The following is a 57,093-nucleotide window of genomic DNA, read 5'->3' as shown; positions in this document are numbered from 1 at the left end:
TCGCCGAGCACGAGGCGCTGGCCCACCCCGCCGAGCAGGCGGAGGCCGAGCAGGCGGATCGCGACGCGGCTCTCGATGTGGATCTCGACCTGGAGCGCGAGGCCCCCGGCCCCCGTTCCTCGGGAGAGCTGCTGGTCGCCGCGTTGAAGGACGCGCGGGAACTGGTGCGGGTGGAGCCGCACGTGGCGCTGCCCGCCGAGCGGGTCGCCGGCCTCATCTCCGCCGCCACCGAGGCCGTACGGCAGGGCGGTACCGCGGAGGACGTGCTGTGGACCGTCTGGCAGGCCACCGGGCTGGCCGGGAAATGGACGGACGTCAGCCTCAGGGGCGGGGTCAGGGGCACCATGGCCGACCGTGACCTCGACGCCGTCGTGGCGCTCTTCGACCACACGGCCAGGTTCGTCGACCGGCTCCCGCACGCCGGGGTGGACGTGTTCGTCGAGGACCTGGTCGCCCAGGAGATTCCCGGCGACTCCCTGGCCGCTCGGGCTCCCGACGGAGACAAGGTCCGCATCCTCACCGCGCACCGCTCCAAGGGCCTGGAGTGGGACGTGGTGGTCGTCGCCGGGGTCCAGGAGGGTGCCTGGCCGGATCTGCGGCTGCGCGGGTCCATCCTGAGCACCGACGACATGGTCGCCAGGGCCGAGGGTTCCGAGCACGAGAACCCGGCGGCCGTCTCCGCCGCGCTCGCCTCCCAGTTGCTGGCCGAGGAGCGTCGCCTGTTCTACGTGGCGGCCACCAGGGCCAGAAGCAGGCTCATCGTCACCGCCGTGGGCGGCGACGACACCGAGGAGCGGCCTTCCCGCTTCCTCACCGAGCTGGTGCCCGGCTCGACCGAGGAGGCGGGCGTCGACGAGCGGTCCCGCTGGCTGAGCATGTCCGCGCTGGTGGCCGATCTGCGGTCGGCGGTGACCGACTCCACCAGACCGGAACCGCTGCGCAGGGCGGCGGCCGGGCACCTGGCCAGGCTCGCCGCCGCAGGAGTGCCCGGCGCCCACCCCAACGACTGGTACGCCCTCACCCCCATCTCCGACGACCGCCCGCTGAGCTGGCCCGACGACGTCGTACGCGTCTCGCCCTCGGCGGTGGAGAGCTTCAGCAAGTGCGGCCTGCGCTGGCTGCTGGAGACCTCGGTGGGCGCGGGCGGCACCGACGCGGCCCGAGGTCTGGGCACCGTCGTGCACGCGCTGGCGGTCCTCGCCGCGACCGGCATGCCCACCGAGGAGACCCTCGGCAAGCGCCTGGACGAGGTCTGGAACGAGCTCGACTTCGGCGGTGTCTGGTACAACCGCAAGCAGCGCGCGGTCGCCGAGGAGATGATCTCCAAATTCGTTGCCTGGCACGAGAACAACCCCCGGACGCTGGTCGGCCTGGAGGAGGCGTTCACGGCCATGGTCTCCGAGGGGGTGCAGATCAAGGGCCGGGTCGACCGGGTCGAGCGCGACGGTGAGGGCCGAGCCGTGATCATCGACATCAAGACCGGCAAGACCGGCGCCAAGGACACCGAGCTCGAACGCCACCCCCAGCTGGGCGTCTACCAGCTCGCCGCGCTGCTGGGCGCCTTCCAGCGGCACGGCCTGACCGAGCCGGGCGGCGCGGCCCTGGTCCAGGTGGGCGACGCGGCGGGTAAGAAGAAGGCCAAGGAGCAGACGCAGCCCCCCCTGTCCGACGACCCCGAGCCCGGCTGGGCCCGGGACATGGTCGACACCGTCGCCGTCGGCATGTCGGGGCCGTTCTTCCAGGCCAAGGTCAACGACGGCTGCCGCACCTGCGCCGTACGGTCGAGCTGCCCGGTCAGCAAGAACGGAGACCAGGTGTGCTGAACCGCCTGGGCGCAGGGTGCCTTGGGGGCGTCCGTGCCGTTCCCCGGCGCCGGGGCCGTGCCACCTCCACCGGGGCCGCCGCGTGCTGAGCCCGGTTCAGCTTGCCGCCAAGCTGGGCATCCTGCCGCCGACCCCGGAGCAGGCGGCCGTGATCGAGGCCGGGCTCGAACCGATGGTCGTGATGGCCGGGGCCGGGTCGGGCAAGAGCGAGACCATGGCCGGGCGCGTCGTCTGGCTGGTCGCCAACGGGCTGCTCCGCCCCGAGCAGGTGCTCGGCCTGACCTTCACCAGGAAGGCCGCCGCGGAGCTGGCCGCGCGGGTGCGGGAGAGGCTCAACGGGCTCGTCGAGGTCGGGCAGGTGCCGGCGGAGCTGATGGAGGGCGAGCCGACCATCTCGACGTACCACGCCTACGCGGCCCGCCTGGTCACCGAGCACGCCCTGCGCGAGGCGCTGGAGCCGACCATGCGCCTGATCTCCCCGGCCGTCTCCTGGCAACTCGCCAGCCGGGTGGTCAGCGCGTACGACGGGCCGATGGAGCAGGTCGAGTGGAGCCCGGCGACCGTCACCCGGGCGGTGCTCGAACTGGCCGGTGAGCTGGCCGAGCACCTGCGCACCCCGCAGGACGTGCGCGACGTCGGCACCAGACTCGCCCAGCGGTTCGCCGAGCTGCCCGGCACCCCGACCAAGGACCAGCGCAGACCGCTGGTCACCCAGCGGGCCAGGGAGCAGTTGCTGCCGCTGGTCGAGGCGTACGACCGCCTCAAGCGCGGGCGGGAGGTGGTCGACCACGGTGACCAGATGGCGCTGGCCGCCCGGATCGCCGACCGGCACGCCGACGTCGGCGAGATCGAGCGCGGGCGGTTCGCCGTGGTCCTGCTGGACGAGTACCAGGACACCAGCCACGCCCAGCTCGTCCTGCTCCGCGCCCTGTTCGGCGGCGGCCACCCGGTGACGGCGGTGGGCGACCCCTGCCAGTCCATCTACGGCTGGCGGGGCGCCTCGGCGGGCAACCTCACCCGATTCCCCCGTGACTTCAGGACCGCCTCGGGTGAGCCCGCGCCCGTCAACCGCCTGTCGGTCAGCTTCCGCAACGGCGACGCCGTGCTGGACGTCGCCGCCCGGCTCCAGCTGCCGCTCCGGATGGAGGCCAGGGAGGTACCGGTCCTGGTGCCCGGTAAGAACCGGGTCGAGCGTGGCCGGGTGATGTGCGCCTTCCACGAGACCGCGGACGACGAGGCACGCTGGGCCGCCCTGGAGATCGCCAGGGTGCTGGGCGTCGAGAGCGCGCCCGACGGCATGCCGTGGGGCGACGGCGAGCGTAAGAAGGCCAAGCAGAGCATGTGGGGCGGGCCGCAGTCGCTCCAGCCGCACGACGTGGCGATCCTGGCGCGGAAGCGCTCGCAGTTTCCCGCGCTCCGCAAGGCCCTGGAGGAGCGCGGCATCCCGGTCGAGGTCGTCGGCCTGGGTGGCCTGCTCCTCGTACCCGAGATCGCCGACATCGTCTCCACCCTGCGCGTGATCTACGACCCGAGCGCGGGGGACGCCCTGGTGCGGCTGCTCTCCGGCCCCCGCTGGCGGATCGGCCCCGCCGACCTCAAGGAACTGGGCGAGCGGGCCCGTGAGCTGAACCGGGAGACCCGCGAGGGCGCGTCGCCGGTGGCCGACCCGCTGGACCAGGTCGTGGCCGACATGGCAGAGGAGCGCGGCAGCCTGGTCGACGCCCTCGACGAGCTGCCCGACCGTCCCGCCTGGCAGGATCTGTTCTCCCCGCTGGCGAGGGTGCGGCTGGTCGCCATGGCCCAGGAGTTGCGCCTGCTGCGCGCCCACACCGGCCAGCCGCTGCCCGACCTGATCCTGGAGATCGAGCGCAGGCTCGGCCTGGACATCGAGGTGGCGGCCAGGGGGACGGCCGTCGGCCCGTTCGCCGCCCGCGCCGACCTCGACGCCTTCCTGGACGCGGCCGCCAGGTTCGCCGGAGATTCCGAGGATCCCACGCTGGGCGCGTTCCTGGCGTTCCTGAAGGCGGCGGACGAGGAGGAGAACGGCCTGGACGCCGGGCGGGTGGGCGAGAGCAACAGCGTGAAGCTGATGACGGTCCATGCCTCCAAGGGGCTGGAATGGCCGGTCGTGGTGGTGCCCGGCCTCTCCCAGGCGCTGTCGAAGGCCGGGACGCTCACCGTCGGCACCGTGTTCCCGGCCCGCTCCACGACCAGCCCGAGGTGGACGGAGAACCCCCGCAAGCTGCCCTATCAGCTCCGCGGGGACGCCTCCGACCTGCCCGGACTGGCCGGGCTGGCCAAGGAGGAGCTGGCCGACTTCGACGAGCGCTGCCGCGACCGCGACCTGCTTGAGGAGCGCCGCCTGGCGTACGTCGCCGTCACCCGTGCCCACTACCTGCTGATCGCCTCCGGCTACCGCTGGGGCACGGCCTCCAAGCCGCTGGAGCCGTCGGACTTCCTGCTGGAGATCCGTGAGACCTGCGGCAGGGTGGCCTTCTGGGCCCCGGAGATGGAGGAGGGCGCCACCAACCCGCTCCTCGCCGAGCCGGCCGAGGCCCGGTGGCCGATCGAGCCGGACGATGCCCGCTACGCCGCCGTTCTGGACGGCGCCACCATGGTGGAGGCCGCCCTCGCGGCCCTTACCGAGGGGCCCGCTCCCGGTTCTTCCGGGGATGTCCCCCTCCCTGACGCTTCCGAGGATGTCCCCTTTCCGGAAGCCCCTCAGGACGAGGAGGTGCCCTTCCCCGAAGATCCGTGGGACGAGGACGCGTTCTTCCCCGAAGACCTGCCGGATGGGGAGGTTCCCGGTCCGGACGACCGCGGGCCCGTTCCCGAGGGGGCGGAGAACGGAGAGGTGCCCTTCCCCGGCGATCCGCAGGAGTTTCCCGGGGGGTTTCCCGGAGCGGACATCCGGCGGAGCGACCGGGCCGATTACGGTGCCGAGACAGCCGAAACTGTGGAGACTGCCGAGCCAGGGGAGCCGCGGCCGGTGCCGGCGGCCGAGCTGCGGGGGTGGGACAGGGAGCGGGCGAAGGCCTGGGAGCGTGACATCGAGCTCCTGCTCAGGGAGCGGGAGACGAACCGGCGGCGTGGTGGCGGCAGGGTGGAGCTGCCCACCCACCTGACCGTCTCCTCCCTCGTCACGCTGGCCTCCGACCCCAAGGCGCTGGCCAGGCAGATCCGCCGCCCGGTGCCCAAGAAGCCCGCGCCGCTGGCCCGCCGGGGCACCTCCTTCCATCGCTGGCTGGAGGGGCGTTGGGGCCAGCAGCGACTGATGGACGAGTTCGAGCTGCCCGGCGCGTCCGACGACTTCGAGGAGACCGACGCCCATCTCGACGAGCTGCGCGACCGCTTCGAGGAGAGCGAGTGGGCGGACAGGGAACCGCTCGACGTCGAGGTCCCCTTCGAAACGGTGATCGCCGACCGGGTGGTCCGCGGCCGGATGGACGCCGTCTTCCAGATCTCCGAAGGGCGCTACGAGGTCGTCGACTGGAAGACCGGCCGACGCCCCAGGGGCAGGAAGGCCGAGGCCGCCGCCTCCGTCCAGCTCGCCGCCTACCGGCTGGCCTGGTCCCACCTGGCCGCCGTCCCCCTGGACCAGGTGGGCGCGGCCTTCCACTACGTCCTGCGGGGCGAGACGGTCCGTCCGGTCGACCTCCTCGACGAGCGGGGCCTGGTCACCCTTGTCGAGTCGGTGCCCGAACTCCGCTGAGACCCGCGTACCGGGCGTGATCCCTCCCTGAGCGGCGGACGGGTGCGGTGGCGTTCGCGGCCCTGGTCCAGGGGATCACGCGGGGTGTGCGGGCCGGGCGGAGTTCCCATCCGGAAGGGTGGTGACCGGCCGGAACCGTCCTGGCCTTCGGCGCGAGCCGTGGACCCGCGGTCTGTTGCTCATCAGGGCTCGGTGACATGTTCGCCGGCGGCACCCCAATGCGGTTCCCCGGCCAGAACCACGAGGTGGGAGATCTCCCCGGCCGCCAATTGATACACGACTCCCAACGGTAATGGTCGAAGTTAGGCCGTTATTTTAGTCGGACTAGAATTGGGCCCGAATGCCGCCTGGCGGCGGCGGAAAACTTTGGGAGCAAGCATGACTGGCCGATTTTCCTCCAAGGTGATTATCGTCACCGGTGGTACCGCTGGAATGGGTCGTGCGGCGGCCGAACGGATCGCCTCGGAAGGCGGCACGGTCGTCCTGGCCGCCCGCGACAAGGCGCGAGGCGAAGAGGTGGCCGCCGGCATCGTCGCGGACGGCGGTACGGCGCTGTTCGTGCCGACGGACATGACCGTCGAGGAGGAGGTGGCCGCCCTCGTCGCCACGACGGTGGACACGTTCGGGAGGTTGGACGGTGCGTTCAACAACGCCGGGGGCGGCGACACCATCTCATCGGTCCACACGATGGAGACGGAGTTCTGGAAGGCGACGATCGACCTGAACCTGACGAGCCTTTATTACAGCCTGAGGTACGAGGTTCCGGCGATTCTCGCCTCAGGCGGTGGTTCCATCGTCAACAACGCCTCGGCCGGCGGCGTGGTCGGCAATCCGCTCATGCACGCGTATGTCGCCGCGAAGCACGGTGTCATCGGGCTCACGAAATCGGTCGCGCTCGAAATGGCCAAAGAGGGCATCCGGGTGAACGCGTTAGTGACCGGCCTCATCGACACGCCGCTGTATCGGGACGCCGTCGCCGCCGAGCCCTCGTTCGAGGTCTACCTCAAGAGCCTGATCCCGACGGGGCAGGTCGGCGCGGCCCAGGACGTCGCCGCGTTCGCCGCGTTCCTGCTCAGCGACGAGGCGCCGTTCATCACCGGCGCGGCGCTGGCCATCGACGGCGGCATGACCGCCCAGTGACACGGGCCGTGTGGCCGCCCCATGACCCGGGGCATCGTGACGACGACCGCCGGGTTCCTCGGGAGCGATGACGCCGGGCAGGCCACGCGGCCAGAGGCACGCGTCGACGCCGACCCGGGATTGTCCTCGCCCCAATGGAGGTTTACTCTCCGGCTTGTTGACCAGATCTCATAATCGGTCATGAAGTCAGAGTGAGAGTTCCAAGGATGACGGAACGACCAGGGCAGGCCACCGGTCGCGCCGGCCGGATCCTCGACGCCGCGGGCGAACCGCTCGTGCGCCTCGGCTACCGGAAGGTGACGATCGAGGACATCGCCCAGCTCGCCGGCATCGGCGAGGGCGCGGTCCACCCGCACCGGCGCACGAGGCGGCAGCTGTCCGAGGCGGTGCCGCCGCGTGAGGCCATCTCCTACGCCGAGGAGCCTCTCGACCGAGAGCTCGGATCCGCCGGCCGTCCGACCGGACGCGCGCGCCAGGGCCGAGTCGCCCGCGTACGCCGTCCGGAACGTCTTCGAACCGCCCGAGCCGCCGGGTCCGGAGGCGGCGGCCGCGGCGGTCGTCGCCGTCTTCGAGGACCTGATTTCGCCCTACCGCACCTGGATCCACGCGTACGAGAGAACGTACGAGCCCGGCTGATCCCGGACCCGTCCCGACCAGAAAGGCACGCCATGACCACCATCGCCGACACATGGGGCCTGCACGAGGGGCACTTCTGGCTACGCGGAAGGCGGCCGGACCAGCCGGTGAGCTTCGACGCCGGCACCGGGATGTGGAACGTCTACGGCTACCCCGAGGCACTGCGGATTCTCGGCGATCCGAAGACGTTCTCCTCCGATACCAGCCGCATGGTGCCCGAGATCGCCAGGCCGGCCGAGCGCAGTCTGACGCAGTTGGATCCGCCCATGCACAGCAAGCTTCGCAAGCTCGTCAGCCACGCCTTCACCCCGAAGGTCGTCGCCGACCTCGAACCGCGCATCGCCGCGCTGACCAACGAACTGCTCGACACGGCGGCGGACACGGGCCGGCTGGAGCTGGTGGCCGACCTCGCCTACCCGCTGCCGGTCATCGTCATCGCGGAACTGCTCGGGGTGCCCGGCTCCGACCGCTACCTGTTCAAGCAGTGGGTGGACAAAATGTTCGAGGGGTCCCAGCGGTTCTCGCTGGTCAACCGGAGCGAGGAGCAGGAGCGCAACCTGGAGTTCGTCATGGAGCAGGCCAAGCACCTGAGCGACTACCTCGGCGAGCACGCCGCGGAGCGCCGGCTTCGGCCGCGCGCCGACCTGCTCACCCAGCTCGTCGAGGCGGAGGTGGACGGTGAGCGGCTCAGCCAGGCCGAGGTGGTGAACTTCGCCAACATCCTGCTGATAGCCGGGCACATCACCACCACCATGCTGCTCGGCAACACCGTGCTCTGCCTGGACGCCCAGCCCGAGCAACTCGCCCGTGCCCGCGCGGACCGATCGACGCTACCCGCCGTGATCGAGGAGTCCCTGCGCTTCTTCAGCCCGTTCGCGGCCCTGAGCCGGGTCACCAACGTCGACGTCGAGTTCGGCGGGCAGCAGGTGCCCGCCGACCAGTTGCTCATGGTGTGGATCGCGGCGGCCAACCGCGACCCCCGGCAGTTCGCCGACCCCGACGTCTTCGACCCGAGCCGTGACCCCAACCCTCATCTCGGCCTCGGCCGGGGAATCCACTTCTGCCTCGGCGCGCCGCTGGCCCGTTTGGAGGGCAGGGTCGCGCTCGACATCCTGCTCGACCGCTTCCCCCACCTGCGCACCGACCCGGACGAGCCACCGCTCTTCCTGCCGAGCCCCAACATGACCGGCGTACGGAAGCTGCCGCTGCTCACCTCCGCCGGTTGAGCGGACTGTTCCGCCAGGAGAAAAGGGCACGGAGGCTTTTGGCTCCGTGCCCTTTTCCTTGGTGCTCGCTGTCCCTAGCAGTACCGGGCGCGGGCGTGGTCGTATCCCAGATCGAATCCGCGCTCATACTCCCCGAAACCGCCAGAGCCTTGACCGCCGCTTCTGCCCTGGGCCTCGCCGCTCTTGCAGGAGCTCTTGCCGGCCTTGTACCCGTCCTTGTAACCCTTCTTGCAGTCCTTGTCTTTCTGACATGGCTTGTTCGGGGATGGGGTCGCGGTGTACGAGGGGCTGGCCGCTGCCGCCTTCGGGTCGGTCGGGATCGCACCCGCCATGCCCGCCACGCCGCCGATCAGCGCGACACTCGTCGCGCCGATCGCGATCGCCTGAAGGATTCGGTTGGACATGGTGCTCATCTCCTTTGCCGATCAAGCGGTGCCGTCGTGCCGACCGAGGCCGGCACGGGACCGCGACATTCTCAGCGGGAGAGTGATACCCGACATTCACTGACAAAAGCACACAAAACGGGCTCTTTCTTTCAAGCCCGCGATTACGGTAAAAGAATTATTCGGCAGAGATCTGGGATTCATTGTTGAACGGATGAACACCCGGGTGCGCAAGCCTTTCAGGGCCCACGCGGCGAGCGGCACGCACGGTTCGAGAGGGAGCGGCGGGGCGACCCGCCGCTCCCTCTCGGCACGATGGTGCTCCGGCGGCCAGGATCCTTTATGTGATGAAAACAGGGATGTGCGGAGAGGGGGGCCGCTCTACTCTCGGTTCCACCGCCGTTCCTGAACGGTTGGCCGCAGAACGGGAGGGACACATGGAGAACGCGGCAGAGGCCCGCGCCGACGAGCGCGCCAGGATCGTCGCGGACCTGCGCCGCGCGGCCGAGGGCTATCGCTCCTACATCGCCTTCGTCGAGGAGACCATGGACCCCGAGGTGCCGTCGCCGATGAGCGAGAACCTGCCGATCGCGCGGGCGGAGGCCGAGATGCTGGAGAACGCCGTGAAGGTCGCCGAAGGCGACCGCCGGGAGCTGGCGAGACTCATCCCGCCCGTGCTGCAGACGGACGAGGACATCGCCGCGCTCGCCACCTCTCCCGAGGACGCCGAGGCGCACAGGCGAATCCGCGACCATGCCGTCCGACCGCAGGAATGACCTTTCGAGGCCGACGAGGTGTCCGGGCGGGAAGCTCGTGCTCTCGCCCGGTACATCGCGACGGTCACGAGGGCTTTCTGCCCACTCCGACGTAGCCGATCGAGGTGTTCCGCCCGCCGAACAGGGGCGGATCGACAGGGCGCCAGTCCTTGGGGAACACCAGGCCGGGTTCGAGCAACTCGTAGCCGTCGAAGAAGCGAGCGATCTCCGCGTGGGTACGCAGGCTCAGTGCCTCGGTGGACCGGTTGTAGATCTCCAGAGCCTCCGGCGTGGTGTCGGGCTTGGCGTCGATCGCGTGACTGAGAACGAGGTGGCTGCCCGGCGCGCTCGTCTCGTACAGCCGCTGGATGATCTGGTAGGCGCCCGCACCGTCGGGGTTCTCGTCCGGGATGAAGTGCAGGATGGCCAGCAGCAGGAACGCCACGGGCCGGCTGAAGTCGACATGCTCGCGAAGCTCGGCCAGCAGCGTCTCCGGGGTACGCACGTCGGCCTGCACGATGGTGACGTTGTCGCCTTTCGCCAGGAGTGCCCGGCTGTGCACGCACACGACGGGGTCGTAGTCCACGTAGACCACGCGGGTGTCGGGTGCGACCGCGTGCGCGATCTCGTGTGTGTTGCCCCGCGTGGGCAGCCCGGAGCCCAGGTCCACGATCTGCCGGATGCCCGACTCGACCAGATGGCGTACGGCACGTGAGAGGAACGCCCGGTTCTCCTTCGCGGAGTCGCGGGTCTCGGGGAAGAGCTTCAGAATCTGCTCGGCTGCGGCCCGGTCGGCGGCGTAGTTGTCCTTGCCGTCCAGGTAGTAGTCATACATCCGGGCGACGTTGGGCACGTTCGGGTCAATCCCGACCGGCGTAGCCTGATCTTCCACACTTTCTCCCGATTCTTCGGTATTCGTCTGGAATTGATCTTAGAGAGTTTGCCGCACCTTGGCAGCAGGATGAGGTCATCGATGTGGGACCGGTGGCGGACGCCGCCGGCCCGGAAGCCGATGGAGGATCTCATGACCGCCGATTCCGAGAACAAGCAGAACAAGCCCTCCCGCAAGGGGGCGCGAGAGAGCCTGTTCCTGCTGGTCTGCGGCGTCGTGGTGGCGGTGCTGCTGCAGGTCTTCGTCTTCCGGCTGTTCTGGATCCCGTCGGAGTCCATGGAGAACACCCTGCGCGAGGGCGACGGCGTGGTCGTCGACAAGCTGCACGGTGCGACCGAGCGCGGCGACCTGGTGGTCTTCAAGGGCTGGAACGGCGAGGACACCATCAAGCGGGTCGTCGCGATCGGCGGCGACACCGTCAAGTGCTGCGACGCCAAGAAGAGGATCACCGTGAACGGGGTCCCGCTCGACGAGGAGGACTACCTGCATCCCGACGACTTCCCCTCGGGGGAGGAGTTCGAGAAGATCGTCCCCGAGGGCCGCCTGTGGGTCATGGGCGACCACCGCTCTGCCTCCCAGGACTCCCGCGGCCACGAGGAGCAGGAAGGCGAGGGGACGATCGCGGAGGCCGACGTGATCGGCCGCGCCATGGCGATCTTCTGGCCCCTCTCCCGGGCGACCTTCTTCTCGACGCCGGACACGTTCACCGAAGACAGATGACCGCGTCTTTTCCGCGTGGGGCCCTTGGCGGCGGACGTCGCGGGGCCGGTGAGCAGCCCAAACGGCCGACAGGTCAAGCAGAGCGGCCCCGCCCCATCGGGGGCGGGGCCGCTTCAGGTCAGGGTCAGGAGGTCAGCAGGATATCCACCCGTTGTAGCGCGGGGCCGGGCCGACGCCCGAAATGTAGCGGTATCTCGAGACAGTGCTGGAGCCGGTGCTCCCGTACGGGATGGTGATGCACGGGCCGTCATCCGCGTTTGCGATGTTGAGCTTTTTCCTGTCGGCGCCCGTTCCGCCGCCACAGTTGTACCAGGTGCCGTAGACGGTGACGGGGTCTATCGTGCCGAGACTCCCACCGCTGCCGCTGTCGCTGCTACGACCGGCACAGGGGTTCGGCTCGGCGTTCGCGGTGGTGGCGCTCAGCCCGAGCGACAACACGGCACCCGCGCCGGCGACTGCGATGGTACGAGTGATCCTGATCGTTGCACGCAAGAGTTTCTCCCCGTTCTTTGGTCCAACTTTTTCCGGCCATCCAGCGGATCGCCGTTCCGGCCGCCGGATTCGACAATGGCCGGTGAGACGTCTCCGAACCTTGACCGGGCTTTTCCGGGCCCGGAACACCTGCTCCCCGTCGCAGGCTTCCCGGTCAACGTTCGGTGAGGGGCCACTGGTCACACGGCCCGACATCGCTCATTCAAGATCGGAGGCTTATGTCTTGGCTACCTATAAGATTCCAGGGGTCCCCGGATTCCTGGCCGAAAATCCCGCGGATATGTCTGACATGCTGATGGCGGCCAAGGCCGAACGCTCCAACATGAACACGGCCACCAACGCCGACGCCCGCTGGTTTTTCCCCGGACGCCGGGCCGGGCAGCCGCTCTACCATCGCAGCCTCGCCGACCTGGTCCGCGGCCTCGGCGTCCCCGGCCGAGCCGCCCGCACCGTCGCCAGAGTCGGCAGGGCACAGGTGAGTCTGCACGGCTCGGCGCTGGTGTACAGCCCTCACCCCGGCAACGACCTATCCGGCGACCATAACCATCGACGACTACTGGTACGAGTGCACCCTGGGCGACCCAGTCAAACCCTGTCTTCCCGGTGATCCGACGGACACGTACATCAATGATGTGGACCTCACCGACAACTGGGACATGCACTACCGCGACCAGATGTGGGTCGGCAAGTCCTACGCCAGCAACATCGCCAAGCGCTGGCGCGCCTACATTCAGTTGCCGCTCCCCCAGGCAAGCGACCCGTTCCGGGACTCCACGATCCAGGCTGAACGGGGCTTACGACACCGCCTACAAGCACTACTGGAAGGCCTGCCATCAGAAGACCGATACCTACCCCCAGGACTGGCAGCTGATATGGCCGGTCGCCGTAGGTGACGGACTCGCTGCCCGTGGCGACCGGCATTATGTTCACAATTTCAACGGAGGACGACTTGGCATTCCAGCATCTGACGGAGCACTACGAGGGTCTCCTCCGGGCGCGTTCGGGCTGGTTGTCGGAGGGACTGGCCTGGACCGCCGTCCTGCCGGTCGACGGCCCGCTGTCGCTGGACGCGACGGTGTCCCGCCTGGTCGACGGCGAGCGGCCGCCGTTGATCGAACTAGAGGACGACGAGGCGTACGAGGAGGGCGCACTCCTGCTGGAACAAGCGGGGAACGCGACGATGATCGTCCAGACCTTCGGGAAGAACTATGTCTGGGAGTCGGATGTTCTCGGTCGGCTCAGCGTGAACGCGCGGGTCTGGCATGTGTCGTGGGAGGTGACAAGGAATTCCCGGCTGATCCACGCCGCACACGGGCGGGTTCTGGCCGAGGTCCCGCATCTGGACCCTGCCTACGTCAGGGGAGACGACCCCGCCGCCATCGAAGCCGAACTGGCGGCCTTGGGCCCGGTCGTCGAAGCGCCCTGGCCGGCCTCGCAGGCCATGGCCATGGCCGTCGTGGAGGGCCGCACCGGCGTGCGCCTGGACCAGGCCTGGTTTGAGCGTTCCCATCCGGCCGTCGTCGTCGACGAGCCCGAGTAGCCGCGCGACGCCAGAGGACCGGGAGGCGCGAGCGCACCTCCCGGCCCGCGAAAAACCCGCGTCATCACCGCAGGCCAGTATGTGTTCGAGCAGTGATCATTTAGTGCGGCGGACCCGTTTGAGCGGGCGAGGCCCAGGTCGCTGCGCAGGATGACCTTGGGTGATGCGCCGCGCCAGCAGGTTGATCACAGCCCGGCGGATCATTGCCTCACTGGTTGACGGGTGACGCTCATAATCATGAGCCGGCCGCTGATACGCCATCAGCCAGGCCCGGCGTCCGCTCCACCGATCACCGCCGGGGACGCGCCTGGAAGTCCCGCTGCCCGGCAGGCTTGCCGACGATGTACACGATGATGTCCAGCACCTGCCGCGCCCAGGCCACCAGCAGCCCGGCAAAGTCCTGATCGGCGAACACCGCCCGGCAATCGCCGCTCAGATATAGCCCCTCAGCGCTCTTGCGCCACTTCGGGTGATGGAGGTTGGGGTTTCCATCGGGTGGTTCCCTGCTGGGGTGTTCGAGTCAGCCGAGTTCGTTGTTCTTGATGCTGGTGATGAAGGTTCTCCAAGCATGGGGGGCGAAGTTGAGTGTGGGTCCGTTGGGGTTCTTGCTGTCTCGTACGGCTCGGCCGCCGCCAGTCAGGTTGGCCACCTCGACGCAGTTGTCGGTGTTGGCTCCGCTGAGGGTGCTCTTGTACCAGGTGAGGTTCTGGGCGCTTTGGTTCATATTTAATCCATGGGTGTCTCCAGATAATGGGCCAGCCCTGTTGGTTGTTCTGGTCAGTCGAATTTGCCGTTTTTGATGCCGTTGGTGAACGACCGCCACCCGTCGGGACTGAAGCTCAGCACGGGCCCGTTGGGGTCCTTGCTGTCCCGTACGGCCCGGCTGTCGTCAGATAGGTTCGCGACCTCGACGCAGTTGTCGTTGTTGGTTCCGCTGAGGGTGCTCTTGCGCCAGGTGAGATTGGGGGGGCTCTTGTCCACTTTTTCACCTATCCCTTGAGGTGCTCCACGAGCTTTGCCATGTGCCGGACCGATTCGTCTGGCGACAGGGCCAATCCCATCACATAGTCCAAAATAATGGTGTATCGCTGATACTCCAACGGCTGTTCGAGCCAGAGGCTTTCCGTCGCGGTCACGGTGTAGACGAGGCTCGGATCGTTGGGGAAATCCAGAGTGACGAACGACCCCTCCAGGGCGGGATGTGCGCCGGCCGAGTCGGGAACCACCTGGATGGTGATGTTCGGCCTGGCGGCCATCTCGATGAGGTGGCTGATCTGCTCACGCATCACCTCGGCACCACCGATCGACTTGCGCAGTGCGGCCTCGTCGATGAGCGCCAGCAGGGTTGGCGGGTTCTCCCGGAAGAGGATCTCCTGACGCAGGAGCCTCGCCTGGACGTGGCGATCGATGAGTGTCTCATCGAGGATCCGGGCGGCTCGCCACAGTGCTCTCACGTACCCCTCCGTCTGGAGCAGTCCCGGTACCAGCACGATTTCCCAGGTGCGGATGGAACTGGCACCCGCCTCGAAATCGGGCAGGCTGCTCCGGAAGACGTCCTGATACTTCTCCCACCAGCCGCGCTGACGTGACTCCCTGGCGAGGGTGATCATTGCCTCGCGCCGGTCCTCGTCGGTGATGCCGTACAGGTCGAGCAGTAGGCGAATGTCGTGGACGCTTGGGAGTCGCCACTCGTTGCGCTCCATCCTGGACACCTTTGACGCGTCCCACTCCAGCCGCCTGCCCGCCTCGGTCACCGAGAATCCGGCTTCCTTCCGGAGCTGTCGGAGCGTTTGGGAGAGTTTCCGACGTTTGACTGTGGGGCTGTTGCTTGTCATTTTTGGCCTCCTCTGTGAACTGCCGGTGACGGTTCTGTGGAACAAATCAGACAATTCATCTTGATTTTATCTACGCATTGTGATCCTCGCGTCACTGTGCCAGCATGCTAATGGGTTCGGGGCTGGACGGCGACCCCAATATGACAATGAGGGTTATTGTCCAAAATTTCTGCGCAAATATGTCCAGATTGCACTTTATTGAGTAATTGGCACTGCCTGCTGTCGGCTATGGCCACCGCCTGCTCCAGGTAGTCGCCAAAACGCATTCCCCCTTTTCCCCTGGCAGACCCGAAAAACGAGTCGAGGCCGCCACGGTGCGGCAAACACCGTGACGGCCTCTTGAACCGGACTCTGGAGGTCCAATTCCGTGCTCGATTTTACAAGAGCGATCCGGGTCATCCGGATGCGCTTCAGTGGTGACCGGCCGCCCGCCCCGTTGGGGTGTCGGTGGTGTGGGCATTCGCCGTACGCGCACGACGACCGGTGTCTGCCGCACCGGCAGGCGCATGCCTATGAGCGACCGACGCCCGCGCAGTTCCGGGCGCGGTTGCCGGAGTGGTGGCGGCTGGGGTTCGCGGGGCGGCTGTCCGGCTCGGCCCCGGTACGTCCGCCGGGGGAGACGCGGGCGGCACCCGATCAGGCCAGGCCCGCGGAGTCCGGATCGCTCTCGTCGTATGGGCGAGGCAGGCCGCCGGACGGCAGGCGGCGGTCGTACCCGGGCGCGCTGAGCTCCGGGAGGGCGGCGTGAGTGGGCGGCATCGGCGGGGAGGGCCCGTCGAGCAGCGAGGCCCACGGCAGTGGGACCGCGAGCAACGGGAGGTCGCGGCCCGGCTGGATCGGGCCGAGGCGGGCTGGACGGTCATGTACGGGGTGGGCGGGCGCCGGTTCTACGCCATCGCCGCCGGGCGAATCCCCGAGCCCCTGGTCGTCGAGGCGGGTACGGCCGAGGAGTTGTGCGCGCTGATGCGCGAGAGCGAGGCCATCGAATCGGCGACCACGCCGTCACCCACGACGCCGTCTGAAGCACGGACGATGCCGGAATCCCAGCGGCAAACGGAACCCCACCAGCGGACGGCATCTCACTGGCAAACGGAAACCTCCTGGGGGCGGGAACCCCACCGTCAACAGACGGACACTCATCAGCAGACGGAATCCCAGCAACAAACGGAACGCCCCTGGCAAACGGAAACCCACCGGCAGATGGAAACCCAGCGGCACGGGCAAGGAGATCTGATGATCACAGGCACCCCCGACGGGCTCCGGACCGTCTGCTGGGACATTCCCGGTGACCCGGCGACCGTCGGCGAGGCCCGCCGGATGACGCGGGACACCCTCGCCGGCTGGGGCCTGGCGCCCGAGTTCGCCGACGACGCCGTCCTGGTGGTCGGCGAGTTGGTGGCGAACGCCACGCTGTACGGCGAGGAGCCGATCCGGCTCTCGCTCTGGGGCATGCCCCAGGGGGTCTGCGTGCGGGTCACCGACCACGGCTCCGAACGGCCCCGCAAGCTCAGCCTGGGCGAGGACGCCTCGCACGGCCGGGGGCTCGCGATCGTGGAGGCGCTGGCCGACCGGTGGGGCGTCGTTCCGGTGCCGGGCGGGATCGGCAAGACGGTCTGGGCCGCCTGGGGGATCTCCCGCTCGGAGTCCGACGCGTTCCGCACCGTCGACTGCGCGGAGCTGGTTCCCTCCTCCGGAGTCCGTGAGGAGGCATCCATCACATCCCCCTGTGCCCCGGAAAAAGGGTCCAGTGCCCGAGCAGGGGCGTTCGTGCGGTCCTCCTCCGTCATCGAGGCGGTGTTCATGGCATCCGCCCGGTTCCGTGCAGGCGACCTGCTCCTCTGATGTCCGGTATGGACTGCGATCCCGCGGCCGAGAGACCGGGACCGCCAGGGCGGCCTTTCCGATGCTCAGAGCAGGTGGGGAAGGCCGCATCAGCCGGCCGGTGAGGCCGGCAGGGGCGAAGGTGATGTGCCGGCCGCGGGATCACGGCGGACGGTCAGCCCGTGACCAGCTTGCCGAGTTCGGGGAGTACCGCGTCGGTGACGGTGATCCTCTTCTCGATCAGCCCGTTGGCGTGGAAGAGGTCGGCGACGTGCTGCTGTTCGGCGACGAACTCCTCGCTGATCGGGTGCAGGCCCCACGGGCGAGTGCGCAGCGCGTGCTCCCAGGCGTCCAGGTCGCCGCCGTCGTCCTTGGCGAACAGCTCCGCCGCCGCGCGGGGATTCTGCCGGGTCCACTCGTCGGACTCCTGGAGCGCGGAGACGATCCTGGCCAGTTCCTCGGGCTGTTCGAGAGCGAAGTCACGGCGGGTGAACCAGAGCGAGCGGTGGCTGAACAGACCGTCGGTGGCGACCAGTTCCCGGACGGACGCCCGCTGCTCGACCCCGGTGAGGTAGGGGTAGGAGCCCACCCACGCGTCGACCTCGCCGGACAGGAACAGCTCGGCGGCGTTGTCGTAGACGTCGACCGGGACGATGTCGCTCCAGCCGAGGCCGACCCGCTCCAGGGCGAGCAGCAGCAGCGTGGTCTGCCACGAGCCGTGCCCGAGAGCGACCCTCTTGCCCTTCAGGTCCGCCAGGCTCCGGACCGGCGAGTCGTCGAGGACGACCAGGCGACCGTTCTCGATCCGGGGTTCGGAGATCGCGACGTAGACGACGTCGTGCCCCTTGGCCTGGGCGGTCACCGGGGGCGTGGCGCCGGTGCCGATGAAGTCGTAGCCGCCGTCGAACAGATGGTCGCTGTGCACCGATGGCAGCGCCCGGGTGGGGTCGACCCGCTCGCCGGCCGGCAGGGAGCGCAGGTTCACCCACTCCACGTCGGGAAGCCCCCGGTGGCGCAGCACCCAGAGCGAGTTGTTCTGGGGGAAATATCCGACTCGGCTGGTCATCAGGACCGTCCTTTCAGGAGGGGGAGCACGTGCGTGCCCACCCGATGGGCTTCTTCCAGGTGCGGGACTCCGGCGAGGATGAGGGCGTCCACGCCGAGCCCGATCAGTTCGTCGAGCCGTTCGGCGACCTGGTGGTAGTCGCCGACCAGGCCGAAGGCGGGGCCGTCGCGCAGCTCGCCGAACCCACCCCAGATGTTGGGCGAGACCTCCAGGTCGCGGAGGTCCCCGCCGGCCGAGGCGAGGAAGGACCGGCTGCGCCGCACGCCGACCGAGTCGCCGGAGCCGGACTCCCCGCCGGAGTCGCGGGGCACCCTGGCCGCCCAGCCCCGGCGGAGCTCGTCCCACGCCTCCTCCTCGGTCTCGCGGGCGAGCACGTCCACCCGGACCGCGAACTTCGGCGGGGTGTCGCTGTGCGCGCGGACCAGGTCGAACTTCTCCGCCAGCGCGGGGTACGGCTCCAGCCAGGACAGGTAGTGGTCGGCGTGCCGCCCGGCGGCGGCGATCGCGGCGGGGGAGGAGCCGGAGAAGAAGATCTCCGGGAACGGCTGCCCGGCCAGCTCCTCGGGCAGGCCCGCGTTCTCCACCTGGTAGAAGCGGCCGTGGTGGGTGTGGGAGCCGTGCCACACGCCCTTGAGCACGTCGAGGAACTCCGAGGTGCGCGCGTAGCGGTCGTCATGGTCGATCCGGTCGCCCCACCAGAGCTGCGCGGGTCCGCCGCCGCCGGAGATGACGTTGTACACCACCCGTCCGCCGGTGGCCCGCTGCAGGGTGGCGGTCATCCGGGCCGCCTGCACCGGGTGCAGGAACCCCGGCTGGAAGGCGATCATGAACCGGTAGGAGCGGGTCTCCCGGGCCAGGGTGGCCGCCGCGGCCCATGGGTCGTCGGTGTGCGGGAAGGACGGCAGCAACCCGCCGACGAAGCCGGAGTCCTCGGCCGCCCTGGCCACCTCGGCCATGTAGTCGACGTGGCTGTAGCCGTCGGGGGCGCCGTCCCTGACTCCCGGCGCGAGGGCGCCCGGCAGGTCGGCGAAGCCGCCGCGGCTGCCGCCCCTGCGGCGCAGCGAGGGCTGGTCGCCCTCCATGTGGATGCGCCAGTAGATGTCAACCGACATGGGTGCTCTCCTTCAGCAGCGGCAGCAGGTGCTCGCCCAGCCGGTAGGTCTCCTCAGGGCGCGGCCCGGCCTCAAGGAAGAACTCCGAGACGCCCCGGTCGGCGTACTCCCCGATCGCGGCGGCCACGGCGGCGTAGCAGCCGGTCAGCCCGGTGAAGCCGGTACGGCGGGCCGCCGCCAGCGCCTCGTCGTCGTCCTCGCGGGCCAGCACCGGCAGCCGCAGACCGTACGCCGGTCCGGGCAACCGCTCGGTCAGGGTCTCCAGGTCGTCCTGCGGTGAGAAGACGTGCACGTCGGCATGGCGGGCGGAGAGCTCAAGCGCCTCCGGCGAGGTGCCGCCGAGGTAGACGGTCGGGAAGACCCGTCCGGAGAGCGGGGCCGCGAAGCCGCCCCCGGCCACCTGGTAGAAGCGGCCCCGGTACTCGAAGTCCCCCTGCCAGACACCCTTGGCGACGGTGAGGAACTCCTCGGCCCGCGCGTACCGGTCGGCTCCGCTGAGGAAGTCCCCCTGGGCCCTGGCCACCGCGGGATCGAGGTCCACCGCGAGCCGCCAGCCGAGCCGGTCGGCGGAGAAGCGCTGCAGCGAGGCCGAGAACTTGGCCAGGTAGACCGGGGTGGCGATGCCCGGGGGGAACTCCGCGATCACCCGCAGGTGGCGTGAGTCGCGCAGCACCCCGGCGGCCAGCACCAGCGACTCCTGCCCCTCCGGATCGAAGGGCACCAGCGCGCCGGACAGCCCCGCCAGCTCGGCGGCCCGGCCCGCCGGTCCCGCCGGATCTGAACGGGCAGGCCGTACGTCGGTGACGAAGCCGGGCAGCACCGGCCGGGCGGCGCTCCGGGTGGGCAGCGTGACGTTGAACCTGGCCATCACGCCACCGCGCCGGGCGGAACGTCGTGCGTCCGTGTCGCCGTGCGGGGTGGAACGTCGTGTGCCCATGCCACTGTGCCGGGGCGCCGTGCTGCGTGGAAGCGTTCTCGCGGACTGGCCGGAATCGATGGGACAGCCATGTCAGATCTTTCCTAGAGGCTCGGCGGAGACGGGAAAAGGCAGCGCGGGGAGGGTGAACTCCTGCCCGGTCTCCTTCAGGAACTCGGGCGGCGGCGGGTAGCGCGGGGGAGTCGCGTCGGCGGGCAGCAGGCTGTGCCAGGGCTCCCGCGCGTCGAACTCGTCCCGGATCGCCGCCAGCGTCTCCGGCTGCTCGACCAGGGCGACCGCGGTGGCCGCCAGGTAGCGGGCGGCGGCCAGCAACCCCTGGTGGGCGATGTTCGTGCCGGTCGACGCAGTGGCCGCCCAGGAGTGGAGCGGTACGCCGAGCGGCACCACGGGCGCGACCAGGCTGAGGTGCGGGGCCTGCCAGCCGACCTCGGAGGTGTCGCTGGACGGGCCGCCGAGGTCGGTCTCCGGCGGCGGGGTGAGCGGTGCGATCCCGGTCGCGAGCCCGATCCGCGGCCGGCCGATCGCGGCCTGTAGGCGGAGGGCGAACTCGTGGTCTGAGTCGGTGAACCGGGCGGGACCCAGCTCGGACATAGTGTGATGCAGCAGCTCGGCCCCGGCCCGGTTGCCGAGCCCTTGCCGGATCGCGGTCACCAGACGGTGCTCCAGCCGGGTCCGGCCGGCCGTGGCGGCTGCCCCGGCGCACTCGACGACCTTGTCGTACAGGGTCCTGGCGCGTTCGTGGGTCGCCTCGCGGACGTAGACCCAGACCGTCTGCACGTCGGGTGTCACGTTCGGGGCGCCACCCCCGCTGAGGGTGTAGCTCACTCGGCCGGACGGCGAGACGTTCGCGGCGCGCAGGTGTTCGATCATGGTGGTCAGCAGCAGGGCTCCGTCCAGGCCGCTCCTGGTGCCCAGCGGGTCGGACCCGTGCCCGGCCGAGCCGAGGAAGGTGAAGGTCCCGGAGATCAACGCGCTGGTGACGTCCCATCCGGTCGCCGTGACGGGTGCCGGATGCCAGTCCAGGAAGACGTCGAGCCCGTCGTAGGCGCCGTCGCGCACCGCGTACGCCTTGCCGACCAGCTGTTCCTCGCCGGTGGAGGCGAAGACCCGCACGGTCGCGCGGTCGCCGAGCGCGACGGCGGCGGCGGCGATGGCCGCGCCCGCCGACGCCGCCGCCAGCGCGTTGTGCCCGCAGCCGTGCCCCGGGCCGTACGCGGGGCCGTAGAGCGGGTCGCCCGCGTAACCGATCGGGTCGTGGTACGGCACGCCCGCGCGCTGGGACAGGCCGGGCAGCGCGTCGTACTCCACGTTGAACCCGAGCACGGGGCCGCGCCCGCCGCGGGTGGCGACGAAGGCCGCGGGGAATCCGGCGGTGCCCCACTCGATCGCGAAGCCGTACGAGCGGAGCAGGTCCGCGGTGGCCGATGCCGAGCGCCACTCGCGGAGCGACGATTCGGCGTACGACCAGATGGTGTCCGACAGGCCGGTCAGCACGGGCTCGTTCGCACCGATCCAGTTCAGCGCGGTCTTCTCCGTGCTCACCGCGCCACTCCCACGTGTCCGGGCTCCTTGGCGGAGACCCCGAGGTCGGCGAGCAGGCGGCGGCGGAGCGCCACGAAGTCGCCGTCCACCCGGTCGCGGGGGCGGTCCAGCTCGACGGTCAGGTCGGTGACGAACGCGCCCTCGCGGAGCACGACGATCCGGTCGGCGAGCAGGATGGCCTCCTCGACGTCGTGGGTGACCAGCACCACGGCGGGGCGGTGCCTGGCGCACAGTTCGGCGATCAGGTCCTGCATGTGCAGCCTGGTCAGCGCGTCGAGCGCGGCGAACGGCTCGTCGAGCAGCAGCAGCTCGGGCTCGCGGACCAGGGCGCGGGCCAGCGCGACCCGCTGCGCCTCGCCGCCGGACAGCGTCGCGGGCCAGGCGTCGGCGTGGCCGCTCAGGCCCACCTCGGCGAGTGCCGCCAGGCCCTTGGCGCGGGCGCCACGGCCCTGCCCGAGGATCACGTTGGCCAGCGCGCGCTTGGAGGGGATCAGCCGGGGCTCCTGGAAGACGACGGTCCGCACCGGCGGGACCAGCACGGTCCCGCTCGTGGCGGCGTCCAGCCCGGCGAGGATCCGCAGCAGCGTCGTCTTGCCGGTGCCGCTGGCACCGAGCAGCGCGAGGAACTCGCCGCGCCGTACCCGCAGGTCGATCCCGTCCAGTACGGCGCGGTCACCGAAGACCCTGCGCAGGCCCGTGGTCTGTACGGCCAGGCTCATCGGGCCGCCACCGCCTTCCGCCACGGCATGGTGAACCGCTCGGCCAGTCGGAGGATGACGTCGGCGGTCAGCCCGATCAGTGCGTAGAGGATGACGCAGAGGGCCAGGATGTCGGTGCGCAGATAGTCGGTGGCCCTGGCCATCAGGTACCCCAGACCGGCGGTGACGTTGATCTCCTCGGCGGCGATCAGCGCGACCACGCTGAGCGTGGTCGACAGCCGCAGCCCGGCGAAGATCGAGGGCAGCGCGCCCGGCAGCACCACCTCCCTGGCGAGAGCGAGGCGGCCGAGCCCGAACGAGCGGGCGGCCTCCACGACCTTGCGGTCGACGTTGCGCACCCCGCTGGAGACGTTGATGTACATCGGGAAGGTGCAGGCCACGCTGATCAGCAGGATCTTGGAGGTCTCCTCGATCCCGAACCAGACCATGAACAGCGAGGTCAGCGCCAGGAACGGGATGGCACGCAGCGCCTGCATGGAGGAGTCGAGAAGCTCCTCGCCGAGCCTGCTCAGCCCGGACAGCACCCCGATGACCAGCCCGGCGGAGGCGCCGAGCAGCAGGCCGAGGCCCGCGCGGGTGAGCGAGACACCCAGTGCCTCCTGCATCTGCCCGTCGGCCCACAGCTCGCCGAAGGTTTTGACCACGTCCTGCGGACCGGCCAGCACGTCAGGGGTGATCACTCCTGACGCGGTTCCCGCGTACCAGAGCCCGACGAGCAGGGCCGGGCCGAGGACGCGCAGGGCCAGGCTCGCCGCCGGATGGCGGCCGGTGTTCCTGGGCGGGTCTGGCGGGACGAGCCCCGCCGTTTCCTGTCCGGTCAGGACCGTCATGAGGCCGCGTCCGGCAGTGAGGTGACGTCGACGACGTACTGGGAGACGTCCAGCGGGGCGGTGAGGACCTTCTGGTCGAGGAAGAACTCGGCGACCTCCTGGTACTTGGCGATCTCGGCGGGGGTCACCGGCTGGGCGGGCTTGCCCTGCTTCTGGATCTGGACCACCAGGTCCTGCTGGGCGCCGGTCACGGCCTGTGGCCCGGCGGAGGTGAAGACGTTGAGGTAGGCCGCCGGGTCGGCGTTCTCCTTGGCGGTGCCCTCCTCGATGAACGCGTACAGCGCCTTCAGCACCTCGGGGTGCTTGTCGATCAGGGTGTTGGCGGCGACGTAGATGACGTAGTTGTCCGACTTGATCTCCGCTCCGCTGGCCAGGATGCGGGCGTCCAGGCTGGTCACGGCCGGGATGAGGAAGGTGGAGAAGGTCGACCAGGCGTCCACCTTGCCGGAGCCGAAGACCGGCGCCGTCTGCGGCGGGGCCAGGTAGACCCGCTTGACCTTCTCGACCGGCACGTTGAACGTCCGCAGCGCCTTGAGGAGCAGGTACTCGCTGGTGCCGCCGTGGCCGACCGCCACGGTGTGCCCGGCGAGGTCGGCCACGGACTTGATCGGGGAGTCCTTCTTGACCACGATTCCCTCGCCCGCGAGGTCAGGCGGGACGGTGGCGAAGATCTTGAAGCTGGGCTTGACGGCCAGCGCCGTGACGCCCGAGGTGATCGAGCCGACGGCGATGTCGAGCGACCCTGCGTTGATGGCCTGCGCCGCCGGAGCGAAGACGGAGAAGTCTCCGGCCCACTGGACCTTCGCGTTCACCTTGGCCAGGGCGGCGTCGAGGCTGCCGTCCTTCTTCGCCACCGCCAGGAAGCCGCTGTTGCCCGGATCGGAGATCCGCACCACCACCGGCTCGGCCTTGGCATCCGGCGCGGCGGCGGCCGAGGTGTCCGCCGAGGGAGTGGAGCCGCACGCGACCAGCAGGGCGAGGGGGAGCGCGGCGGCCAGGGCGAGTCTACGCATGGGATTCTCCGTGGGATCGGGCATTGGCGAACGGGGTGTGGTCGGCCCAGGTGGCGACGTCCACCGCCGACTCCAGGAAGCCGTGGCCGCGCAGGAACCGCTCCTGCTCGGCGAGCAACTCCAGGCGCTCCGCGGACAGGTCGAGGTGGAGGGAGGCGCCGGAGTGGTAGGCGCCGGCCACCCCCGCCGAGCCCGCACCGGTCTCGGCGCCCAGGATCCTGGTGACGTCGGCCGGGTTGTCCGCGGCCCAGTCGGCCGCCCGCAGGAGCACCGCGAGGAACCGGGTGACCAGGTCGGGGCGCTCGTCGAGCAGCCGCTGGTGGACGGTGATGGGGCGCGGCGTCCCGTTGTTGATCCGCGCCCGCCGGTCGGGAACGGCGTCGAGGTCGACCGCCACCTCGGCGTTGTGGCGCAGGGCCGCCTCGACGGCGAGCGCGCCCTTGACATAGACCGCGTCGACCTCGCCGCGGGCCAGGGCGGCCAGCTCGGCCTCCCACTGCCCGCCGCCCGGGGTGGCCTCGACGTCCACCGGGTCCGCGTCGCCCAGGTCGAGTCCGGCCAGGGAGAGTGCACCCCGGAAGCCCTGTAGCGCCATGGCCCGCCAGAAGTCGATGGCGAGGCGGTGCCGGGGGACGGCCAGACGTAGACCCTTGAGCTGCTCCGGGCTCTCCAGATCACTGCCGCCGCGGACCAGGATGACCTGGCGCTCCTCGATCCAGGTCAGGCCGATGAGCCGGGTGGCCTCGCCGCGCGAGCGGGCCCAGAGCGCGGGGACGTTCCCGCCCTCGCGGAACAGGCCGGTCAGCTCGTGGGTGAAGTGGTGGTCGGCGGAGACGTCGGCCGTCGCGTCCTGCAGGGACCGGACGTCGATCCCGTCGGGTGCGAATTCCTGGGTGAGCCAGCCCCGGTCGGCGGCGACACCGGTCGCGGTGGGCACCGGACACCGGGTGAACCAGATCGTGTCTGGCGCAGCTGTGGTCATGCGAAAGAGTTTGCTAGTAAATTGGTAGGAAATGCAAAGTATGTCCCGCGATGCGGGAAACCTTTGCGCCGCTGACCGCTGCTACCTGCTCATATCCCTCCCCACCCGAGAGAAGGAGATTCCCGCATGACGGCATCGAGCCGCGTGGACGGTGTCCAGTCGGTCCTGCGGGCGGTCGGGATACTCAACTGCTTCCGTGAGGGCGAGCCCGCGCTGACCGTCTCGGAGCTCGCCCGGCGGACGGACCTGTCCACCTCCACCGCGCACCGGCTGGCCCGCAGCCTGCTCGACACCGGATTCCTGGAACAGGACACCGAGACCGCCTGCTACCGGCTGGGTCCTTCGATCACCGAACTCGGCCAGCTCTCCTTCCACCGGCGCGGCCTGCACAAGGTCGCCCCCGAGCTGGGGCAACTCGCCCGGGTCACCTCGGCCACCGTGGATCTGGCGGTCCGCAACGGCCCGCACGCGGTCATCCTGGCCGGGGGTTCCCTCAACCCCGACCGGGGAGTCGGCCTGCACCGCCCGCTCCACTCGACGGCGCTCGGCAAGGTCCTGCTCGCCTGGGCGCCGCCGGGGAACGGCGACCTCGCCGCGCTCGGCCCGCTCCAGGCCCAGACCCAGCGGACGATCATCGACCACGCCGCCCTCCGCGCCGAGCTGGACCAGGTGCGCCAGAGTGGCCACGCTCTCAACGACGGAGAGTCCTCGGAGGGCGTCCGCACCGTCGCGGTCCCCGTTCTGGACCGCGCCGACCGCGCCCGCTACGCCCTCGCCGTACGGGCGACGCCCCGGCTCATCAGCGACGCGCGAATTCCCTGGTTCGTCAAGCAGGCCCGCGCCTGCGCCCGCGTCCTGGAGGTGCTCCTGCTGCCTCCCGCCGAACGCCGCTGGCACTCGTGATCCGGCGGGCACGGCGCCCCGGTTTCAACCTGCCGCACTGACGGCGAGTCATGAACCGGCGCAGACGATTATCACACCGGCCATTGATCCGCCGTTGGTCCGGAACGTATGTTCCTAGCAACATCCGAGTACGCCTCATGTTTTAGGGATCCTCCTATGCGTGCACGTCTCAGGCGGACGATCACGGCGGCCCCCGCGCTGCTGCTGGTCCTCGCGCTGGCATCCCCCCTCGTACCCGCATCCGCATCGGCGTCCACCGTCCCGGCCGTGGTCGCGGCCGCCTATCCGCCCGACGACTACTGCCTCGGCGAGTGCGCGGACATCCTGCCCCCGGGCCAGAACGGCAACGCGACCCTGGCCGGGATCCTCGCCCACCAGTCACTGGGGACGAAGCCCAAGCACAGTGACGACCAGCTCGGCAAGTACGCCAACCTCCTCTCCGGCTACACCGGCCTGACCAACGACCAGATCGCCGGCTTCTTCAACGACGCCTCGTTCGGTGTCCCCGAGGGGCAGGTGGAGAGCACCGTCAGCCCCCGCTCGGACGTGACGATCGTCCGGGACAAGGCGACCGGCACCCCGCACATCACCGGGACCACCCGCGAGGGCACGATGTTCGGCGCCGGGTACGCAGGCGCGCAGAACCGCCTCTGGGTGATGGACCTGATGCGGCACGTCGGCCGGGGCGAGCTGACCTCGTTCGCCGGGGGCGCGCCGGGCAACCGGGAGCTGGAGCAGAGCGCCTGGCGCAACGCCCCGTACACCGAGGCGGACCTGCAGGCGCAGATCACCAGGCTGAGGAACGCGAGTCCCCGGGGCGCGCAGCTCTACACCGACGTCGAGCACTACATAGCCGGCGTCAACGCCTACATCGACACCTGCATGGCGAACCGGGACTGCCCCGGTGAGTACGTGCTGACCGGGCACATGGACGCGATCACCAACGCGGGCGGCCCGGTGAAGTTCACCATGACCGACCTGGTGGCGATCTCCGGTGTCATCGGCGGCCTGTTCGGCGGTGGCGGCGGCGCGGAGATGCAGTCCGCACTGGTCCGGGTCGCGTCCCGCGCCAAGTACGGCACGGCGGTCGGCGACCAGGTCTGGGCGGCGTTCCGCGCGCAGAACGACCCGGAGACGACGCTCACCCTGCACAACGGCCAGAGCTTCCCGTCCGGGGCCGCGCCCGCCGGGGCCACCGGGGTCGTCCTCCCCGACCCGTCCACCGCACCGGTGAACATCGTCGAGAACAAGAAGGGCTCGGCCACCACCCCGGCCTCGGCCCTGACCGCCAAGGGCATGCTGGACGGGCTGCTCGTCGACAACTCCCAGCCCGGCATGTCCAACGCCGTGGTGGTCTCGGCGGCCAAGTCGAAGACCGGGCACCCGGTCGCGGTGTTCGGCCCGCAGACCGGCTACTTCGCCCCCCAGCTGCTGATGCTCCAGGAGCTCTCCGGACCCGGCATCCGGGCGCGCGGCGCGGCCTTCGCCGGTCTCAACCTGTACGTGCTGCTCGGCCGGGGCACCGACTACGCCTGGAGCGCGACCTCCAGCGGCCAGGACATCACCGACACCTACGCCCTCCAGCTCTGCGAGCCCGGCGGCGGCGCGGCCACCGTCGCGTCGAACCACTACCTCTACCGGGGCGTCTGCACCGCGATGGAGACGCTGCGCAAGACCAACTCCTGGAAGCCCACGGTCGCCGACTCCACCCCCGCCGGCTCGTACGACCTGGTGATACAGCGCACCAAGTACGGGCTGGTGAGCTGGCGCGGCACGGTCGGCGGGCAGCCCACCGCCTTCACCGCGCTGCGGTCGACCTACCACCACGAGGTCGACTCGGCGATCGGCTTCCAGATGTTCAACGACCCGGCCACCATGGGCGACGCGACGGCCTTCAAGAACTCGGCCGCCACCATCGGCTTCGCGTTCAACTGGTTCTACGTCAACTCCACCGACTCGGCGTACTTCATGTCGGGCAACACCCCGGTCAGGTCCTCGGTCTCCGACCCGAACCTGCCGATGGTCGCCGACGCGGCCCACGAGTGGGCGGGCTACGACCCGGCGACCAACACCGCGACCTACACCGCCGCCGCCACCCACCCGCAGGCGGTCAACCAGGACTACTTCGTCAGCTGGAACAACAAGCAGGCCAAGGACTACGGCGCCGCGGACGGCAACTTCAGCTTCGGGCCGGTGCACCGGGCCGACCTGCTGGACGCCCCGGTCAAGGCGGCCCTGGCCGGAAGCGGCAAGCTCGACCGGGCCGGCACCGCGAAGATCATGGCCGAGGCCGGCGTGACCGACCTGCGGGGCAGGAAGGTGCTGCCCGACCTGCTCCGGGTGATCAACAGCGCCGCCGTCACCGACCCGGCCCTCGCCTCGGCGGTCACCAAGCTCTCCGCCTGGACCACCTCGGGCTCCAAGCGGCTGGAGACCTCGCAGGGCAGCAAGGCGTACGCCCATGCCGACGCGATCCGCGCGTTCGACGCGTGGTGGCCCAAGCTGGTCCGTGCGCAGTTCAAGCCGGGGCTGGGAGACGGCCTGTACCAGTCGCTGGTCAACACCCTGCAGATCAACGAGTCTCCCTCGGGTCTCCAGCAGGGCGACAGGTCCAGCCTGCCCACCTCCGCGAACGGGGCGCAGACGCACAAGGGCTCGGCCTTCCAGTACGGCTGGTGGGGCTATGTGAGCAAGGACGTCAGGAACGTGCTCGGTGACCAGGTCTCCGGCCCGCTGCCCGCCAAGTACTGCGGCGACGGCACGGTGGCGGGCTGCCGCACCGTCCTGCTGAACAGTCTGTCGGAGGCGCTCGCCGAGCCCGCGGCGACGACCTACCCGGGAGACGACGTGTGCGCGGCGGGCAACCAGTGGTGCGCCGACGCCGTCGAGCAGTCGCCGCTCGGCGGGATCACGCACTCGCTGATCTCCTGGCAGAACCGGCCGACCTACCAGCAGGTGCTGTCCTTCCCGGCCCGCCGGGGCGACGCGATCACCAACCTGGCGGAGGGGAGGGCGGCCAAGTCGTCGAGCAACCAGTCCTCCTCCTACCCGGCGAGCAGGGGCGTCGACGGCAACCCGACGACCCGCTGGTCGAGTTCGTCCAGCGACGACCAGTACCTCCAGGTCGACCTCGGTTCCGCCACGACCGTGGGCAGGGTCATCCTGCGCTGGGAGGCGGCCTACGGGGCCGCGTACTCGATACAGACCTCGACCGACGGCTCCACCTGGGCCACCGTCTACTCCACCACCACCGGAAACGGCGGTGTGGACAACGTGACGTTCACCCCGACCGCCGCCCGCCACGTCCGCATGCAGGGCGTCACGCGCGGGACGACGTACGGCTACTCCCTCTACGAGCTGGAGGTCTACCCCCGATAGGCACGCCCGGAGGATCCGGTTCCCCGCTGTCACGCCGGGAGCCGGATCCTCCGGGGCGGCACTCGCTCAGACCGCGGCCAGCGGGTTGGCGACCGGCACGTACCCTGCGGCGCGGTCCGCCGACCGCGCCCACCTGACCGACAGGTTGGCCTTGGCAGGCAGCGGCGCCCCCGCCAGCAGGTCCGACAGCGGCCGGGGCCACCCTCGCGACTCCGCGTACCCCGCCAGCACCTGCCCGGCCACCGCCCACAGCTCCCGTGCGGGCCCGGCCCCGGAAAGGGAGGCGGCGATCTCGGCGAGATGGTTGACCATCAGGCAGTAGACCACCCGGCTCCAGCCGGCCTCCGCGCCGTAGGTGAGGGCCTCGGCGACCCGGGCCGGCAGGCCGGACAGGTCGTGCCGTCCGGCGACGAGCTTCGTGCCCTCCATGTCGCGGAAGACCGCCTCCACCGGCAGTCCCTCCGCGTCCACCCCGATCAGCACGTTCTGCAGGTGAGGTTCGAGCACCACGCCGTGGCCGAGGTAGGCGTCGAGCACCGGCAGCGCCACCCGCTCCACGTACGCCCGCCACCAGCGCACCGGGTCGGCGGCCGGCACCTGCCGCCCGGCGGCCAGCGCGCCGCTCAGCAGGGGGGTCACCCCGGGCCTGCAGACCGACCACGGGCTGACCCGGACGATGACGCCGAGTCCCTCGAGCAGCCGGGTGCCCAGCCCGGCGGAGCGGTAGCCGGGCTCGGGCAGCCAGCGGGTGCCGGGGAAGGTCGCGGACAGCTCTGCGAACACCGGTCCGAGGCGGCGGCTCAGCTCGACCGCGCCCGCCAGCTCGTACCAGGAGTTCTTCCGCAGGCAGTTGGTGATCCGCACGTCCAGGCTGAACTTCAGGCACCGGTCGATCAACGGCTCGTAGACGGTACGGACCGACGAGGTGGGAACCGCCATTCGGGCGCCGTTCCCCAGATCGAGCAGCCGGCCGTCGGCCAGTGGTGCGGCCAGGTCGGCCGAGAGCAGCTCCAGCTGCCACGGGTGCGCGGGCAGCAGCGAGTAACCGGGCGGCGCCGCTCCCAGCGCGTCGAGCGAGCCGACCTCGCCCGCCTCCGCCAGCACGTCGTCCCTGACCCCGAGCAGTCGCAGCGGGAAGCTCGCGTGCGCCTCGGGCGCGTAGCGCAGCCAGCCCGCGCCGCCGCGTGCCTTCGGGCTGGGGTGGAACGGGTGCCCGAAGACCAGCGCCTGCTCCGAGGCCAGCCACGGGTCGGCGGGGGGAGGCGCGTCCCGCCGGGCCGCGAGCAGCGTCACCATGGCGTCCCTGCTCGCGGCCACCTGGGCGGCGAACTCGTCGTTGCCCTCACCGAGCTCGGCCTCCACCAGCCGGACGAGCCGGTCCGCCGAGAGCGGCTGCCAGGAGTCGTTCTCCAGCCACTCGGCCCGCCCCTCGAAGCGCAGCGCGAGCCCGCCGTGCGCGCGGGCCCGCAGCAGGGTGTCCGCGACACGCAACAGCACGTACGGCTCGTCGTGCCTGACCTGCCCGCGAGGTCCCGAGATCTCCCGCACGCAGCAGCGCAGCAGCGCCGCCAGTGAAGCCTCCTCGGCGACGGCTGCGGGGGAGTCGAGGGCGAGGCTGGTCATGGCGTCCTTCTGGTGGTCGCGGCCGGTGTGGCCTGGGGCTGCTGGCGTAGGTAGTTCGGCCCGCTCGTGCCGTAGAACTTGTTCACATCCCGCGCGCCGGTGCGCGCCTTGTCCACCAGGGTTCCGGCGGTGACCATCGACTTGCCGACGAGCCTGGCGGCGTCCAGGGTCCTGGCCCGCAGCAGCCGGGCCATCGGGTCCTCCCCGTACTCGTCGAGCGCTCCGGCGAGCGCGTCGCGGACCAGTTCGAAGGCCCGCGGCGACGGCAGCGCGCCGAACGCCACGGCGGCGGCCGCCAGGTGCAGGGTGATGGTCACGAACATGTCGGCGAGCGCGTGCGGGTCGTCGGTCAGCATCCGCGCGTCCGTGAAGTCCGGGACCGGGAGACCGGCGCCTCCCAGCAGGTCGGGTGAGGTCAGCAACCCGTCGTTGTCCTTGACGAGCAGCCGCATGACACCTTCGCCCGTGGTGTCGGTGTCGAACACCAGCGAGAGGTTCTGCTGGTGGGCCTCCAGCGCGGTGCCGTACCTGACGAAGAGCCGCACGTGGAAGCGGAACAGCACCCGCAGGTACCGGGCGAGCAGAGCGGCGACGTCCCCGCCGAACCGTCGTCCGGCGAGACCCTCCACGACCAGACCGCCTCCGGGCAGCGGCGCCGCCAGCGCCGCGACGGGGACCACCTCCCCGGCGGGCTGGCGGCGCAGCAGCCAGCCCAGATACTCGTGCCCGGCGTGCCCGTACGTCTGCTCGTCGGCCAGCAGCACCTCGGGATCGGGCATGGCCCGCAGCAGCAGTTCGGCCCGCGCCCCGTCGGCCAGCGTGCCGGGCTTGATCGACCTGCGGTTGCGCAGCCCGAGGGTGCTGGTGGTCAGCGGCAGCTTCAGGTGCGTGCCCGGAGCGATCTCGACGGTGCGCATCGACAGCGTGGGCCTGACCCTCAGATACGGCCGAGGGGCCACGGTCGCCCACGGGATCTCCTCGACGCGGGGGACCGTCAGCGGGTGCACGGGGAACAGCGCGTGCGTCTCGGCCAGACCCCCCGCCAGCCCGACGGCGCGGAACCCGGGTGCCCCCGGCAGCTCGGCCCCGGTGAGCCGCTCCCGGGGAACCGCGGCCCAGCGCAGCTCGAAGGCGGGCGCGAACTCCGGCGCGTACGCGGTCAGCTCCTCGTCGGACAGGCCGATCCGGCACCGGGCCGTCGGATAGACGGGGTGATCGACGAACGCGGCCAGCGTCTCGTACCACACGCTGTCGCGTCCGCCACCGGTTTCCGCCGTGCCCGTGGTGGCGGGGTGCGCGGTGGCGGCCAGTCTGGTGAGCACCTCTTCGCGGTGGAGGTCGTGGAGGTCGAGGGCGCGCAGCGCCTCGTGGCACTCCCTGGTGAACGACTCGACCCCGGCCGCGTCGGCGGGGTCGGAGACCTCCCGCAGCGTGTGCAGGACCTCCCGCAGCCAGAGCGCCTCCTGCGGGGCCGCGACGAAGTCCTGGAACAGCGAGCCGGGGACCAGCCGCACCCGCCTGCCCCCGGGCAGGACCAGCGCGACGCCGTCCTTGCCGTGGGTCACCCGCCTGGCCAGGCCACCGTAGTCCTCGCGCAGCAGCGCGTTCAGCACCCGGACGGCGAGATACGACTCCCGCCCGCGCACCGAACCTCCGCCGATCCCGGAGCCGTCCACGGGTCCTCGGCTCACGCGATCACCCACGGGTTCTCCGCTCTGAAGGCCGCGACGGCGGCGTCCACGCCCGCCCGGTCGGGCCCGGTCGCGCGGACGATGCCCAGATAGTCGCGGTTGGTGTTGCTCCGGTCGATCCGGTCGCCCACGGCGCGCAGCGGCCGGTGCCAGATCCGGACCGGGTCACCGGCGGTGGGGAGGACGGTCCCGGGAGCCTCCACCACGGTCCCCGAGCGATCGGCGACCAGGCTCAGCGCGGTCCCATGCCCCCGCACCGGGGCGAGGTCCGCCGGCCCCATTCCGAGATGTGTGCCGAGGACGAGCTCGAACAGGGGTGCCTGGAGCAGGCTGGCCAGCAGGAAGTCGCAGTGGTCGCCGATCACCCGGTAGTTGACCTCGACGATCCGTGGTCCGGCCGGGGTCATCACGTACTCGGTGTGGCAGGCCCCGAACCCCACCCGGAGTGCCTCCAGGGCCCGCAGCACGTGGTCGCGGCCGGGAGGCGGCTCCCAGTCGAGCCGTTCCTCCACGAAGTACGGCAGCGGTCCGAGAGTGGTGCGGAAACCGCCGAGCACCCTGATCCGCTCGCCGTCGCCGAGCGTCTCCATCGTGTGCAGGGGGCCGTCGAGATACTCCTCCACGACCAGCGTCTCCGCCGGCCGCCTGCCCCTGATGGACAGCACGGCCGCCGCGAGCTCGTCCGCGTCATGGACCAGCACGACGTCCTCGCTGGCCACGCCCTCGCGCGGTTTCACGACCGCGGGAAAGGGCACGTCCGCGGCCGGCGGATCGGCTGGTGCCAGCCGCGCGGCACGGACGGTCTCGACCCCGGCCGCGGCCAGCCGCCGCCGGGTGAGCGCCTTGTTCTTGGTGTCGACACAGGCCCGCCAGTCCTTGCCGGGGAGTCCGAAGTAGGCGGCGGCGAGCGCGGTCTCCGCCTGGATGTGGTCGGAGTTCGAGAAGATCGCGTCCGGGACGCGGTGGTGCGCGACGGTGTCGATCACCGCCCGCGCGTCGCGCACGTCGCAACGGAGCACCTCCGCTCCGTGGTCGCGGTACTGTTCCGGCCGGTCGGTGAGGATCGTGACCTCGCACCCGAGTGCGCGTGCCGCCGGGAGGAAGCCGTCGGTGACCGAGTCTGTCGGTTTCAGCGCGGTGAGGTACAGCCGCAATGCAGGGACCCCCGATATCAGGTAAGGCTAACCTAACTCGGTGCATCCTAGCGGGACGGAGATCATCGCGCCGGGATGATCGGTCTATTGACCGTATATGTCCGTGTCATCAAAAGATGGGGTCTTTTCTGGATGGCCTCCGGCCAGGGGTGACGCCGTCGGCCCGATGCGGCTCCGCGTTCCGGCGGCGTAATATGTGCCTCGTTTGGGGAGGCGGAACGGCGTGGAGATCGCTGCACAAGAAGGACTTCTGGGGCCGCTGCTGCTTGCGCGCAGCGCCATCGACAGGTCGGCGGTGCTCCGCGGTGACGCCGAGTGGCTGGAGCGGGCCTGGGCGGACGCCGCGACCAGGGTCGTGGTCGTCGACGACGGGCAGGCGCTGATCCGGCGCAACGGCGAAGACGCGGAGCTGGTCCTGCTGTCCACCGCCGACGCCCCCGAGGGAGAGCGTTACCTGCTCGGTCTCGACGCGGAGGGCATCGCCTACTTCGCCGTGGCGGCGTCGCCGGCCACCCATCCGGGTTCCTTCGACCGGCTCGTCCCCCCGCTCGACCCCTCGGAACCGGGTGAGGGGCAGACCGTCACCGCCGGGTTGCGCCAGGTGGGATCGTTGCTGGGGGATCTGGACGCCGGACTGCTGGTGTACGCGGTCGCCCTGGAGGCATGGCACTCCACCCACGAGTACTGTCCCCGGTGCGGGAGCCGCACCGAGGTGCGGGCCGGCGGGCATGTGCGCGTCTGTCCCAAGGACGACAGTCAGCACTTTCCCCGGGTCGACCCTGCGGTGATTATGCTGATCCACGATGACGACGACAGGTGCCTGCTGGCCAGAGGACCGCAGTGGCCCGAGGGGCGGCTGTCGGTGCTGGCCGGTTTCGTCGAGCCGGGCGAGTCGCTGGAGCAGGCCGTGGCGCGCGAGGTGTCCGAGGAGGTCGGCGTGCGGGTCGCCGACGCACGCTACATGGGCAGCCAGCCCTGGCCGTTCCCGCGCAGCCTGATGCTCGGCTTCTTCGCGCGGGCCACGTCGACGGAGTTCGTCCTCGACTCCGAGGAGATCGCCGAGGCCCACTGGTTCAGCCGCGCCGAACTGCTGGCCGCGATGGAGAGCGGCGAGGTGCGCCTGCCGTCGGAGGTGTCGATCGCCCGCAGGCTCATCGAGACCTGGTACGGCGCGCCGCTGACCGGCGACTGGTGAAGGCGCCCGCCGCCGTGCCCGCCGCCGTGCCCGCCGCAGTGTCCGCCGTACGCCACGGGCGCTGACGGATCCGGCGGCCGGGACCGCGCGGGCTCGGCCGACGACGGTGCCGACCGCCTCGACGAGCCGGGGTCGGCTGACCGGGCGGGGCAGGACGCGGGCGCACTCCATGTTCCGGTACGTCCGCGATGGAGCCCCTACCGGTATGCGGGGCCCTGGCATGTGGGAGCCCCGGTTTTCGGTGGAACCGGGGCTCGGGTGGTGCGGGGGGACGGTTACACGCCCGCGCCCGCCAGGATGCGCTTGACCTCGATCACCGACGGGTTGGTCCTGACGATCCGGCCGGTGGGGGAGTCGACCACGACGGTGGGCACGACCTGGTTGCCGTTGTTGACGCTCATGACGAACGTGGCCGCGTCCGGATCGCTCTCGATGTCGACCTCGTTGTAGGAGATGCCCTCGCGGCTGAGCTGGCTCTTCAACCGCTTGCAGGGGCCGCACCAGGTGGTGGTGTACACAGTCAGCGCCATGTCGTGAAAAATCCCCTCATGTGATGTCCGGCGCCATTGGCAACAAAGCGAGAGTCCTTCATCTTCCCGATGCGAGAAGCTTCTCCGCGACCCACTGCTGGACCCGCTCCGCCACGCCGGGCAACCGGTAAAGAGGCGCACTGTGCTCGATGCCCTGCTCGGTCAGCACCGTCACCGGCACGCCGACCTGCTGCAGGTGCTCCTTGAGTTGCTTGCTGTGCTCCGCCGACACGAACTCGTCCGACGAGTGCACGATCAGCATGGGCGCGTCGCCGCGGCTCGCGTGCCACGGCACCTCCATGCTGGCCCACACCCTGGCGCACTTGCCGGTGGGCTCGCAGCCCCCGGCGAGCTTGATGGCTGAATCACGCAGTTTGCGCTTGTTCGGGTCGAGGCTGTCGATGCCCTCGGTGTACGCGGTGAGCGGGGAGATCACCGGAGAGATGCCGACCACGCCGCGCAGGCCGGACAGCCGGCTCTTGTAGGTGCCGACGGCGGTGGCCAGATGGCCTCCGGCGGAGAAGCCGACAACCACGTAGTTGTTCGGGTCGAAGGACCAGCGCGCCGCGTGCCGCCGCGCGGTGGCGATGGCACCGAAGGTGTCGGTGCGCTGGGCCGGCCAGGAGGCGTCGCCGGAGAGACGGTAGTTGATGTTGAAGACCACGTAGCCCTGCTCGGCGTAGCTACGGCTCACCTCGGTCATGTACTTCTTGTCACCCGAGGACCACCAGCCGCCGTGGACCAGGAAGACGCCAGGTCGCTTCAGCTCGTCGGGCTGGTACCAGACGTCCATGCGCTGGCGCACGTGCCGGCCGTAGGCCACGGTTTCGACAAGGGTGCCCTGGGCCAGCGGTGCGGCCTCCGTGCTCGGAGACGGAGACGGAGACGGAGCCGGCGTCGGGGTGGCCTTGCCCGTCTTCTCGCCACCGATCCGGGTCGGTGCTGAGATCGCGTATGCGGGCGCGGTCGCGTCCACCACCGCGGGTCCAACCATCGCCGCCGCCAGAGCGAGCGCACCCACGGTTACCCAACTTCGCACGGGCCTCTTCCTTCCCCGGAACCAGTCGCACCCCATTGTGGGGCAAAAGGCCCACTTTCTGCATCTCGGTGATCGATACAGGTTGAAGGCGGCATGTTGCCAGAATGAGCAAGGTTTGGCCAGAGCCTGGGAGGATGTTGCGGCCCGGTCCGTTCGACTGCTTGTAAGGAGGCTCTGTGAGGCCCGACGACATTCTGGCGGCGCTGGATCCGGAGCAGCGTGAGGTGGCCGAAGCCGTCCGGGGACCGGTCTGCGTCCTTGCCGGCGCGGGGACGGGCAAGACCCGTGCCATCACCCATCGCATCGCGCACGCCGTCCGCAACGGGGTGGTCGACGCCCAGGGGGTGCTTGCGGTGACGTTCACCACACGCGCGGCCGGTGAGCTCAGGCAGCGGTTGCGCCAGCTCGGCGCGCCGGGCGTGCAGGCGCGCACCTTCCACGCCGCCGCGCTGCGCCAGCTCACCTACTTCTGGCCGCGGGTCATCGGTGGCGACCCGCCCAGGGTGATCGAGTCGAAGCTGCCGCTGCTGGTCGACGCCTGCCGCTCCCTGCGTAAGAACCACGAGCGCTCGGAACTGCGCGACATCGCCGCTGAGATCGAGTGGGCCAAGGTCACCCAGATCGGCCCCGAAGACTACGCGGAGGCAGCGAAGAAGGCCGGCCGGACCTCGCCCGTACCGGCCGAGGAGGTCTCCCGGCTCTACGAGATGTACGAGACCCTCCGCCGCGACCGGCACCTGGTCGACTTCGAGACCATCCTGGAGCTCACCGCGGCCGTGATGACCGAGCACCGCGAGGTGGCAGGCGAGATCCGCAGGCAGTACCGCTACTTCGTGGTCGACGAGTACCAGGACGTCAACCCGTTGCAGAAGCTGCTGCTCGACACCTGGCTCGGCGGACGCGACGACCTGTGCGTGGTCGGCGACCCCAACCAGACGATCTACTCCTTCACCGGGGCCACCCCCCGCTACCTGACGGGTTTCTCGGTCGAGTACCCCAACGCCACCGTGATCAAGCTGGTCCGTGACTACCGCTCCACCCCCCAGGTCGTCTCCCTGGCCAACCGGGTGCTCGACAGGGCGAGGACCCCGCACAAGCTCGCCCTGATCGCCCAGCGTCCGGACGGCCCCGAACCGGTTTTCGCCGAGTACGACGACGAGACCGCCGAGGCGGAGGGAGTGGCGCGGGCGGTGCGGAAACTCGTCACCGGCGGTGTGCCGACCCGCGAGATCGCCGTGCTGTTCCGGGTCAACGCCCAGTCCGAGGCGTACGAGCAGGCATTCAGCAAGGCCGGCCTGCCGTACGTGCTGCGCGGCGCCGACCGGTTCTTCGAGCGCCCCGAGGTCCGTCATGCGGTCGTGCTGCTGCGCGGCGCCGCACGCTCCGCCGAACCCGGCGACACGCTCGCCTTGACCGTGCACCACATCCTGTCCGGCATCGGGCTGACCCCCGAGCCACCCGGCGGAGGCAAGGCCCGCGAGAAGTGGGAGTCGCTGAAGGCCCTGGCCGACCTCGCCGAGGACCTCGCCGCCGCGGGCGCGGACCTGTCCGCCTTCGTCGCGGAGCTGGAGCGCCGGGCCAGTGAGCAGCACGCGCCGCCGGTCGAGGGGGTCACCCTCGCCTCGCTGCACGCGGCCAAGGGCCTGGAGTGGGACGCGGTCTTCCTCGTCGGCGTCACCGAGGGCATGCTGCCGATCATCTACGCGGAGACCCCTGAGCAGATCGAGGAGGAACGTCGCCTCCTGTACGTGGGCGTCACCCGCGCCCGCGCCCACCTGGGGGTGTCGTGGGCGCTGGCGCGCTCGCCGGGAGGCCGGCGCTCCCGCAAACCCTCCCGATTCCTGGACGGGCTGACCGGTCGCGCCACGCAGCGGAGCCGCACACCCGCGGCGGCTGATCGCCGCGTGGTCGCCGCGCCGATCAGCTGCCGGGTCTGTGGGAAGACCCTGATGGCCGCCGCCGAGCAGAAGCTCGGCAGGTGTGCCGCCTGTCCCGCGGACTACGACGAGGCACTGCTCGAAGCGCTGAAGGCATGGCGTACGGGAGTCGCGAAGAAGGAGAAGCTCCCGCAGTGGGCGGTCTTCACCGACGTCACCCTCCAGGCCATCGCCGAGCGGGCACCGGTCTCCGAACAGGACCTGTTGGCGATCACGGGAATCGGGCGCGTCAAACTTGAGCGTTACGGTGAAGCGGTGCTCGAACTGTGCCGTTCCACCGCACACCACACGGAGGGCGCGTGAACGAGGCGTTAAAGGAGCTCCTGGACCTGCTTGACCTGGAGCAGATCGAGCTCGACATCTTCAGGGGACGCAGTCCCGAGGAGCGTATCCAGCGTGTCTTCGGCGGTCAGGTGGCCGCGCAGGCCCTGGTCGCCGCGGGGCGAACGGTGCCCGAGGGCCGCGACGTCCACTCGTTGCACGCCTATTTCATCCGCCCGGGAGACCCGGCCATCCCGATCGTCTACAACGTGGAGCGGGTCCGTGACGGCCGCTCCTTCACCACCCGGCGGGTGGTGGCCATCCAGCACGGCAAGGCGATATTCACCATGTCGGCCTCCTTCCACGTGCAGGAGACCGGCGTCGAGCACCAGGCGGCCACGATGCCCCAGGTGATCGGTCCTGAGGAACTGCCGTCTTACCGGGACCGGATGCTCCAGATCGTGGGGACGAACTCACTGATGCGTGAGTGGGCGTCCAGGCCCCGGCCGGTGGACGCCCGCTATGTGACTCCGCTCACCTGGGAGGCCCATCGCGACCCGGAGCTTCGAGGTTCAAACACCAACGTGTGGTTCCGTTATGAGGCGGAGCTGCCCGACGACCCGCTGCTGCACGTGGTGCTCGCCGCCTACGCCTCCGACTTCACCCTGGTCGACACCGTGCTGCTGGCCCACGGCCTGGCCTGGGGCGCCTCCAATGTCTCCGGCGCCTCGCTGGACCACGCGATGTGGTTCCACCGCCCCATCCGGGTGGACGAGTGGGTGCTCTATGCTCAGGAGTCGCCGTGGTCGGGGGCGGCTCGCGGGCTCGCCAAGGGCGAGATGTTCACCCGGTCCGGGGAACTGGCCGTGTCGGTAGTGCAGGAAGCGATGATCCGCGTGAGATAGTCGCAAAGCCGCAGGTAGAAAATATGTTGCCCGCTCCGGTGGCCCGGGTTTAGGGTCATGGTCAAGCAAGTCGGACGTTCCTGTCCGACGATCCACGTATGGAGGTGAGTCCGCTGTGAAGAACATCCTGATGTCGTCCCAGATGGGGCTCGCTTCCGTGCGCCGTAACACCGAACTGCCCTGCGGCAGCCAGGTCTCCCTCGCCCGTGGTGCGGCAGCCCCGGCTCTGCAGGACAACCCTGTCCGCTTCTGGGCCGAGGCCAACCGCCGGCTCGCTCTGCTCGCCCTCGCGGCAGAGGCACCGGCTGTCCCGACCCCGGTGGGCGGCAGCTACGCAGCAACGACCAAGCACATCGGAAACGGTGGACTGCGCGGTCCGCAACCCTGGAGGCATCCTCCGGTCATAATCTGACCGAGGAAAGAGCCTTCAGGCCGCGGATCCGCACCAGGATCCGCGGCCTTCTTGTTTGTCCGCGTCATTCCTGACCCCCACCCAAGAGGTAGCCGAAGATCAACACCTAACTGAGAGGTGAAACAGATGGGGGCCCAGACGGTCATGGACCTGATCGACGAAGCCACAATCCCCTGTCGTACCGACCCTGACCTGTGGTTCGCCGAGTCTCCGGAGGACGTGGAGTTCGCCAAGGCGCTCTGCGGAGGCTGCCCGATCCGCCAGGCCTGCCTGGCCCGCGCACTGGAGCGCGAGGAGCCATGGGGAGTCTGGGGCGGCGAGCTCGTTCTGCGGGGGGCGATCGTCCCCCGGAAGCGCCCGCGCGGACGTCCGCGCAAGAACCCGGTCGCTGCCTGAACAATCCGGTCATCGCCCAGACCACCGAGAACTCGATCAACCAGAAATCACACGTTCCCGAAAGGACCACTCCGATGAGCTACTTCAACACCACGGGGCTCGACCTGCCGTCTATGCAAGAAGAACTGGTACGTGACCGAATACAGACCCTCCACCGTGAGGCGGAGGAGCATCGCAGGGCCGCCGGGCTTCAACGTCTCCAACGAGCCCAACGTGGTGCGGAACGCGCGTCGGCGCGTTTGCGCACCGCGCTCCTGCGCCTCGTCTGATCCGTGAGGATCGGCGGCGACGCATAGCGGAGGCACAGCGGAACACGGCAGATGAATGAGGGGTGACCCGCTCCGGCGGGCCACCCCTCACGCGTCTCGGCGATCCACTTTTCACGGTGCTCTCGCCGAGCCGCCGGCTACGCGTTTCGCCGAGGTCGCCCTTCAGGGATCTCGCCAGGTCGGTGCCCATGCGATTCGGCGGGTCGCCTCTCACGGGTCTCGGCGAACCGCCCCTTACGCGTCTCGCCGGGCCGTCTCCGGTCAGGCGCTGGCGAGGGTGGGCTCTCCGGTGTCCTCGTCGGCGAATCCGGGGACCCAGCGGATGACCTCCTGGCGGAAACGGGCGGTGGCGCCGAGCTGGCAGAGCACGCCGATTCCCGCCGTGTGCACCCGATGGATGAGGACGTACGACACGGGCAGGTTGAGCTGGCGCACCACGTTGTTCGGACGCAGGTCGGTGGCCATGGCGGCCTGCTGCTGGAGCCACTCCCTGCTGAAGGAGAACTCCTCCACGGAGGTCGGCTCGACGTAGGGGGCGAGGAACGCCCGCAGGGCCTCGGTGTCGACCTCGATGTGCGGGCGGATGAACCCCTCGTCGCGCAGGCCCTGGACCACGGTCTCCATGTCGCCGTTGTTGAAGATGCGGGTCAGCTTCCCGAAGAGCGGCGGGTATCCGTCGGGCAGCCGGTTGACCGCGCCGAAGTCGAGCACGCACATCCTGCCGTCGTCGAGGATCCGGAAGTTGCCCGGATGGGGGTCGGCGTGGAGCATGCCCAGCCGGGCCGGTGAGGAGAACAGGAACCGGACGAGCTGGAGCCCGGCCCGATCGCGCTCCTCCTGGGTGCCGTCGGTGATGACCCGCGACAGCGGGGTGGCGTCGACCCATTCGGAGACGAGCACCTGCTCGTTGGCGGCGATGACGTCCGGGATCAGGAAGTCGGGGTCGTCCTTGAACTCCTGGGCGAAGGCGTGCTGCGCCTCGGCCTCGCGCAGGTAGTCGAGCTCCTCGATCACCCGCTCGCGCAGCTCGTTCAGGACCGCCTTGATGTCGAGACCCGGCAGCAGCACCCCGAAGAGCTTGCCGAGCCTGGCCAGCTGGGTGAAGTCGGAGAGCAGGGCCTTTCCCGCCCCCGGATACTGGATCTTGACCGCGACCGTTCGGCCGTCGTGCCAGACCGCCTTGTGCACCTGCCCGATCGAGGCGGCCGCGGTGGGCTTGTCGTCGAATGACTGGAAGTTCTCCCGCCAGTCGTCCCCCAACTGCTCGACGAGAACCTTGTGCACGGTCGCGGTGGGGAGCGGCGGAGCCGCGTCCTGGAGCTTGGTCAGGGTCGCGCGGTAGGGGCCGGCGATCTCGGCGGGCAGCGCCGCCTCGAAGATGGACAGTGCCTGGCCGAGCTTCATCGCCCCGCCCTTGAGCTCTCCGAGAACCTTGAAGATCTGCTCGGCGGTGCGTTCCTGGATCTCCTGGGCGACGATCTCGGCCGACTTGCCGCCGATCCGTTTTCCGAGACCGAGAGCGGTACGACCGGCGAACCCGATGGGAAGGGCCGCCAGCTTTGCAGAGCGCGCAACGGCGCGACGCGGAAGGTCACTCACCTCGGTTAGCGGCGTGTCCCCCGTTACAGCGAGACGCCGCTCCCTCCCTTCGCTGTGCTTGTCCGTCAGCGGCAGGTAGCCGACGCGACCATTGTTAGCGAACCCAACTCGTTTCGGAAGCAACGACATTGAGGATGAACACTCCAGGATCGCCTTTTCCACGTCCAATCTGGCAATACTTCCATTGTGCTGTTCGTCACAACGGGTTCACGGCCGTCTATCCAAGCAAGCGCATGACCGGCAGCCGATGCCGCTACCAGCGCGGACAGCGCCGTCCCGCACGCGATCTCCCCTGCGGGGAAGCCGCCCAGGCACGCACTGACAGTGGGCCAGCCGGGGTCGCGATCGCGTCGCGTCAAATCTAGACAGTGCAGGCACGTGCTCCGTCCAGGTAGCACCAGCGGACCGACCGAACCGAAGGCCTCGAAGGCGGTTGCCAGCAAATGTGGGATTCCCCACTCGACGAGTTCTCTGACCAGGAGACCGTCCAGGGGCACCACCGGAGCGAGCACCGCCAGGTCGGGTGGCCCGGCCCCGTCGGCGGGTCGGGCGGCGCCGTCGCCGGTCGACGCCGTGAGGCCGGGCGCCAGCCTCCTGGCCACCGCGACCGCACCGTCCTGCCTGCTCATCCCGACCTCCGTCCAGCCGAGCCCGCCGGGGACGACATCCCGCCGCCGGGCCGTACCGGGATCGACGACGCAGATGTGGCCGACCCCTGAGGCGGCGAGCAGGGCGACGACCTGCGCGCCCACCCGGCCCGCGCCGTAGACCCGCACCCGGGCCCGCTGCCTGCGCTCCAGCACGGCGAGCCCTCCGTCGACCGTGCCGGGGGAAAGGGAGAGCGCGTCCAGATCGGGCTGGAGCCGGTCGCGCTCGGCCAGCGCCAGCGCGCGCAGCGGGCCCGGACCCGCCGCCGCGTCGTCCACCACACCCCGGCTGACCAGCAGATCGAGCAGGGTCCGGCCGCGCTCCTCGCCGAGACCCGCCTCGGTGGCGCCGGCCAGCACGCCCGCGAGATCCCTTACGCCGTCGAGACTTTCCACCCAGCGGCGGACCTCCGGTTCCAGATCGCTCAGCACAACCGCGTGCCGGGGATGCAGGCCGAACTGCAGGGTGCGCCGATCACGGGCGACGCGGCGCAGCGCGGGCTTCAGGCGTGGTCGCATCAAGGGACCTTTCCTCGAAGGAGGCAGCCTGCGGGAGAGCCGGTGAGCAGGCTGGCCGGGTGTGCCAGCGTGCCACGCCCCCGCGGGCCCCCGGACGCCTTTCCCGCCGCCTGTGGATAACTCCTGCCCTGTGGACAGCTCCTGGCGGGCCGCCCTCGGCCTCGGGCGGAAAACGTCGTGGGCTACGCTCCCGACATGAAGGAGATCTTGATTGATCGGCGTGAGAACGGTGTCGCGGTGCTCACTCTGAACCTCCCCGACCTGCGCAACGCGATGACCGACGCGATGACCGCCCGGTGGCGGCAGGCCGTCGCCGGCCTCGCGGCGGACCGCGAACTGCGGTGCGTGGTCGTCACCGGGGAGGGGAAGGCGTTCTGCGCCGGGGGAGACCTGTCCTGGCTCGCGGAGCGGCGTACCGAGGACGTCCCCGCCCTACGCGACCGGATGCTCGGCTTCTACCGGACCTGGTTGACGATCGCCGATCTGGAGGTGCCGACCATCGCCGCGGTCAACGGCGCCGCCGTCGGGGCGGGATTGTGCCTCGCCCTCGCCTGTGACCTGGTCTACGCCGCCGAGGAGGCCAAGCTGCTCGCCCCCTTCACCTCGCTCGGCCTGCACCCCGGCATGGCGGCCACCTACTTGCTGCCCAGGGTCGCCGGGGTGGGCGTGGCCAGGGAGATGTTGCTCACAGGGCGGACGATGACGGGGCTGGAGGCGGCCTCCGCGGGGCTGGTGAACAGGGCGTTCCCCCGTGAGTCGCTGATGGCCGAGGTGCTGGGCATCGCGTCGCGGATCGCCGCCAACGCGCCGATCGCCACCCGGCTCACCAAGGTCGCCCTCGCGGGCGGCGGGCACCCCGATCTCGACGCCGCGCTGCGTTGGGAATCCCTTGCCCAGCCGGTCACCATGGCCTCCGACGACATGCTCGAAGGGTTGGCGGCTCAGCGAGAACAGCGGGTCCCGCGATTCGGCAACGCGTGAGACGGCTGATATCCAGGTTAATTAGATAAGTTGTGACCGCACTTGATCGCTCCCGCCGAACAATCGGTGAACGGGGATTGACCAGCGGGAACGTGTTCTACCCTCTGGTGTGAATTCGCCATTCTCGGCTACCGTTCATATGTGCCCCCCGAGACAGTCGAGGTCCGCCGAAGTTCTCGCCGCCGGCGGACGGTTTCTGCGTACCGCGACGGCGAGAAAACGATCGTGCTCCTCCCCGCCGGTCTGAGTAGCACCGACGAGGAACAGTGGGTGCGCCGTATGCTCGATCGACTCGCGGCCAAGGAGCAGCGCAGACGTCCCTCGGACGACGACCTCCTCGATCGGGCCGTCGAGCTGTCGGCCCGCTACCTGGGCGGGGAGGCGAAACCGTCGAGCGTGCGCTGGGTGGAGAACCAGAAGCACCGTTGGGGCTCGTGCACTCCGGATCACGGAACCATCAGGATCTCCACGCGCCTGAGGGGCATGCCCTCGTGGGTGGTGGACTATGTGATCATGCACGAGCTCGTCCACCTGCTGGTGCCGAGTCACGGCTCACGCTTCTGGGCGCTCGTGGAACGATATCCCAAGGCCGAGCGGGCACGGGGCTTCCTGGAGGGATTCTCCACGGCGGCCCACGGCTCCGCGGAGGAATGTTGACAGAGGATCGAGTGGTGGCCGTTCTCGTCACGCCCTCCTCGGCGGACGCGGCTCCGCCGGGGATCGACGCGGCCGACTTCCTGACCGCCGTCGCCGAGGACACCTACGAACTCGTCGCCGGACTCGACTTCGTCTCAGCGGTCGTGGTGACGAGCGTCCCGGGCATGGAGGAGATCGTCTGGCCGGGCACCCCTGTCGTCGAGATCCCCGATCTCTCGGGGAGCGCCCTGGTCGAGGCGGCCTTCGCCGCCCTGCCCCACGGCGAGCAGGCGGTCCTGCTGAGCGCCGACGCGCCCGACCTGCCTCCGCTGCTCATCGGCAAGCTCTTCCGCGAACTCGGCCGGGCACGGATCGCCGTCTGCCCTGCCGCGGGCGGTGGCACCGTGGCGCTGGCCGCCCACCTGCCCTACCCGGGCTGGGCCTCGGTGGGCTTCGACGACCTTGACCCGGTCAAGGCGCTCCGTGCCTCGGCACCCGGCAGCCGTATGGTCGCCAGGGGGCCCGGCTGGCATCGCCTGCGCGCTCCCGGAGACCTCCACCTCCTCGACCCGGGCCTCGAAGGCTGGGACAACACCCGGGCACTGCTCTCGGCCTGAGCGGCCCGGATGCCCGAGCCGTCAGAGCGCGGGCAGGCGTAGGTCGGCGAAGACGGCCCGGTGATCGGTGCCGGGAACGCTGTGCACGCTGACGGTGTTCACGCCCACCCGCCGGTCCACCACGACATGGTCGATCGTGATCAGCGGCGGGACGCGCTTGTTGACCGGCCAGGTGGGGGTCAGCCCCTCTCCGGCGCTGTCGGCCGCGTCCTGATAGCCGCGGTCGAGAAAACGGCGCATGGCCGCGTGGTCGAGGCTGGCGTTGAAGTCGCCCGCGAGGATGCGGATCGTGTCGGGCGCGGCGGAGGGCAGGGCGTCCAGCGCCGCCGTCCAGTCGTACACCTGCCTGCCCAGCGGCGGGAAGGGGTGCACGTCGATGATCTCGACGGGCTTGGCGCCGGGGACGGTCATCAGCGCGGCGGGCATGTTGTGCCCGATCGCCTCGAACAGGTTCTCCCTGGGGGTCAGCGGATACCGGGAGTACAGGCCGCTGCCGCCGGCGCTCCACTCCGGCTCCAGCACCTGGTACGGCATGATCCCGCCAAGACCGGCCGCCTCCAGCTTCCCGACCATTCCCGGGGTCAGCTCCTGGGTGCTCAGCACGTCCGGGTCCAGCCGCCGGACCAGATCCATCACGGCGTCGGGCTCGGCGTGCCCGAACAGCGTGTTGAGCGTCAGCACCCGCAGGGGTGTTCCCGCCACCACATCCCCGGAGCGAAAGGCCCTGGGGAGCACGCTGAGGCCGAGCGCCGCGGTGGTGACCAGCGCGACGGCCGTCGCGGCCCGGTTGCGGGTCAGCACCGACAGCAGCACCGGTACGAGCGAGGCGGCCGCCACGTACGGGGTACCGGTCATGAGCTGGGTGGTCAGCGAGTCGCGTTCGAGTCCGGCGACCCGGGCCACCGCCCAGGCGGCGAATGGCGTGACCGCGGCCCAGGCGAGGGATGTGGGGATCCTCCAGCGCCGCCGCGGCGTCACGACCGCGCCTCCGGCGCTCCTGTCAGCCACGATGTCTACGCTCACAGCGCCCCGATCCGCTCTGTACAGCCTGATTGGGAACGAAGATATCCAGGCAGAGGTGAGACAAGCATAAAACGGTCCAACGCCTGCGGAAGACGGCCGGAAATCAACCGATTCATCGGAACCCACGCGTTCCGGGAAGCCGCCGAGACCGAGGATCTCCCAGTGGTCACCGCGCCGCCCAGATCCGGAGCCGCAGTGGCACCGAGCCGCGACAGCCCGAGCCGGTACCGGTTCGGGCTGTCGGTCAGCCGGAGCGCAGGGCCTCGCGGGCGCGGCGGGCCAGGCGGCGGGTCGCCTCGTCGGAGAGTTCGGGGATCTCGTCCACGGGGAACCAGCGCAGGTCGAGCGACTCGGCGCTGATCACGGCCTCGACGTCCGCGGGGGCGACCGCGCCGTACTCCACGTCCAGATGGCTGCTGTGCGGCGGATGGCACCAGACCCGGTGCCGGTCGAGTGCCAGCGGGCCGGGCAACAGCCGCAGGCCCGGGATGCCGGACTCCTCGGTGGCCTCACGCATCGCCACCGCCTCAAGGGAGGTGTCGCCGCGCTCGCAGTGGCCGCCCATGGGCAGCCACATCCCGGCCTTGGGGTGCAGCGTCAGCAGAACCCGCTCGCCGTCGTGGGAGAGCACCGCGGTCGTGGCCGTCAGGTGACCGGTGACGCACTCGCGCCACATCGCGTCGTCATGGGCGTGTACGTGATCCAGGAACTCCTTGCGGAGGATCTCCTCCTCCGCCGTGGGCGCGGTCCATTCCGTGAGCACGTCCCGCGCGTCGGCGCGCAGGCTCACGCGCCGCTCCCACCGGTGTCGCCCCTGTCGTCGCCCTTGTCGTCGTCCTCGCCGGGAGCGGCGGGAGGCTCGCGCAGAGATCCCTCCAGGGACGACAGGTCGAGCTCGGGCTCGCCCCGTACGAACCCCTCGGGGTTGTCCAGGTCGTCGGCGGTGGGCATGAGGTCGGGGTGGCTCCAGACCGCGTCGCGGCCGTCGACGCCCCGGTCGGATTCCAGCGCCTGCCACAGGGTGGCGGCCTCGCGCAGGCGGCGGGGCCGGAGTTCGAGGCCGACGAGCGTGGCGAAGGTCTGCTCCGCGGGGCCGCCGGTCGCCCTGCGGCGCCGTACGGTCTCCGCCAGTGCCGTCGCCGAGGGGAGCTTGCCGTCCGCGGCGCCGTCCACGACGGTGCCCACCCAGCCCTCGACGAGAGCGAGCATGGTCTCCAGCCGGGACAGGGCGGCCTTCTGCCGCTCGGTCTCCTCGGGCTTGAGCAGGTTGCCGCCGCTCAGCGCCTGCTGGAGCTGCTCGGGATTGTTGAGATCAAGCCCGCGGAGCTGCTCCTCCAGTGCGGAGGCGTCCACCGTGATACCCCTGGCGTACTCCTCCACGGCTCCGAGCAGGTGCGCGCGCAGCCACGGCACGTGCTGGAACAGCCGGTGGTGGGCCGCCTCGCGCAGGGCGAGATAGAGGCGGATCTCCTCGGCGGGGGTCTCCAGACCCTGACTGAACGCCGAGATGCCGCCGGGCAGCAGGGCGGCGCTGTCCGACAGCGGCAGGCCGATGTCGGTGGCGCCGATCACCTCCAGGGCGAGCGAGCCGATGGCCTGGCCGATCTGCTGGCCGACCATCATGCCGCCCATCTGCTTCATCATCCCCATCAGCGGCCCGGCCATGGCCTGAGCCTCCGGGGGCAGACCGGAGGCGCTGAGCGTGCCGCTCATGGTCTCGACCATGCGGGCGGCGATCGGGTCACAGAGCTTCTGCCAGACGGGGACGGTCTTCTCGATCCATTCCGAACGGCTCCACGCCTGGGGGTTGCTCACCCCGCTCGGTAGGGAGGTGGCCTCATTGAGCCAAAGGTCGGCCAGGTTCAGGGCGTCGACGACCTGGCGTCGCTCACCCTCCATGACACTGGGATCGCCCTCGGCGACCACGACGTGCCGTGCGATGTTCTTCGCCATGTCCCAGTTGACGGGACCTGAGGTCGGCGGAGCGGAGAGCATGTCGGCGAACTGGCGCATTGCCGCTGCGATCTGCTCCGGGTCGCCGAACATGGCGAACGGATTGTCGTTGGGGTCGTTTTCCCGACCTGGCAAGTCAGTCACCGCTCTACCTCGTGCAGGATGGAGGAGTCCACATCCGCCACGTTATCCGTCGCATGGCGGGTCAGTGCAAAGTGAGGACCTGGTGCCTACCTCGAAACGCTCCCGGCCCCCTGTCGTCGCCGTCACCGGCGCCGCCTCGGGCCTAGGCCGTGCTTTCCTCGCGAAGGTCGCCTCGTCTGCGGATTTCCGCAGGGTCGTGGCCATCGACGAGCAGCGCGGCGATGTGCCCGATGTCACATGGCGGGTGCTCGATGTTCGAGATCCGCTCTTGGCGAACCGCATATCCGATATTGACGTGCTCGTGCACCTGGCCGGTGACTACGCGCTCGACGCCGACCCCGCGGAGCGACGCGCCTACAACCTGCGCGCGGCCCAGACGGTGCTCACCGCCAGTGCCGCGGCGAGGGTGCGGCGGGTCGTGCTGGTCACCAGCGCCATGGTGTACGGGGCCGTACCCGAGAATCCCGTCCCGCTGCCTGAGAACTCCGAGGTCGCGGCCGAGCCGGATACGGGCATGGTCGGCGACCATCTGGAGATCGAGGCACTGGCCCGGCGCTCCCTGCGCAGCCACCCGGGTCTCGACGTGACCGTGGTCAGACCCGCGGCCGTGGTCGGCCCCGGTGTCGACAGCGTGGTGACCCGGCACTTCGAGGCGCCCCGGCTGCTGACCGTCAAGGGATGCAACCCGCGCTGGCAGTTCTGCCACGTGGACGACCTGGTCTCGGTCCTGGAGATGGCGGCGCTCGGCACGGTCTCCGGGGTGGTGGCCGTCGGAGGAGAGGGCTGGCTGGAGCAGGAGCAGGTGGAGGAGCTCTCCGGGCTGCGCCGGCTGGAACTGCCCGCGGGGCTGACCTTCGGAACCGCCCAGCGCCTGCACCGCCTCGGCGTCACCCCGGCCCCGGCCACCGACCTGCACTATGTCGTCTACCCCTGGGTGGTCGACTGCACGACGCTGCGTGAGGTCGGCTGGAAGCCGATGTGGACCAACGAGGCCGCGTTCGAGCAGCTTCTGGAGCTGCGTGGCGGCAGGCACGCCGTCGTGGGCCGCCGCCTGTCCGGCAAGGAGGCCACGCTCACCGCGGCCGGCGCCACCGTCGCCGTCCTCGGCACCGCGGCGATCGTCCGCGCCGCCCGCAAGAAGCGCCGCCCCTGACGAGCCGCCCAGGGAGCCCGAGCGAGCTCCCGCGGGGGCCGACAACCGGACCAGGAACCTCCCCCGGGGGATGTCCCGCCTCCATCCCTTCTCTCCCTGGGGACGTGCTCACGCCCATGGCCTGGGGGACTTCCCCGTGAGGCCGTGCCGGCGACCGAACCAAGAATCCCTTGGGGACGTGCCCCACGCCCCCCATGAGGGACTTCCCCGTGAGGCCGTGCCGGCGACTGGACTGAGGAGAGGGAGGTCGCGAGGGTACGAGCGGCCTTCCTCGACGAGGGAAGGAGCCGGGTAAGAGCGGCCTCACCGCGACGTGCCAGCGTCGCCGGTGGTACAGAGCCGGGTAAGAGCGGCCTCACCGCGACACGCAGCGTCGCCATAGACTCTGTGCGTGGATGTCATCCGGTTGCTCGATATTCGCGACAGCACGCTCTCCGTCGACGAGGTGCTCGCCGCCGTCGGCGATCACGCAGCGGGCGGTACGACGGTCTTCGTCGGCACGGTACGAGAAGAGGATCACGGGAGGCCGGTCACGAGCCTGTCCTACTCGGCACACCCGAGCGCCCCGGGCGAGCTGCGCAGGGTGGCCGAGAAGGTCGCCGCGGACTTCCCGGTGACCGCCCTGGCAGCCGTCCACCGGGTCGGCGACCTGAGGCTCGGCGATGTCGCGGTCGTCGTGGCGGTCGCCGCGCCGCACCGCGGTGAGGCGTTCGAGGCGTCCAGAAGGCTGATCGACGATCTCAAGAGCCAGGTCCCCATCTGGAAGAACCAGTTTTTCACCGACGGGTCCTCCGAGTGGGTGGGAGCCTGCGATTGATCTCGACTGACGGGTATGTGCCCGTCGGCGCGGCGGCGTCCGGGTGCGGTTTCATGACCTGTCGTACGGCATAGGCTTTGTCCATGTCCCGACGAGCCCTGACTTTGATGGTGGCGGGCTTTCTCACGCTCATGCTCGCGCTGATCGGCGCCGTGCTGCCGGTGCCGTACGTCGTGCTGAGCCCCGGGCCGACCGAGAACACCATCGGCGACGTCGACGGTAAACCGGTGATCAGCATCGAGGGACACCAGACGTATCCGACCGACGGCAAGCTCAGCCTCGTCACCGTCGCCTACCAGGGCGGTCCCGGCACCAGGATCGATCTGTTCAGCGCGCTCAGGGGATGGATCGATCCCACCATCGCGGTCGTGCCCGAGGAGACGATCTTCCCTCCGGCGACCACCGCCAAGGAGGTCGAGGAGCAGAACACCCAGGAGATGACGAACTCCCAGGACGACGCGACCGCGGCGGCGCTGACCGAGCTGAGGATTCCCTACAACTCGATCGTGACCGTGGGTTCCACGGAGAAGGGCATGCCGGCCGACGGGAAGTTCAAGGCCGGTGACGAGATCGTCTCGGTGGACGGCACGCCCGTGGCCGACAGGGAGACCGTCTCGTCCTCCGTCCGCAAGCACAAGCCGGGGGAAGAGGTCAGTTTCGTCGTCAACCGTGGCACCCAGAGCCTGACCATCGCCGTCCCTACCGTCGCCGGCAAGGACGGAGCGCCCATCGTGGGCATCACCATGCGGGTGGGTTACAAGTTCCCCTTCGAAGTCAAGATCAATGTTGGCGACGTCGGCGGGCCGAGCGCGGGGATGATGTTCTCCCTGGGCATCGTCGACAAGCTCACCCCTGGGCCGTTGACCGGCGGCAAGTCCATCGCGGGGACCGGGACGATCACCGCGGAGGGTGACGTGGGCCCGATCGGCGGCATCCAGCAGAAGATGGTCGGTGCCAGGAGGGCCGGCGCGACGGTCTTCCTGACCCCGGCCGACAACTGCGCCGAGGCGGTCAGGGCGATCCCGGACGGGCTCAGGCTGGTCAAGGTCGAGACGCTGCGCGAGGCCGTTCAGGCGATCGACTCGATCCGTACCGGCTCGGGTTCCGTGCAGAGCTGCCCGACCGGCTGACGCCGGAGCCGGCCCGGAGACCGGCCGTGCGCCAGGACGTCATGGTGCACGCGGTTCCCGCCGGAGGAGTGGCTCCGCGAGCTCGATGGCGATATGAGTGTGATGCCCGATTTGCAAAGAAAGTTGAATTTTCGGGTCAGAAGTTCGTCATGGGGCACTCATCAGGACCCCTGTGCGTTGCTACCGGTGGACCCGATACCAGCGGACGTTGTGGCCGGACCGTGCCCGAAAGGCTAAGCGCGCCCCAACTCTCGCCGGTGTAGGTTTCCAGACACGGACCGTGCTCTTACGACAAGGGGTTGGCCTTGAGCTTCCGGACCCCCGGAGCCGGTAGGGCAATGCGCTTGCCCCGCCGGCCACGACTGCTACTTCCCGTCGCGATCACTCTGGTCGTGATAGTCGCGTTATTCTTCCTCTTTGCCGGTATTTTCACCGACTACCTCTGGTACGAAGCGGTCGACTACACGGCCGTCTTCTCCGGCGTGATCATCACACAGATCCTCCTGTTCATCGTCGGTGCGCTGTTGATGGTCGGCATTGTCGGCGGCAACATGCTGATGGCGTACCGGATGCGGCCGATGTTCGGCCCCGGGATGTTCGGCGGCGCCAGCGGTGCCGACCGGTATCGGATGGCCCTTGACCCGCACCGCAAGCTGATCTTCCTGATCGGTGTGGCGGTGCTCGGCCTGTTCGCGGGATCGTCCTTCTCCGGCCAGTGGAAGACCTGGCTGGAGTTCATCAACGCGACGCCGTTCGGTGAGACCGACCCGCAGTTCGGCTACGACATCTCCTTCTTCATGTTCACCTATCCCTTCATCCGGATGGTGCTGAACTTCCTGTTCGTCGCGGTGGTGCTGTCCGCCCTGCTGTCGGCGATCGTGCACTACCTGTACGGCGGGTTCCGGCTCCAGTCACCCGGCGTGCACGCCTCGCGTGGCGCTCGGGCGCACCTGTCGGTGCTGCTCGGCATCTTCGTGCTGCTGAAGGCGGTCGCCTACTGGTACGACCGGTACGGGCTGGTGTTCTCCGACCGGGGCTTCAGACACGGTGCCTCGTACACCGACGTCAACGCGGTGCTTCCCGCCAAGAACATCCTGGCGATCATCGCGCTGATCTGCGCCGTGCTGTTCTTCGCCGGGGTCGTGCGATCCGGCGGCATGCTGCCCGGCGTCGGCTTCGGCCTCCTGGTGCTCTCGGCCATCCTGATCGGCGGGGTCTACCCGGCCCTGGTCGAGCAGTTCCAGGTCAAGCCGAACCAGCAGGGCAAGGAGCAGGAGTACATCAAGCGCAACATCGACGCGACACGAAAAGCCTACGGCGTAGACGATGCCGAGGTGATCGACTACACGGCTCAGGGTGATCCGAGCAAGGTCAGCGTCACCGCCGACAGTTCCATCTCCGGCGTGCGCCTGCTCGACCCGAGCCTGGTCGCCAAGACCTACCAGCAGAAGCAGCGGATCCGCGGTTACTACGACTTCCACGAGCCGCTCGACGTCGACCGTTACCCCGACGCGGACGGCACGGTCCGCGACACCATCGTGGCCGTACGAGAGCTCACCGGGCCACCGGCGGAGCAGAACAACTGGATCAACCGGCACCTCGTCTACACCCACGGCAACGGTTTCGTGGCCGCGCCAGGCAACGAGGTCGACTCCGAGGGCCTGCCCAACTTCGACGCCAAGGACATGCCGGTCACCGGCTCCCTGGTGGAGCGGACGAAGCTCAAGGAGTCGCGGATCTACTTCGGCGAGGCACCTGCCTCGACCCAGTACGTCGTCGTCGGCGGCGGCGGGGAGAAGCAGCAGGAGCTCGACTACCCCGAGAGCGGCGGCACCGGCCAGAAGAACACCACCTACGACGGCAAGGGCGGGGTCCCCGTCGGTTCGTTCATCAACAGGATGCTCTACGCCGCCAAGTACGGTGAGATCAACCTGCTGCTGTCGGGCGACATCAACCCGAATTCCAAGATCCTCTACGAGCGCAACCCGCAGGAGCGCATCGCCAAGGTGGCGCCGTTCCTGAGCCTGGACGACAACCCCTACCCCGCCATCGTCGACGGCAGGGTGGTCTGGATCACCGACGCCTACACCACTTCCAACGCCTACCCGTACTCCCAGAGCAAGAGCCTGGAGGCGATGACGCGGGACACCATCACCGACCCGCGCCTGGTGGTGCCGCAGCCGCGCGACCAGATCAACTACATGCGCAACTCGGTGAAGGCCGTGGTCGACGCCTACGACGGCACCGTCAGCCTGTACGCGTGGGACGAGAAGGACCCCATCCTGCAGACCTGGCGCAAGGCCTTCCCCGGCATCATCAAGCCGCAGACGGAGATGTCGTCCGAGCTCAAGCAGCACCTGCGCTACCCGGAGGCGCTGTTCAAGGTCCAGCGTGACGTGCTCTCCCAGTACCACATCGCCGACCCGAACGCCTTCTACAGCGGCCAGGACTTCTGGAACGTCCCGAACGACCCGTCCGGCGGCGGCGACACCAAGCAGCCGCCGTACTACCTGTCGGTCAAGATGCCGAAGACCTCGGCGCCCACGTTCTCGCTGACGACCACGTTCGTGCCACGCCAGGGTCCCAACCTGGCGGCGTTCATGGCCGTGGACGCCAATCCCGGACCGGACTACGGAAAGCTGCGCATCCTTCGCATGCCGTCCAACACCACGATTCCCGGACCTGGACAGGTACAGAACAACTTCCAGAACAAGTTCTCCGGCGAGCTCAACCTGCTCGGACTCGGCCAGGCGAAGGTCCGCTACGGCAACCTGCTGACCCTGCCGTTCGCCGACGGCCTGGTCTACATCGAGCCGGTCTACGTGGAGATCGCGGCCGCCTCCGGCCAGGAGCCGTACCCGATCCTCCGCCGGGTCCTGGTGGCCTACGGCAACAAGGTCGGTTCGGCCGACACGCTCAAGGGCGCGTTGGAACAGGTCTTCGGCGACGGCACCCAGAGCGCGCCACAGGGCGAGAACACGTCAGGTGAGGCGAAGCCGGAGGAGGCCAAGCCGGCCACCGAACTGGCCAAGTCGATCGACGAGGTGCAGAAGGCGTACGACAAGGCGCAGGAGGCGCTTCAGGCGAACCCGCCGAACTGGACCGAGTACGGCGCCGCCCAGCAGGAGCTTCAGAAGGCGCTGGGCAAGCTGAAGGACACCGCCGAGACAGCGGGCGTCACTCCCAGCCCGTCACCCTCGGCTACACCGTCCGGCACGCCGGCTCCGTCGGCGACACCGTCGCCCCCGCCAAGTTCCTAGGGGGCGATAGAGGGGCCCAGCGCTATTCGATTCGCGTCCACCTCCAAAGCCGGGTATGGTTCATACATACACCGACGCGGGGTGGAGCAGCTCGGTAGCTCGCTGGGCTCATAACCCAGAGGTCGCAGGTTCAAATCCTGTCCCCGCTACCAATGAAGATCCCGGTCGCCGGAAACGGCGACCGGGATCTTCTGCGTTTCCCCCGGCTCTTCCGAATCGGGGCCGCGCGGCTCTCGCGTGGGGTCCACAGCCGGGGTGAAGCGTTCACCGCCCAAGCTCTGATGCCCGTCCGTGCGCGAGGTGGCGGATGAGGGCGATGCCTTCGGCCACGACCGTCCGACCTGCGTGATCACACCGCGGCCGGGTCATCCGCGAGTGGGTGGCGAGGGATATGTCAACCCGCGTCCCCGTGTTGATTTGCACCCGGAGGGGAGTTCCGGCTAATGTTCAAGCACACACCGACGCGGGGTGGAGCAGTTCGGTAGCTCGCTGGGCTCATAACCCAGAGGTCGCAGGTTCAAATCCTGTCCCCGCTACCAATGAAGGCCCTGATCTCCTGGAGATCAGGGCCTTCTGCGTTGTCCGTGACCGGTCCGCCCGGTGCCTCCATGGTCACTGAAGAGCGGGGAGGGGGCCGGGGCCGACCTGAGGTGCCGTCACGGGGCTGTAGCCCGTCCGGCCCGCACCCGGCGATGCCGCGGAACGAAACCGGGCTTGGCGCGACGCACCAGCAGGCTCGCCTTGTAAAGAGCCCAGCAGGTCAGGAAGGCCCCGAAGGAGACCTGCCCGATCCACGTCCACGCCGAGGTCTCGACGGCCGCGAAGATCACCACACCGGTCCAGACGAAGCCGAAGACGCCCACGAGGGTCGCCGCAGCCCAATTCAGCCCTCGCTGCAACATGCCTGGAGTCTTGCAGATCTTGGTTCAAGACCAGGTCAATGACGCGGAACGCCTCATCGGGGGATGCTACGGCTTGTGCCGGCACACCTGCGCGCGCGAGCTCCTCCGGCGTTCATCGGGGTGGTTCCGAGAGGATTCTCCTCAAGGTAGGCCAGCAGCATGGCCGCTGTGTGGGCGTCTGACAGGATCCGGTTCACCTCGTCCTCGGATGTCGGGAGCTGGCCGCGTTTGGCGAGCTCGTCGGTGAGGAAGGTCAGCGGTTCCGGGTAGCCGGCCGCCTCCGCGGCGACCGTTGCCCGAGCCGCAGTGAGGAGACGCAGGTAGTAGGCGCGGAGGGTCGCCTCTCGCATGCGTGCGTCTTCAAGGTCGTTCAGCAGAGACCTGGCGACCCTCAACAAGTCACCTGGGTGGTTGGCCTCCGCGTCGATGTGCGCGCGGATGTCGTCGAACTCCGAGCGGGTCATGGTGCTCACCTCCACGGCGGAGTCAGGATCCTGACCCTCGCGCCTACTTCGTATCCAGAGTCGATTGCGAATGGCTTGACGTCTGGTTGCGCACTTCGACTTTCTATGACTGTTTGGGACGCGCGAGCCCCGGGGATGGTTGGCAAGTTGTCTCTGTGACGTGAGAGTCCTGGTAGTGTTCTTCTCGCAGGGCAACGAGCCCCCGGATCCAGAATCTCCCGGGTGGGCGGAGTGCCCGGCAAAACCCTCTCGCTTTCCCGACAGGTCGGGCGTGTCCGCATGAGTTGGACATCGACCGGATGTTGGAGTAAGTTAGAGGGGTTGCCCTGGAGACAGGGTGGTCGCAATCCTAGCGGATTCGGCGGGTTCGAGTCGATGG

General features: G+C 69.6%; 52 protein-coding genes and 2 tRNA genes (1 of these 54 only partly in view). 26 read left to right on the top strand and 28 right to left on the bottom strand.

Going from position 1 to position 57,093, the window contains the following annotated elements:
- The 4 genes from AB0J58_RS19520 to AB0J58_RS19505 form a co-directional block, all read left to right on the top strand.
- Positions 1-1,823, top strand: the 3' portion of a protein-coding gene (locus AB0J58_RS19520) for an ATP-dependent DNA helicase (RefSeq protein WP_364217428.1). The gene continues 1,366 nt to the left of window position 1, outside the view; 1,823 of the gene's 3,189 nt are visible here — the last part of the coding sequence; the start codon falls outside the window, past its left edge; its stop codon occupies positions 1,821-1,823.
- A gap of 82 nt (positions 1,824-1,905) precedes the next feature.
- A complete protein-coding gene (locus AB0J58_RS19515; RefSeq protein WP_364217426.1) occupies positions 1,906-5,535 on the top strand; it encodes a UvrD-helicase domain-containing protein in 3,630 nt (1,209 codons plus the stop codon).
- Positions 5,536-5,901: 366 nt separating this feature from the next.
- Positions 5,902-6,675, top strand: coding sequence for an SDR family oxidoreductase (locus tag AB0J58_RS19510; RefSeq protein WP_364217424.1), 774 nt, complete (start codon positions 5,902-5,904; stop codon positions 6,673-6,675).
- 206 nt (positions 6,676-6,881) lie between these two features.
- Positions 6,882-8,537 (top strand): cytochrome P450, encoded by a 1,656-nt coding sequence (locus AB0J58_RS19505; protein WP_364217422.1) that lies wholly within the window; start codon positions 6,882-6,884, stop codon positions 8,535-8,537.
- A gap of 74 nt (positions 8,538-8,611) precedes the next feature.
- Here AB0J58_RS19505 and AB0J58_RS19500 read toward each other — a convergent pair whose 3' ends face one another.
- Entirely contained in the window at positions 8,612-8,950 is a 339-nt protein-coding gene (locus AB0J58_RS19500) for a hypothetical protein (protein ID WP_364217420.1), read from the bottom strand.
- A gap of 407 nt (positions 8,951-9,357) precedes the next feature.
- On the opposite strand from AB0J58_RS19500, the gene AB0J58_RS19495 reads away from it, so the two are divergent.
- Entirely contained in the window at positions 9,358-9,696 is a 339-nt protein-coding gene (locus tag AB0J58_RS19495; RefSeq protein WP_364217418.1) for a hypothetical protein, read from the top strand.
- A 64-nt stretch (positions 9,697-9,760) separates the two neighbouring features.
- On the opposite strand, the gene AB0J58_RS19490 is transcribed toward AB0J58_RS19495, so the two are convergent.
- Positions 9,761-10,567 carry an SAM-dependent methyltransferase gene (locus AB0J58_RS19490; RefSeq protein WP_364217416.1) on the bottom strand — a complete coding sequence of 269 codons (807 nt, stop codon included), beginning with the start codon at positions 10,565-10,567 and terminating at the stop codon, positions 9,761-9,763.
- A gap of 132 nt (positions 10,568-10,699) precedes the next feature.
- Here AB0J58_RS19490 and lepB point away from each other — a divergent pair, with 132 nt between their 5' ends.
- Entirely contained in the window at positions 10,700-11,287 is a 588-nt protein-coding gene (lepB, locus tag AB0J58_RS19485) for a signal peptidase I (protein ID WP_364217414.1), read from the top strand.
- A 132-nt stretch (positions 11,288-11,419) separates the two neighbouring features.
- Here the strand turns inward: lepB and AB0J58_RS19480 are convergent, their stop codons facing one another.
- On the bottom strand, positions 11,420-11,779 hold the full coding sequence (locus AB0J58_RS19480; protein ID WP_343977380.1) for a hypothetical protein: 360 nt from the start codon (positions 11,777-11,779) through the stop codon (positions 11,420-11,422).
- Between the two features lie 280 nt (positions 11,780-12,059).
- On the opposite strand from AB0J58_RS19480, the gene AB0J58_RS19475 reads away from it, so the two are divergent.
- Both AB0J58_RS19475 and AB0J58_RS19470 read left to right on the top strand, forming a co-directional pair.
- Positions 12,060-12,386: a hypothetical protein gene (locus tag AB0J58_RS19475; protein ID WP_364217412.1), complete on the top strand. Its 327-nt coding sequence runs from the start codon at positions 12,060-12,062 to the stop codon at positions 12,384-12,386.
- Between the two features lie 342 nt (positions 12,387-12,728).
- On the top strand, positions 12,729-13,319 hold the full coding sequence (locus AB0J58_RS19470) for a hypothetical protein (RefSeq protein WP_364217410.1): 591 nt from the start codon (positions 12,729-12,731) through the stop codon (positions 13,317-13,319).
- Between the two features lie 289 nt (positions 13,320-13,608).
- On the opposite strand, the gene AB0J58_RS19465 is transcribed toward AB0J58_RS19470, so the two are convergent.
- The 5 genes from AB0J58_RS19465 to AB0J58_RS19445 form a co-directional block, all read right to left on the bottom strand.
- Entirely contained in the window at positions 13,609-13,734 is a 126-nt protein-coding gene (locus AB0J58_RS19465) for a hypothetical protein (RefSeq protein WP_364217408.1), read from the bottom strand.
- Between the two features lie 105 nt (positions 13,735-13,839).
- Positions 13,840-14,043, bottom strand: coding sequence for a DUF397 domain-containing protein (locus AB0J58_RS19460; RefSeq protein ID WP_364217406.1), 204 nt, complete (start codon positions 14,041-14,043; stop codon positions 13,840-13,842).
- Positions 14,044-14,096: 53 nt separating this feature from the next.
- Positions 14,097-14,300 carry a DUF397 domain-containing protein gene (locus tag AB0J58_RS19455; protein WP_364217404.1) on the bottom strand — a complete coding sequence of 68 codons (204 nt, stop codon included), beginning with the start codon at positions 14,298-14,300 and terminating at the stop codon, positions 14,097-14,099.
- Between the two features lie 8 nt (positions 14,301-14,308).
- Positions 14,309-15,154 (bottom strand): helix-turn-helix transcriptional regulator, encoded by an 846-nt coding sequence (locus AB0J58_RS19450; protein WP_364217402.1) that lies wholly within the window; start codon positions 15,152-15,154, stop codon positions 14,309-14,311.
- A 636-nt stretch (positions 15,155-15,790) separates the two neighbouring features.
- Positions 15,791-15,967 carry a hypothetical protein gene (locus AB0J58_RS19445; RefSeq protein WP_364217400.1) on the bottom strand — a complete coding sequence of 59 codons (177 nt, stop codon included), beginning with the start codon at positions 15,965-15,967 and terminating at the stop codon, positions 15,791-15,793.
- Between the two features lie 420 nt (positions 15,968-16,387).
- Between AB0J58_RS19445 and AB0J58_RS19440 the strand changes: the two genes are divergently transcribed.
- On the top strand, positions 16,388-16,996 hold the full coding sequence (locus tag AB0J58_RS19440) for an ATP-binding protein (RefSeq protein ID WP_364217398.1): 609 nt from the start codon (positions 16,388-16,390) through the stop codon (positions 16,994-16,996).
- Positions 16,997-17,150: 154 nt separating this feature from the next.
- Here AB0J58_RS19440 and AB0J58_RS19435 read toward each other — a convergent pair whose 3' ends face one another.
- From AB0J58_RS19435 to AB0J58_RS19400, 8 genes are all read right to left on the bottom strand, one after another.
- The gene (locus tag AB0J58_RS19435) at positions 17,151-18,041 is read right to left on the bottom strand and encodes an ABC transporter substrate-binding protein (protein WP_364217396.1); all 891 of its coding nucleotides are present in this window, start codon (positions 18,039-18,041) and stop codon (positions 17,151-17,153) included.
- Complete coding sequence (locus AB0J58_RS19430) at positions 18,041-19,153, bottom strand: LLM class flavin-dependent oxidoreductase (RefSeq protein ID WP_364217394.1); 1,113 nt, start codon at positions 19,151-19,153, stop codon at positions 18,041-18,043. The genes AB0J58_RS19435 and AB0J58_RS19430 overlap by 1 nt, the downstream gene beginning before the upstream one ends.
- Complete coding sequence (locus tag AB0J58_RS19425; RefSeq protein ID WP_364217392.1) at positions 19,143-20,090, bottom strand: LLM class flavin-dependent oxidoreductase; 948 nt, start codon at positions 20,088-20,090, stop codon at positions 19,143-19,145. Before AB0J58_RS19425 ends, AB0J58_RS19430 begins: the two co-directional genes overlap by 11 nt.
- Positions 20,091-20,162: 72 nt before the next feature.
- Positions 20,163-21,632, bottom strand: a complete 1,470-nt coding sequence (locus AB0J58_RS19420; protein WP_364217390.1) for a hypothetical protein — start codon at positions 21,630-21,632, stop codon at positions 20,163-20,165.
- Positions 21,629-22,351, bottom strand: a complete 723-nt coding sequence (locus tag AB0J58_RS19415; RefSeq protein ID WP_355554536.1) for an ABC transporter ATP-binding protein — start codon at positions 22,349-22,351, stop codon at positions 21,629-21,631. Before AB0J58_RS19415 ends, AB0J58_RS19420 begins: the two co-directional genes overlap by 4 nt.
- Positions 22,348-23,181 (bottom strand): ABC transporter permease, encoded by an 834-nt coding sequence (locus tag AB0J58_RS19410; RefSeq protein ID WP_364217388.1) that lies wholly within the window; start codon positions 23,179-23,181, stop codon positions 22,348-22,350. The genes AB0J58_RS19415 and AB0J58_RS19410 overlap by 4 nt, the downstream gene beginning before the upstream one ends.
- Positions 23,178-24,194 (bottom strand): ABC transporter substrate-binding protein, encoded by a 1,017-nt coding sequence (locus AB0J58_RS19405; protein WP_364217386.1) that lies wholly within the window; start codon positions 24,192-24,194, stop codon positions 23,178-23,180. The genes AB0J58_RS19410 and AB0J58_RS19405 overlap by 4 nt, the downstream gene beginning before the upstream one ends.
- Positions 24,187-25,176 carry an ABC transporter substrate-binding protein gene (locus AB0J58_RS19400; protein ID WP_364217384.1) on the bottom strand — a complete coding sequence of 330 codons (990 nt, stop codon included), beginning with the start codon at positions 25,174-25,176 and terminating at the stop codon, positions 24,187-24,189. The genes AB0J58_RS19405 and AB0J58_RS19400 overlap by 8 nt, the downstream gene beginning before the upstream one ends.
- A 126-nt stretch (positions 25,177-25,302) precedes the next feature.
- Here AB0J58_RS19400 and AB0J58_RS19395 point away from each other — a divergent pair, with 126 nt between their 5' ends.
- Both AB0J58_RS19395 and AB0J58_RS19390 read left to right on the top strand, forming a co-directional pair.
- A complete protein-coding gene (locus AB0J58_RS19395) occupies positions 25,303-26,079 on the top strand; it encodes an IclR family transcriptional regulator (RefSeq protein WP_364217382.1) in 777 nt (258 codons plus the stop codon).
- A gap of 156 nt (positions 26,080-26,235) precedes the next feature.
- Positions 26,236-29,457, top strand: coding sequence for a penicillin acylase family protein (locus AB0J58_RS19390; RefSeq protein WP_364217380.1), 3,222 nt, complete (start codon positions 26,236-26,238; stop codon positions 29,455-29,457).
- A gap of 66 nt (positions 29,458-29,523) precedes the next feature.
- Here the strand turns inward: AB0J58_RS19390 and AB0J58_RS19385 are convergent, their stop codons facing one another.
- Genes AB0J58_RS19385 through AB0J58_RS19375 form a run of 3 tightly spaced genes read right to left on the bottom strand, consistent with a single transcriptional unit; the run spans position 29,524 to position 33,925 of the window.
- Complete coding sequence (locus tag AB0J58_RS19385; protein ID WP_364217378.1) at positions 29,524-31,080, bottom strand: IucA/IucC family protein; 1,557 nt, start codon at positions 31,078-31,080, stop codon at positions 29,524-29,526.
- Entirely contained in the window at positions 31,077-32,771 is a 1,695-nt protein-coding gene (locus AB0J58_RS19380) for an IucA/IucC family protein (protein WP_364217376.1), read from the bottom strand. Before AB0J58_RS19380 ends, AB0J58_RS19385 begins: the two co-directional genes overlap by 4 nt.
- Positions 32,768-33,925: a siderophore biosynthesis protein gene (locus AB0J58_RS19375; protein WP_364217374.1), complete on the bottom strand. Its 1,158-nt coding sequence runs from the start codon at positions 33,923-33,925 to the stop codon at positions 32,768-32,770. The genes AB0J58_RS19380 and AB0J58_RS19375 overlap by 4 nt, the downstream gene beginning before the upstream one ends.
- A 223-nt stretch (positions 33,926-34,148) precedes the next feature.
- Between AB0J58_RS19375 and nudC the strand changes: the two genes are divergently transcribed.
- Complete coding sequence (gene nudC, locus AB0J58_RS19370; RefSeq protein ID WP_364217372.1) at positions 34,149-35,120, top strand: NAD(+) diphosphatase; 972 nt, start codon at positions 34,149-34,151, stop codon at positions 35,118-35,120.
- A 275-nt stretch (positions 35,121-35,395) separates the two neighbouring features.
- On the opposite strand, the gene AB0J58_RS19365 is transcribed toward nudC, so the two are convergent.
- Positions 35,396-35,650, bottom strand: coding sequence for a mycoredoxin (locus AB0J58_RS19365; protein ID WP_343977326.1), 255 nt, complete (start codon positions 35,648-35,650; stop codon positions 35,396-35,398).
- A gap of 58 nt (positions 35,651-35,708) precedes the next feature.
- Positions 35,709-36,689, bottom strand: a complete 981-nt coding sequence (locus tag AB0J58_RS19360) for an alpha/beta hydrolase (protein ID WP_364217370.1) — start codon at positions 36,687-36,689, stop codon at positions 35,709-35,711.
- 176 nt (positions 36,690-36,865) lie between these two features.
- Here AB0J58_RS19360 and AB0J58_RS19355 point away from each other — a divergent pair, with 176 nt between their 5' ends.
- From AB0J58_RS19355 to AB0J58_RS19335, 5 genes are all read left to right on the top strand, one after another.
- Positions 36,866-38,929: an ATP-dependent DNA helicase UvrD2 gene (locus AB0J58_RS19355; RefSeq protein ID WP_364217368.1), complete on the top strand. Its 2,064-nt coding sequence runs from the start codon at positions 36,866-36,868 to the stop codon at positions 38,927-38,929.
- Complete coding sequence (gene tesB / locus AB0J58_RS19350) at positions 38,926-39,792, top strand: acyl-CoA thioesterase II (protein WP_343977317.1); 867 nt, start codon at positions 38,926-38,928, stop codon at positions 39,790-39,792. The genes AB0J58_RS19355 and tesB overlap by 4 nt, the downstream gene beginning before the upstream one ends.
- A gap of 115 nt (positions 39,793-39,907) precedes the next feature.
- Entirely contained in the window at positions 39,908-40,204 is a 297-nt protein-coding gene (locus AB0J58_RS19345; protein WP_364217366.1) for a hypothetical protein, read from the top strand.
- 126 nt (positions 40,205-40,330) lie between these two features.
- Positions 40,331-40,600: a WhiB family transcriptional regulator gene (locus tag AB0J58_RS19340; RefSeq protein ID WP_030910441.1), complete on the top strand. Its 270-nt coding sequence runs from the start codon at positions 40,331-40,333 to the stop codon at positions 40,598-40,600.
- Between the two features lie 74 nt (positions 40,601-40,674).
- Entirely contained in the window at positions 40,675-40,869 is a 195-nt protein-coding gene (locus tag AB0J58_RS19335) for a hypothetical protein (RefSeq protein ID WP_364217364.1), read from the top strand.
- Between the two features lie 261 nt (positions 40,870-41,130).
- On the opposite strand, the gene AB0J58_RS19330 is transcribed toward AB0J58_RS19335, so the two are convergent.
- On the bottom strand, positions 41,131-42,468 hold the full coding sequence (locus AB0J58_RS19330; protein ID WP_364217362.1) for an AarF/UbiB family protein: 1,338 nt from the start codon (positions 42,466-42,468) through the stop codon (positions 41,131-41,133).
- Positions 42,469-42,533: 65 nt separating this feature from the next.
- A complete protein-coding gene (locus AB0J58_RS19325; RefSeq protein ID WP_364217360.1) occupies positions 42,534-43,634 on the bottom strand; it encodes a ThiF family adenylyltransferase in 1,101 nt (366 codons plus the stop codon).
- 195 nt (positions 43,635-43,829) lie between these two features.
- On the opposite strand from AB0J58_RS19325, the gene AB0J58_RS19320 reads away from it, so the two are divergent.
- The 3 genes from AB0J58_RS19320 to AB0J58_RS19310 all read left to right on the top strand — a co-directional run bounded on the left by AB0J58_RS19320 (position 43,830) and on the right by AB0J58_RS19310 (position 45,868).
- Positions 43,830-44,615, top strand: coding sequence for an enoyl-CoA hydratase-related protein (locus AB0J58_RS19320; protein WP_364217359.1), 786 nt, complete (start codon positions 43,830-43,832; stop codon positions 44,613-44,615).
- Between the two features lie 141 nt (positions 44,616-44,756).
- Positions 44,757-45,272 (top strand): M48 family metallopeptidase, encoded by a 516-nt coding sequence (locus tag AB0J58_RS19315; RefSeq protein WP_030910429.1) that lies wholly within the window; start codon positions 44,757-44,759, stop codon positions 45,270-45,272.
- A 14-nt stretch (positions 45,273-45,286) separates the two neighbouring features.
- On the top strand, positions 45,287-45,868 hold the full coding sequence (locus AB0J58_RS19310) for a hypothetical protein (RefSeq protein WP_364217357.1): 582 nt from the start codon (positions 45,287-45,289) through the stop codon (positions 45,866-45,868).
- A 21-nt stretch (positions 45,869-45,889) separates the two neighbouring features.
- Here AB0J58_RS19310 and AB0J58_RS19305 read toward each other — a convergent pair whose 3' ends face one another.
- From AB0J58_RS19305 to AB0J58_RS19295, 3 genes are all read right to left on the bottom strand, one after another.
- The gene (locus AB0J58_RS19305) at positions 45,890-46,876 is read right to left on the bottom strand and encodes an endonuclease/exonuclease/phosphatase family protein (RefSeq protein ID WP_364217355.1); all 987 of its coding nucleotides are present in this window, start codon (positions 46,874-46,876) and stop codon (positions 45,890-45,892) included.
- 259 nt (positions 46,877-47,135) lie between these two features.
- The gene (locus AB0J58_RS19300) at positions 47,136-47,681 is read right to left on the bottom strand and encodes an NUDIX domain-containing protein (RefSeq protein WP_343977291.1); all 546 of its coding nucleotides are present in this window, start codon (positions 47,679-47,681) and stop codon (positions 47,136-47,138) included.
- Positions 47,678-48,988: a zinc-dependent metalloprotease gene (locus AB0J58_RS19295; protein WP_364217353.1), complete on the bottom strand. Its 1,311-nt coding sequence runs from the start codon at positions 48,986-48,988 to the stop codon at positions 47,678-47,680. Before AB0J58_RS19295 ends, AB0J58_RS19300 begins: the two co-directional genes overlap by 4 nt.
- Positions 48,989-49,067: 79 nt before the next feature.
- Between AB0J58_RS19295 and AB0J58_RS19290 the strand changes: the two genes are divergently transcribed.
- The 6 genes from AB0J58_RS19290 (at position 49,068) to AB0J58_RS19265 (ending at position 55,887) form a co-directional block, all read left to right on the top strand.
- Positions 49,068-50,141, top strand: a complete 1,074-nt coding sequence (locus tag AB0J58_RS19290) for an NAD-dependent epimerase/dehydratase family protein (RefSeq protein WP_343977502.1) — start codon at positions 49,068-49,070, stop codon at positions 50,139-50,141.
- Between the two features lie 391 nt (positions 50,142-50,532).
- Complete coding sequence (locus AB0J58_RS19285) at positions 50,533-50,958, top strand: molybdenum cofactor biosynthesis protein MoaE (RefSeq protein ID WP_343977285.1); 426 nt, start codon at positions 50,533-50,535, stop codon at positions 50,956-50,958.
- Between the two features lie 83 nt (positions 50,959-51,041).
- Positions 51,042-52,088: a PDZ domain-containing protein gene (locus AB0J58_RS19280; RefSeq protein WP_364217351.1), complete on the top strand. Its 1,047-nt coding sequence runs from the start codon at positions 51,042-51,044 to the stop codon at positions 52,086-52,088.
- A gap of 338 nt (positions 52,089-52,426) precedes the next feature.
- Positions 52,427-55,348: a UPF0182 family protein gene (locus tag AB0J58_RS19275; protein WP_364217350.1), complete on the top strand. Its 2,922-nt coding sequence runs from the start codon at positions 52,427-52,429 to the stop codon at positions 55,346-55,348.
- A 75-nt stretch (positions 55,349-55,423) separates the two neighbouring features.
- Positions 55,424-55,500, top strand: a tRNA-Met gene (locus tag AB0J58_RS19270).
- Positions 55,501-55,810: 310 nt separating this feature from the next.
- Positions 55,811-55,887: transfer RNA gene (locus AB0J58_RS19265), tRNA-Met, on the top strand.
- Positions 55,888-56,004: 117 nt separating this feature from the next.
- On the opposite strand, the gene AB0J58_RS19260 is transcribed toward AB0J58_RS19265, so the two are convergent.
- Complete coding sequence (locus AB0J58_RS19260) at positions 56,005-56,250, bottom strand: hypothetical protein (protein ID WP_364217348.1); 246 nt, start codon at positions 56,248-56,250, stop codon at positions 56,005-56,007.
- Between the two features lie 53 nt (positions 56,251-56,303).
- Entirely contained in the window at positions 56,304-56,714 is a 411-nt protein-coding gene (locus AB0J58_RS19255) for a hypothetical protein (RefSeq protein WP_364217346.1), read from the bottom strand.
- Positions 56,715-57,093 lie beyond the last annotated feature (379 nt).

Source organism: Streptosporangium sp. NPDC049644 (genome assembly GCF_040675205.1).
In the GTDB taxonomy this organism is placed as follows: Bacteria; Actinomycetota; Actinomycetes; order Streptosporangiales; family Streptosporangiaceae; genus Streptosporangium; species Streptosporangium fukuiense.
Note: the sequence above shows the minus strand (reverse complement) of the source record. Positions and strands in the feature narration are given on the sequence as shown.

Excerpts from the sequence above, each read along its gene's own strand:
- AB0J58_RS19495 (WP_364217418.1), top strand. The coding sequence starts at position 9,358 with ATGGAGAACGCGGCAGAGGCCCGCGCCGACGAGCGCGCCAGGATCGTC.
- AB0J58_RS19500 (WP_364217420.1), bottom strand. The coding sequence starts at position 8,950 with ATGAGCACCATGTCCAACCGAATCCTTCAGGCGATCGCGATCGGCGCG.
- AB0J58_RS19435 (WP_364217396.1), bottom strand. The coding sequence starts at position 18,041 with ATGACCAGCCGAGTCGGATATTTCCCCCAGAACAACTCGCTCTGGGTG.
- AB0J58_RS19340 (WP_030910441.1), top strand. The coding sequence starts at position 40,331 with ATGGGGGCCCAGACGGTCATGGACCTGATCGACGAAGCCACAATCCCC.
- AB0J58_RS19440 (WP_364217398.1), top strand. The coding sequence starts at position 16,388 with ATGATCACAGGCACCCCCGACGGGCTCCGGACCGTCTGCTGGGACATT.
- AB0J58_RS19365 (WP_343977326.1), bottom strand. The coding sequence starts at position 35,650 with ATGGCGCTGACTGTGTACACCACCACCTGGTGCGGCCCCTGCAAGCGG.
- AB0J58_RS19430 (WP_364217394.1), bottom strand. The coding sequence starts at position 19,153 with ATGTCGGTTGACATCTACTGGCGCATCCACATGGAGGGCGACCAGCCC.
- AB0J58_RS19505 (WP_364217422.1), top strand. The coding sequence starts at position 6,882 with ATGACGGAACGACCAGGGCAGGCCACCGGTCGCGCCGGCCGGATCCTC.
- AB0J58_RS19280 (WP_364217351.1), top strand. The coding sequence starts at position 51,042 with ATGTCCCGACGAGCCCTGACTTTGATGGTGGCGGGCTTTCTCACGCTC.
- lepB (WP_364217414.1), top strand. The coding sequence starts at position 10,700 with ATGACCGCCGATTCCGAGAACAAGCAGAACAAGCCCTCCCGCAAGGGG.
- AB0J58_RS19335 (WP_364217364.1), top strand. The coding sequence starts at position 40,675 with ATGAGCTACTTCAACACCACGGGGCTCGACCTGCCGTCTATGCAAGAA.
- AB0J58_RS19260 (WP_364217348.1), bottom strand. The coding sequence starts at position 56,250 with ATGTTGCAGCGAGGGCTGAATTGGGCTGCGGCGACCCTCGTGGGCGTC.
- AB0J58_RS19405 (WP_364217386.1), bottom strand. The coding sequence starts at position 24,194 with ATGCGTAGACTCGCCCTGGCCGCCGCGCTCCCCCTCGCCCTGCTGGTC.
- AB0J58_RS19395 (WP_364217382.1), top strand. The coding sequence starts at position 25,303 with ATGACGGCATCGAGCCGCGTGGACGGTGTCCAGTCGGTCCTGCGGGCG.
- AB0J58_RS19450 (WP_364217402.1), bottom strand. The coding sequence starts at position 15,154 with ATGACAAGCAACAGCCCCACAGTCAAACGTCGGAAACTCTCCCAAACG.
- AB0J58_RS19460 (WP_364217406.1), bottom strand. The coding sequence starts at position 14,043 with ATGAACCAAAGCGCCCAGAACCTCACCTGGTACAAGAGCACCCTCAGC.
- AB0J58_RS19390 (WP_364217380.1), top strand. The coding sequence starts at position 26,236 with ATGCGTGCACGTCTCAGGCGGACGATCACGGCGGCCCCCGCGCTGCTG.
- AB0J58_RS19385 (WP_364217378.1), bottom strand. The coding sequence starts at position 31,080 with ATGACCAGCCTCGCCCTCGACTCCCCCGCAGCCGTCGCCGAGGAGGCT.
- AB0J58_RS19275 (WP_364217350.1), top strand. The coding sequence starts at position 52,427 with ATGCGCTTGCCCCGCCGGCCACGACTGCTACTTCCCGTCGCGATCACT.
- AB0J58_RS19425 (WP_364217392.1), bottom strand. The coding sequence starts at position 20,090 with ATGGGCACACGACGTTCCACCCCGCACGGCGACACGGACGCACGACGT.
- AB0J58_RS19410 (WP_364217388.1), bottom strand. The coding sequence starts at position 23,181 with ATGACGGTCCTGACCGGACAGGAAACGGCGGGGCTCGTCCCGCCAGAC.
- AB0J58_RS19325 (WP_364217360.1), bottom strand. The coding sequence starts at position 43,634 with ATGCGACCACGCCTGAAGCCCGCGCTGCGCCGCGTCGCCCGTGATCGG.
- AB0J58_RS19255 (WP_364217346.1), bottom strand. The coding sequence starts at position 56,714 with ATGACCCGCTCGGAGTTCGACGACATCCGCGCGCACATCGACGCGGAG.
- AB0J58_RS19415 (WP_355554536.1), bottom strand. The coding sequence starts at position 22,351 with ATGAGCCTGGCCGTACAGACCACGGGCCTGCGCAGGGTCTTCGGTGAC.
- AB0J58_RS19320 (WP_364217359.1), top strand. The coding sequence starts at position 43,830 with ATGAAGGAGATCTTGATTGATCGGCGTGAGAACGGTGTCGCGGTGCTC.
- AB0J58_RS19475 (WP_364217412.1), top strand. The coding sequence starts at position 12,060 with ATGTCTGACATGCTGATGGCGGCCAAGGCCGAACGCTCCAACATGAAC.
- AB0J58_RS19400 (WP_364217384.1), bottom strand. The coding sequence starts at position 25,176 with ATGACCACAGCTGCGCCAGACACGATCTGGTTCACCCGGTGTCCGGTG.